The 57,208-nt window shown below is 59.2% G+C and carries 52 protein-coding genes and 2 tRNA genes (1 of these 54 cut by a window edge); 29 read left to right on the top strand and 25 right to left on the bottom strand.

All coding sequences use genetic code 11. From position 1 onward, the window contains the following. The 10 genes from ACIPLA_RS07070 to ACIPLA_RS07025 all read left to right on the top strand — a co-directional run. Window positions 1-952 carry the 3' portion of a polynucleotide adenylyltransferase PcnB gene (locus ACIPLA_RS07070; protein WP_401172644.1) on the top strand. Its footprint begins 449 nt before the window's first position, so the window shows 952 of its 1,401 coding nt (coding positions 450-1,401); the start codon falls outside the window, past its left edge; its stop codon occupies window positions 950-952. Between the two features lie 3 nt (window positions 953-955). Further along, on the top strand, window positions 956-1,441 hold the full coding sequence (gene folK, locus ACIPLA_RS07065) for a 2-amino-4-hydroxy-6-hydroxymethyldihydropteridine diphosphokinase (protein WP_218398772.1): 486 nt from the start codon (window positions 956-958) through the stop codon (window positions 1,439-1,441). Between the two features lie 385 nt (window positions 1,442-1,826). Further along, entirely contained in the window at window positions 1,827-2,627 is an 801-nt protein-coding gene (panB, locus tag ACIPLA_RS07060) for a 3-methyl-2-oxobutanoate hydroxymethyltransferase (protein WP_008068507.1), read from the top strand. After that, window positions 2,624-3,484 carry a pantoate--beta-alanine ligase gene (gene panC / locus ACIPLA_RS07055; protein ID WP_192345421.1) on the top strand — a complete coding sequence of 287 codons (861 nt, stop codon included), beginning with the start codon at window positions 2,624-2,626 and terminating at the stop codon, window positions 3,482-3,484. The genes panB and panC overlap by 4 nt, the downstream gene beginning before the upstream one ends. A 194-nt stretch (window positions 3,485-3,678) precedes the next feature. Beyond that, window positions 3,679-4,059, top strand: coding sequence for an aspartate 1-decarboxylase (panD, locus tag ACIPLA_RS07050; protein ID WP_123497181.1), 381 nt, complete (start codon window positions 3,679-3,681; stop codon window positions 4,057-4,059). 231 nt (window positions 4,060-4,290) lie between these two features. Beyond that, window positions 4,291-5,955: a glucose-6-phosphate isomerase gene (gene pgi / locus ACIPLA_RS07045; RefSeq protein WP_008015103.1), complete on the top strand. Its 1,665-nt coding sequence runs from the start codon at window positions 4,291-4,293 to the stop codon at window positions 5,953-5,955. Between the two features lie 187 nt (window positions 5,956-6,142). Then, entirely contained in the window at window positions 6,143-8,080 is a 1,938-nt protein-coding gene (gene acs, locus ACIPLA_RS07040) for an acetate--CoA ligase (protein WP_401172638.1), read from the top strand. A gap of 197 nt (window positions 8,081-8,277) precedes the next feature. Then, window positions 8,278-9,294, top strand: a complete 1,017-nt coding sequence (locus ACIPLA_RS07035) for a class I SAM-dependent rRNA methyltransferase (protein WP_008068494.1) — start codon at window positions 8,278-8,280, stop codon at window positions 9,292-9,294. 61 nt (window positions 9,295-9,355) lie between these two features. Continuing rightward, window positions 9,356-12,343: a DUF748 domain-containing protein gene (locus ACIPLA_RS07030; RefSeq protein WP_401172635.1), complete on the top strand. Its 2,988-nt coding sequence runs from the start codon at window positions 9,356-9,358 to the stop codon at window positions 12,341-12,343. Continuing rightward, the gene (locus ACIPLA_RS07025) at window positions 12,343-12,639 is read left to right on the top strand and encodes a DUF2845 domain-containing protein (RefSeq protein WP_218398911.1); all 297 of its coding nucleotides are present in this window, start codon (window positions 12,343-12,345) and stop codon (window positions 12,637-12,639) included. Before ACIPLA_RS07030 ends, ACIPLA_RS07025 begins: the two co-directional genes overlap by 1 nt. A 266-nt stretch (window positions 12,640-12,905) precedes the next feature. Here ACIPLA_RS07025 and ACIPLA_RS07020 read toward each other — a convergent pair whose 3' ends face one another. Both ACIPLA_RS07020 and ACIPLA_RS07015 read right to left on the bottom strand, forming a co-directional pair. Next, window positions 12,906-13,262 carry a BON domain-containing protein gene (locus ACIPLA_RS07020; protein WP_007901973.1) on the bottom strand — a complete coding sequence of 119 codons (357 nt, stop codon included), beginning with the start codon at window positions 13,260-13,262 and terminating at the stop codon, window positions 12,906-12,908. 316 nt (window positions 13,263-13,578) lie between these two features. Beyond that, window positions 13,579-13,989, bottom strand: a complete 411-nt coding sequence (locus ACIPLA_RS07015) for a pilin (RefSeq protein WP_401172631.1) — start codon at window positions 13,987-13,989, stop codon at window positions 13,579-13,581. A gap of 226 nt (window positions 13,990-14,215) precedes the next feature. Here ACIPLA_RS07015 and pilB point away from each other — a divergent pair, with 226 nt between their 5' ends. The 5 genes from pilB to yacG are packed head-to-tail and all read left to right on the top strand — an operon-like array spanning window position 14,216 to window position 18,827. After that, window positions 14,216-15,916, top strand: coding sequence for a type IV-A pilus assembly ATPase PilB (gene pilB / locus ACIPLA_RS07010; RefSeq protein ID WP_401172628.1), 1,701 nt, complete (start codon window positions 14,216-14,218; stop codon window positions 15,914-15,916). Between the two features lie 2 nt (window positions 15,917-15,918). Further along, a complete protein-coding gene (locus ACIPLA_RS07005) occupies window positions 15,919-17,136 on the top strand; it encodes a type II secretion system F family protein (protein WP_218398777.1) in 1,218 nt (405 codons plus the stop codon). A gap of 1 nt (window position 17,137) precedes the next feature. Then, window positions 17,138-18,010: an A24 family peptidase gene (locus tag ACIPLA_RS07000; RefSeq protein WP_218398778.1), complete on the top strand. Its 873-nt coding sequence runs from the start codon at window positions 17,138-17,140 to the stop codon at window positions 18,008-18,010. Next, complete coding sequence (gene coaE, locus ACIPLA_RS06995) at window positions 18,007-18,630, top strand: dephospho-CoA kinase (RefSeq protein ID WP_123497164.1); 624 nt, start codon at window positions 18,007-18,009, stop codon at window positions 18,628-18,630. The genes ACIPLA_RS07000 and coaE overlap by 4 nt, the downstream gene beginning before the upstream one ends. Further along, window positions 18,627-18,827 carry a DNA gyrase inhibitor YacG gene (gene yacG, locus ACIPLA_RS06990; protein WP_218398779.1) on the top strand — a complete coding sequence of 67 codons (201 nt, stop codon included), beginning with the start codon at window positions 18,627-18,629 and terminating at the stop codon, window positions 18,825-18,827. Before coaE ends, yacG begins: the two co-directional genes overlap by 4 nt. A 9-nt stretch (window positions 18,828-18,836) precedes the next feature. Here yacG and ACIPLA_RS06985 read toward each other — a convergent pair whose 3' ends face one another. Both ACIPLA_RS06985 and ACIPLA_RS06980 read right to left on the bottom strand, forming a co-directional pair. Continuing rightward, entirely contained in the window at window positions 18,837-19,052 is a 216-nt protein-coding gene (locus ACIPLA_RS06985; RefSeq protein WP_218398780.1) for a hypothetical protein, read from the bottom strand. Window positions 19,053-19,115: 63 nt separating this feature from the next. Beyond that, entirely contained in the window at window positions 19,116-19,805 is a 690-nt protein-coding gene (locus tag ACIPLA_RS06980) for an energy-coupling factor ABC transporter permease (protein ID WP_401172621.1), read from the bottom strand. Window positions 19,806-20,713: 908 nt separating this feature from the next. Here ACIPLA_RS06980 and ACIPLA_RS06975 point away from each other — a divergent pair. Beyond that, the gene (locus ACIPLA_RS06975; RefSeq protein ID WP_401172618.1) at window positions 20,714-20,956 is read left to right on the top strand and encodes a DUF2790 domain-containing protein; all 243 of its coding nucleotides are present in this window, start codon (window positions 20,714-20,716) and stop codon (window positions 20,954-20,956) included. Window positions 20,957-20,968: 12 nt separating this feature from the next. Here ACIPLA_RS06975 and ACIPLA_RS06970 read toward each other — a convergent pair whose 3' ends face one another. The 3 genes from ACIPLA_RS06970 to ACIPLA_RS06960 all read right to left on the bottom strand — a co-directional run bounded on the left by ACIPLA_RS06970 (window position 20,969) and on the right by ACIPLA_RS06960 (window position 25,026). Continuing rightward, on the bottom strand, window positions 20,969-22,237 hold the full coding sequence (locus ACIPLA_RS06970) for an OprD family porin (RefSeq protein WP_401172615.1): 1,269 nt from the start codon (window positions 22,235-22,237) through the stop codon (window positions 20,969-20,971). A gap of 112 nt (window positions 22,238-22,349) precedes the next feature. After that, entirely contained in the window at window positions 22,350-23,561 is a 1,212-nt protein-coding gene (locus ACIPLA_RS06965; RefSeq protein ID WP_401172612.1) for a benzoate/H(+) symporter BenE family transporter, read from the bottom strand. A gap of 121 nt (window positions 23,562-23,682) precedes the next feature. Beyond that, window positions 23,683-25,026, bottom strand: a complete 1,344-nt coding sequence (locus tag ACIPLA_RS06960; RefSeq protein ID WP_401172609.1) for an MFS transporter — start codon at window positions 25,024-25,026, stop codon at window positions 23,683-23,685. Window positions 25,027-25,354: 328 nt separating this feature from the next. Between ACIPLA_RS06960 and ppk2 the strand changes: the two genes are divergently transcribed. From ppk2 to ACIPLA_RS06925, 7 genes are all read left to right on the top strand, one after another. Further along, window positions 25,355-26,179, top strand: coding sequence for a polyphosphate kinase 2 (gene ppk2 / locus ACIPLA_RS06955; protein WP_401172606.1), 825 nt, complete (start codon window positions 25,355-25,357; stop codon window positions 26,177-26,179). A gap of 49 nt (window positions 26,180-26,228) precedes the next feature. Next, window positions 26,229-28,016: a SulP family inorganic anion transporter gene (locus ACIPLA_RS06950; protein ID WP_401172604.1), complete on the top strand. Its 1,788-nt coding sequence runs from the start codon at window positions 26,229-26,231 to the stop codon at window positions 28,014-28,016. An 82-nt stretch (window positions 28,017-28,098) separates the two neighbouring features. Next, window positions 28,099-29,220, top strand: a complete 1,122-nt coding sequence (locus tag ACIPLA_RS06945) for an AI-2E family transporter (protein ID WP_401172601.1) — start codon at window positions 28,099-28,101, stop codon at window positions 29,218-29,220. Between the two features lie 110 nt (window positions 29,221-29,330). Beyond that, complete coding sequence (locus ACIPLA_RS06940) at window positions 29,331-29,957, top strand: DUF1780 domain-containing protein (protein ID WP_008008717.1); 627 nt, start codon at window positions 29,331-29,333, stop codon at window positions 29,955-29,957. A gap of 153 nt (window positions 29,958-30,110) precedes the next feature. Beyond that, a complete protein-coding gene (locus tag ACIPLA_RS06935) occupies window positions 30,111-30,284 on the top strand; it encodes a DUF3094 domain-containing protein (protein WP_123497141.1) in 174 nt (57 codons plus the stop codon). Between the two features lie 60 nt (window positions 30,285-30,344). Then, window positions 30,345-31,643 carry an NAD(P)/FAD-dependent oxidoreductase gene (locus ACIPLA_RS06930; RefSeq protein WP_401172597.1) on the top strand — a complete coding sequence of 433 codons (1,299 nt, stop codon included), beginning with the start codon at window positions 30,345-30,347 and terminating at the stop codon, window positions 31,641-31,643. 341 nt (window positions 31,644-31,984) lie between these two features. Beyond that, window positions 31,985-32,386: an EF-hand domain-containing protein gene (locus tag ACIPLA_RS06925; RefSeq protein WP_218398792.1), complete on the top strand. Its 402-nt coding sequence runs from the start codon at window positions 31,985-31,987 to the stop codon at window positions 32,384-32,386. Window positions 32,387-32,492: 106 nt separating this feature from the next. Here the strand turns inward: ACIPLA_RS06925 and ACIPLA_RS06920 are convergent. The 5 genes from ACIPLA_RS06920 to rluD all read right to left on the bottom strand — a co-directional run bounded on the left by ACIPLA_RS06920 (window position 32,493) and on the right by rluD (window position 37,331). Then, window positions 32,493-32,569, bottom strand: a tRNA-Pro gene (locus ACIPLA_RS06920). A 9-nt stretch (window positions 32,570-32,578) separates the two neighbouring features. Continuing rightward, window positions 32,579-32,654: transfer RNA gene (locus tag ACIPLA_RS06915), tRNA-Asn, on the bottom strand. A 298-nt stretch (window positions 32,655-32,952) separates the two neighbouring features. Then, entirely contained in the window at window positions 32,953-35,517 is a 2,565-nt protein-coding gene (gene clpB / locus ACIPLA_RS06910; protein ID WP_192345402.1) for an ATP-dependent chaperone ClpB, read from the bottom strand. Window positions 35,518-35,646: 129 nt separating this feature from the next. Next, a complete protein-coding gene (pgeF, locus tag ACIPLA_RS06905; RefSeq protein ID WP_218398793.1) occupies window positions 35,647-36,372 on the bottom strand; it encodes a peptidoglycan editing factor PgeF in 726 nt (241 codons plus the stop codon). Continuing rightward, on the bottom strand, window positions 36,369-37,331 hold the full coding sequence (rluD, locus tag ACIPLA_RS06900; protein ID WP_007901932.1) for a 23S rRNA pseudouridine(1911/1915/1917) synthase RluD: 963 nt from the start codon (window positions 37,329-37,331) through the stop codon (window positions 36,369-36,371). Before rluD ends, pgeF begins: the two co-directional genes overlap by 4 nt. Window positions 37,332-37,482: 151 nt before the next feature. Here rluD and ACIPLA_RS06895 point away from each other — a divergent pair, with 151 nt between their 5' ends. The 4 genes from ACIPLA_RS06895 (at window position 37,483) to ACIPLA_RS06880 (ending at window position 41,797) form a co-directional block, all read left to right on the top strand. Then, window positions 37,483-38,505, top strand: a complete 1,023-nt coding sequence (locus tag ACIPLA_RS06895; protein ID WP_123497129.1) for an outer membrane protein assembly factor BamD — start codon at window positions 37,483-37,485, stop codon at window positions 38,503-38,505. A gap of 136 nt (window positions 38,506-38,641) precedes the next feature. Further along, window positions 38,642-38,875 carry a PP0621 family protein gene (locus ACIPLA_RS06890; RefSeq protein WP_007901926.1) on the top strand — a complete coding sequence of 78 codons (234 nt, stop codon included), beginning with the start codon at window positions 38,642-38,644 and terminating at the stop codon, window positions 38,873-38,875. Then, window positions 38,865-40,454, top strand: a complete 1,590-nt coding sequence (locus ACIPLA_RS06885; RefSeq protein WP_401172591.1) for a sensor histidine kinase — start codon at window positions 38,865-38,867, stop codon at window positions 40,452-40,454. Before ACIPLA_RS06890 ends, ACIPLA_RS06885 begins: the two co-directional genes overlap by 11 nt. Before the next feature lie 2 nt (window positions 40,455-40,456). Further along, window positions 40,457-41,797, top strand: coding sequence for a sigma-54 dependent transcriptional regulator (locus tag ACIPLA_RS06880; protein ID WP_192345398.1), 1,341 nt, complete (start codon window positions 40,457-40,459; stop codon window positions 41,795-41,797). A gap of 127 nt (window positions 41,798-41,924) precedes the next feature. Here ACIPLA_RS06880 and thiO read toward each other — a convergent pair whose 3' ends face one another. The 7 genes from thiO to ACIPLA_RS06845 are packed head-to-tail and all read right to left on the bottom strand — an operon-like array spanning window position 41,925 to window position 48,727. Beyond that, window positions 41,925-43,025 carry a glycine oxidase ThiO gene (gene thiO / locus ACIPLA_RS06875; RefSeq protein ID WP_401172587.1) on the bottom strand — a complete coding sequence of 367 codons (1,101 nt, stop codon included), beginning with the start codon at window positions 43,023-43,025 and terminating at the stop codon, window positions 41,925-41,927. Between the two features lie 56 nt (window positions 43,026-43,081). Continuing rightward, window positions 43,082-43,483, bottom strand: coding sequence for a type IV pilin protein (locus tag ACIPLA_RS06870; RefSeq protein WP_063342486.1), 402 nt, complete (start codon window positions 43,481-43,483; stop codon window positions 43,082-43,084). Window positions 43,484-43,497: 14 nt separating this feature from the next. Continuing rightward, window positions 43,498-46,620, bottom strand: coding sequence for a pilus assembly protein (locus ACIPLA_RS06865; RefSeq protein WP_401172584.1), 3,123 nt, complete (start codon window positions 46,618-46,620; stop codon window positions 43,498-43,500). Next, the gene (locus ACIPLA_RS06860) at window positions 46,607-47,086 is read right to left on the bottom strand and encodes a PilX N-terminal domain-containing pilus assembly protein (RefSeq protein ID WP_218398797.1); all 480 of its coding nucleotides are present in this window, start codon (window positions 47,084-47,086) and stop codon (window positions 46,607-46,609) included. The genes ACIPLA_RS06865 and ACIPLA_RS06860 overlap by 14 nt, the downstream gene beginning before the upstream one ends. A gap of 11 nt (window positions 47,087-47,097) precedes the next feature. Beyond that, complete coding sequence (locus ACIPLA_RS06855) at window positions 47,098-47,811, bottom strand: PilW family protein (RefSeq protein WP_401172580.1); 714 nt, start codon at window positions 47,809-47,811, stop codon at window positions 47,098-47,100. After that, a complete protein-coding gene (gene pilV / locus ACIPLA_RS06850) occupies window positions 47,808-48,257 on the bottom strand; it encodes a type IV pilus modification protein PilV (RefSeq protein WP_008068413.1) in 450 nt (149 codons plus the stop codon). Before pilV ends, ACIPLA_RS06855 begins: the two co-directional genes overlap by 4 nt. Then, on the bottom strand, window positions 48,254-48,727 hold the full coding sequence (locus ACIPLA_RS06845) for a GspH/FimT family pseudopilin (protein ID WP_218398799.1): 474 nt from the start codon (window positions 48,725-48,727) through the stop codon (window positions 48,254-48,256). The genes pilV and ACIPLA_RS06845 overlap by 4 nt, the downstream gene beginning before the upstream one ends. Window positions 48,728-48,858: 131 nt before the next feature. On the opposite strand from ACIPLA_RS06845, the gene ACIPLA_RS06840 reads away from it, so the two are divergent. Continuing rightward, the gene (locus ACIPLA_RS06840; protein WP_401172576.1) at window positions 48,859-49,407 is read left to right on the top strand and encodes a GspH/FimT family pseudopilin; all 549 of its coding nucleotides are present in this window, start codon (window positions 48,859-48,861) and stop codon (window positions 49,405-49,407) included. Here ACIPLA_RS06840 and ispH read toward each other — a convergent pair. The 6 genes from ispH to murJ form a co-directional block, all read right to left on the bottom strand. Continuing rightward, window positions 49,384-50,331 (bottom strand): 4-hydroxy-3-methylbut-2-enyl diphosphate reductase, encoded by a 948-nt coding sequence (gene ispH / locus ACIPLA_RS06835; protein WP_401172574.1) that lies wholly within the window; start codon window positions 50,329-50,331, stop codon window positions 49,384-49,386. The two genes, ACIPLA_RS06840 and ispH, sit on opposite strands and share 24 nt — an antisense overlap. 192 nt (window positions 50,332-50,523) lie before the next feature. Then, a complete protein-coding gene (fkpB, locus tag ACIPLA_RS06830; RefSeq protein ID WP_177318839.1) occupies window positions 50,524-50,961 on the bottom strand; it encodes an FKBP-type peptidyl-prolyl cis-trans isomerase in 438 nt (145 codons plus the stop codon). A gap of 7 nt (window positions 50,962-50,968) precedes the next feature. Next, window positions 50,969-51,481, bottom strand: coding sequence for a signal peptidase II (lspA, locus tag ACIPLA_RS06825; protein WP_007901890.1), 513 nt, complete (start codon window positions 51,479-51,481; stop codon window positions 50,969-50,971). Further along, window positions 51,474-54,305 carry an isoleucine--tRNA ligase gene (gene ileS / locus ACIPLA_RS06820; protein ID WP_401172570.1) on the bottom strand — a complete coding sequence of 944 codons (2,832 nt, stop codon included), beginning with the start codon at window positions 54,303-54,305 and terminating at the stop codon, window positions 51,474-51,476. Before ileS ends, lspA begins: the two co-directional genes overlap by 8 nt. Then, window positions 54,306-55,256, bottom strand: coding sequence for a bifunctional riboflavin kinase/FAD synthetase (gene ribF / locus ACIPLA_RS06815; RefSeq protein WP_218398802.1), 951 nt, complete (start codon window positions 55,254-55,256; stop codon window positions 54,306-54,308). Between the two features lie 129 nt (window positions 55,257-55,385). Next, window positions 55,386-56,924: a murein biosynthesis integral membrane protein MurJ gene (gene murJ / locus ACIPLA_RS06810; RefSeq protein WP_218398803.1), complete on the bottom strand. Its 1,539-nt coding sequence runs from the start codon at window positions 56,922-56,924 to the stop codon at window positions 55,386-55,388. Between the two features lie 11 nt (window positions 56,925-56,935). Between murJ and ACIPLA_RS06805 the strand changes: the two genes are divergently transcribed. Next, window positions 56,936-57,208 (top strand): hypothetical protein (locus ACIPLA_RS06805; protein WP_401172566.1); only part of this gene is annotated, 273 nt, incomplete at its 3' end.

Here is a 57,208-nt window from a genome sequence, read left to right as displayed (position 1 = left end):
GGAAGAAGACGCGCAACGCCGCGACTTCACCATCAACGCCTTGTATTACGATCCGGTTAGCGAGCGCATTCTCGACTACGCCAACGGCGTACACGACATCCGCAATCACCTGATCCGCCTGATCGGCGATCCGAAGCAACGCTACCAGGAAGACCCGGTGCGGATGCTGCGGGCCGTGCGTTTCGCCGCCAAGCTGAATTTCGGCATCGAAAAACACAGCGCCACGCCCATTCGCGAACTGGCGCCGTTGTTGCGTGAGATCCCGTCGGCTCGTCTGTTCGAAGAAGTGCTCAAGTTGTTCCTCTCCGGCTATGCCGCGGACACCTTCGAAATGCTGGTCGACCTGCAGTTGTTCGATCCGCTGTTCCCGGCGAGTGCGGCAGCGTTGGAGTACAGCCCGACCTACACCCACACGCTGATAAGTGAAGCGCTGATCAACACGGACCTGCGAATCAAGCAGAACAAACCGGTCACCCCGGCGTTCCTGTTTGCCGCCCTGCTCTGGCCTGCCCTGCCGGCCCGTGTGTTGCGCCTACAAGAACGCGGCATGCCGCCGATTCCGGCGATGCAGGAAGCCGCTCACGAATTGATCGCCGAGCAGTGCCAGCGCATCGCCATTCCGAAACGCTTCACCATGCCGATCCGCGAGATCTGGGACATGCAGGAGCGCTTGCCACGGCGTAGCGGCAAACGCGCCGACCTGTTACTGGACAATCCGCGGTTCCGTGCCGGTTACGACTTCCTGCTGCTGCGTGAAAGCGCCGGTGAGCAGACCGATGGCCTGGGCGAATGGTGGACCGACTATCAGGACGCCAACGACAGCGAACGCCGGGACATGATCCGCGACCTCAGCGGCAAGGACGACGGTACCGGTGCTCCGCGCAAACGTCGCCGTAGCGGCGGTGCCAAGCGCAAGCGCGCGGCCGGCGCACCGAGCGCTACAGGCGAGTAAGCCATGGAACGTATCTACATCGGCATGGGCAGCAATCTGGCTGACCCCGCCGAACAGTTGCGCAGCGCTGTCGCAGCGCTGGCGCAATTGCCGCAAACCGAACTGATCGGGGTTTCCGGGTTTTATCAAAGCGACTCGCTGCTGCCCGGCCAACCGCGTTACACCAACGCGGTCGCCGCGCTCGACAGCAGCCTCGCGCCGCTGGACCTGCTGGATGCGCTGCAAGCTATCGAGAACGGCCAAGGCCGTGAACGCCTTGAACGCTGGGGCCCACGCACGCTGGATCTGGACATCGTGCTGTTCGGCGATCGATGGATCGACGAACCTCGTCTCAAAGTTCCCCACTATCACCTGCAGGAACGGGCCTTTGTGCTCTATCCGCTGGCCGAGCTGGCACCGGCTGATCTGCGCCTGGCCGATGGCCGCACCCTCGCAGAATTACTCGCTGCCTGCCCGTTCGTCGGGTTGGAACGCCTCCCCCCTAATTGACAAAAATCCCCCTTGTGGGAGCGGGCTTGCTCGCGAAAGCGGTGTATCAGTTGGCATTTAGGTCGTCTGACACGCCGCATTCGCGAGCAAGCCCGCTCCCACATTGGTTTTTTGTCGGACAAACAATCTGCAAATCATCCCTGCCGACCTGCTGAATCGCATCAGTAACGCCGGTAACACCCCATGCGTAACAATGCGGTAACACACGCAATTGACTTCCCGGGTTCTCCTCACGACTATAGGCGTCCCGCTGCCGCCAACGCGGCGCCAAAGGGCGCAATCCAGGCCTTACAAGCACCACGAAAGAAGGTGCGCCTGTATAAATGACGAATCACGCGCGTTACTCGCAGTAGTTTCCATAGCGCCTGTAATGAGGATTTTTTTCATGCCAGCCATCACCCTGACCACGCTCCAGAGCCTCAAGCAGAAAGGTGAAAAGATCACCATGCTGACCTGCTATGACGCGACCTTCGCCCACGCCTGCAACGAGGCTGGAGTTGAAGTGCTGCTGGTGGGCGACTCACTCGGCATGGTTTTGCAGGGTCACGACAGTACCCTGCCGGTGACCACCGCCGAAATGGCCTACCACGTGGCAGCCGTCAAACGCGGCAACACTGATGCCCTGATCCTCGCCGACCTGCCCTTCATGGCCTACGCCACCCTCGAACAAACCATGACCAACAGCGCCCTGTTGATGCAGGCCGGTGCACACATGGTCAAGGTTGAAGGAGCATTGTGGCTCGCGGACTCGATCCGTCTGCTGGCCGAACGTGGCATCCCGGTGTGCGCACACATGGGGCTGACGCCGCAATCGGTCAACATCCTGGGTGGCTATAAAGTCCAGGGCCGCAACGAGAACCAGGCGCGGCAAATGCGTGCCGACGCGATTTCCCTGGAACAGGCGGGTGCGGCCATGCTGCTGCTCGAATGCGTGCCCAGCGAACTGGCCGAAGAAATCTCCCAGGCGGTGAAGATCCCGGTGATCGGCATCGGCGCCGGCAGTGGCACCGACGGCCAGGTGCTGGTCCTGCACGACATGCTGGGCTTGTCCATTACCGGCCGCGTGCCGAAATTCGTGAAGAATTTCATGACTGGCCAAACCAGCGTCCAGGCAGCCTTGAGCGCTTACGTCACTGAAGTCAAAGCGGCGACTTTCCCTGGCATCGAACACGGATTCTCTGCATGAACACCGTAAAAACCGTACGCGAACTGCGGGCCGCCGTGGCCCGCGCCCGTAGCGAAGGCAAACGTATCGGCTTCGTGCCGACCATGGGCAACCTGCACAGCGGGCATATCGCGCTCATTACCAAAGCCACCCAACGGGTGGATTTCGTGGTCGCGAGCATTTTCGTCAACCCGCTGCAGTTCGGCGCCGGCGAAGACCTCGACAAGTACCCGCGAACTCTGGCCGCCGATCAGGAGAAACTGCTTCAGGCCGGTTGCCATCTGCTGTTCGCACCCACCGTCGAAGAAATGTACCCCGATGGCATGGCCGGTCAGACCCGCGTCAGTGTTCCGCAACTGTCCGAAGGCCTGTGCGGCGCCAGCCGTCCGGGGCATTTCGAAGGGGTGGCGACCGTAGTCAGCAAGCTATTCAACATGGTCCAGCCGGACTTGGCGATCTTCGGCCAGAAAGACTTCCAGCAACTGGCGGTGATTCGCGCCCTGGTGCATGACTTGAACATGCCGATCCAGATTATCGGTGAGCCTACCGTACGTGCGGCCGACGGTCTGGCGCTGTCGTCGCGCAATGGTTTCCTCAACGAAGAACAGCGGGCCATCGCGCCGGTGGTCTATCGCACCCTGACCCATATTGCCGATGCAATTAAACAGGGCGAGCGCGATTACCCGACGTTGATCAACGAGCAGATCAAGCAACTCGAAGCCGCCGGTCTGCGAGTGGACTATCTGGAAATTCGTCATGCTCTGACCTTGCGTCCGGCGACGGCGGAAGATCGGGATCTGGTGATTCTGGTGGCGGCGTTCCTGGGCACGACGCGGTTGATCGACAACCTGCATTTGAACCTCGACGCGCCAGCCTGAGCACCGCAAAACCAATGTGGGAGCGGGCTTGCTCGCGAAGAGGCCATCACATTCAACATTATCGTTGACTGTCAGACCGCTTTCGCGAGCAAGCCCGCTCCCACATTAGATCTTCGTCATTCCAGACTGTATTGCTGCCTCCAAAGCCTTCGGGCAAACTGCCCGCCGTTCGATTCCGACCCGGGGAAACACTCATGCACGCCATCATGCTCAAGGCCAAGCTGCATCGCGCCGAAGTTACCCACGCTGTACTCGATTACGAAGGCTCTTGCGCCATCGACGGTGAATGGCTGGACCTGTCCGGCATCCGTGAGTACGAACAGATCCAGATCTACAACGTCGACAACGGCGAACGCTTTACCACCTACGCGATTCGTGGCGAAGAAGGTTCGCGCATGATTTCGGTCAACGGTGCCGCGGCGCACAAGGCCAAGGTCGGCGACCGCGTGATCATCTGCGCTTACGCCCACTACAACGAAGCCGAGCTGCTCAACTTCAAGCCGCGCATGCTCTACATGGCGCCGGGTAACGAGTTGAGCCACACCAGCAATGCCATTCCGGTTCAGGTCGCCTGATCGAGCCGACGCCCCTGTCAGCCTTCCGTTTGTCGGACCGCTCCCTGTTTAAATGTTAAAAAAGTACCGGGAGCAGGTCAGACAAAGTCAAGACAGATTGCAGCGCGAGGTTTACTGTATTCGCCCTGCGCCATGAAATCGTGTCGACGCAGTTGACCGGACGCCCACCCACAGCGCTCCGGGATTTTTAGTGTTCAAAAGGCCGTTCAAGTAAAAAGGAAAACCGCAGCGATGGCGTATTACCGCACTCCTCACGACGTTACCGCTCTGCCCGCCTGGCAAGCGCTGAATGACCACCGCCAAGCCATGCAAGATTTCAGCATGCGCGAAGCCTTTAATGCCGATCCGCAGCGCTTTACTCAATTCACCCTTAGCAGCTGCGGCCTGTTTCTCGACTACTCGAAAAACCTGATCAACGCCGAGACCCGCAATCTGCTGGTGGGCCTGGCCAACGAAGTCGACCTCAAAGGCGCGATCAAAGCGCTGTTCGATGGCGAAATCGTCAACTCTTCCGAAGGCCGCCCCGCCCTGCACACCGCACTGCGCCGCCCGGTGGGCGACAAGCTGTCGGTCAACGGCGTCAACGTGATGCCCGACGTGCATAAAGTGCTGAACCAGATCACCGACCTCGTGGGCCGCATCCACGATGGTTTGTGGCGCGGTTACACCGAGAAGCCGATCACTGACGTGGTGAATATCGGCATCGGTGGCTCGTTCCTCGGCCCTGAACTGGTGTCCGAAGCGCTGCTGTCCTACGCCCAGAAAGGCGTGCGCTGCCATTACCTGGCGAACATCGATGGCAGTGAATTCCACGAACTGACCATGAAGCTGCGCGCCGAGACCACGTTGTTCATCGTCTCGTCGAAATCCTTCAACACCCTCGAAACCCTGAAAAACGCCCAGGCCGCACGCGCCTGGTACCTGGCTCAGGGCGGTTCGGAAGCCGAGCTGTACCGTCACTTCATCGCCGTTTCCAGCAACAACGCGGCAGCGGTAGCGTTCGGTATTCGCGAAGAAAACATCTTCCCGATGTGGGATTGGGTTGGCGGGCGTTACTCGCTGTGGTCGGCTATCGGTTTGCCGATTGCATTGGCCATCGGCATGTCGAACTTCAAAGAGCTGCTGTCCGGTGCCTACACCATGGACCAGCATTTCCAGAGCGCGCCATTCGAACAGAACATGCCGGTATTGCTGGCGTTGCTCGGCGTCTGGTACGGCAACTTCTGGGGCGCGCAAAGCCACGCGATCCTGCCGTACGACCACTACCTGCGCAACATCACCAAACACTTGCAACAGCTGGATATGGAATCCAACGGCAAGAGCGTACGCCAGGACGGCACGCCAGTGTCCACCGATACCGGCCCGGTGATCTGGGGCGGCGTCGGCTGCAACGGTCAGCACGCTTATCACCAGTTGCTGCACCAGGGCACTCAACTGATTCCGGCCGACTTTATCGTGCCGATCGTCAGCTTCAATCCGGTGTCCGACCACCACCAGTGGCTGTACGCCAACTGCCTGTCGCAAAGCCAGGCGCTGATGCTGGGCAAGACCCTGGGCGAGGCCGAAGCCGAACTGCGCGACAAGGGCTTGAGCGAAGAGGAAGTACAAAAAGTCGCGCCGCACAAGGTGATCCCGGGCAACCGTCCGAGCAACACCCTGGTGGTCGAACGTATCAGCCCGCGTCGTCTCGGCGCACTGGTGGCGATGTACGAACACAAAGTCTTCGTGCAAAGCGTGGTCTGGGGCATCAACGCCTTCGACCAGTGGGGCGTGGAACTGGGCAAGGAGCTGGGCAAAGGCGTCTACAACCGCCTGGTCGGCAGCGAAGAAACCCCGGCCGACGATGCCTCCACCCAAGGCTTGATCAACTACTTCCGCGGTCGTCACCGCGGGTGATTTGACGCCAGTCCCGTAGGAGCGAAGCTTGCTCGCGAAGAACGATGACTCGGTGTATTTGATACACCGAGGCGCCTGCTTCGCGAGCAAGCTCTGCTCCTACAGGTTGGTGTTTGTTCTCAGTATTGAACCCTTTCCCCACTCGGCGCATCTTTATTACTTGTTGCAACAAGAATAAGGAACCGTCATGTTCGATATCAGCACGTTCCCCAAAGCCGATGCCGTCCGCCGGGCTGCACAGTTAAGTCAAGACGACTACCAACGCCTGTACCGCCAATCCATCGAGCACCCCAGCTCCTTCTGGGCCGAACAGGCCACACGCTTTCTCGACTGGAGCGCGCCGTGGCAAACCGTCCAGCGTTACGACCTGAAAACCGGTGAAGCGAGCTGGTTCGCGGGTGGACAGTTAAACGTCAGTTACAACTGCATCGACCGTCACCTGGAAAAACGCGGCGATCAAATCGCGATCATCTGGGAAGGCGATGATCCCGCCGAATCCGCGCAGATCACCTACAAAAAACTCCATCACAACGTCTGCCGACTGGCCAACGTGCTCAAAAGCCGTGGCGTGAAGAAAGGCGAGCGCGTGTGCATCTATATGCCGATGATCCCCGAAGCCGCCTACGCCATGCTCGCCTGCGCTCGAATCGGTGCGATTCATTCGGTGGTGTTCGGCGGCTTCTCTCCGGACTCGTTGCGTGACCGGATTCTCGACGCCGATTGCCGCACCGTGATCACTGCCGACGAAGGCGTGCGCGGCGGTAAATTCGTGCCGCTCAAACAGAACGTCGACACGGCGCTGCAAAGCTGCCCCGACGTGAACACCGTGATCGTGGTCGAACGCACCCAAGGCCAGGTTAACTGGGTCGAGGATCGGGACATCTGGTACCACCAGGCTTTGCGCGACGTCAGCGACGACTGCCCGCCAGAGCCGATGGACGCCGAAGACCCGCTGTTCATCCTCTATACCTCCGGCAGCACCGGCAAACCCAAAGGCGTAATGCACACCACTGGCGGCTACTTGCTGCAAGCCGCCATGACCTTCAAGTACGTGTTCGACTATCGCGACGGTGAAATCTTTTGGTGTACCGCCGATGTCGGCTGGGTCACCGGCCATAGCTACATCGTCTACGGGCCGCTGGCCAACGGAGCGACCACGCTGATCTTCGAAGGCGTGCCGAGCTACCCCAGCACCTCGCGCTTCTGGCAGGTGATCGACAAGCACCATGTGAACATCTTCTACACCGCCCCGACTGCCCTGCGTGCACTGATGCGTGAAGGTCCCGAGCCGTTGAAGGAAACGTCCCGCGAGAGCCTGCGATTGCTCGGCACCGTCGGCGAGCCGATCAATCCGGAAGCCTGGGAGTGGTATTTCAATACAGTCGGCGAGCAGCGCTGCCCGATTGTCGATACCTGGTGGCAGACCGAAACCGGCGGCATCATGCTCAGCCCGCTGGTCAGCACCCAACGGGTCAAACCCGGTTGCGCCACGCAACCGATGTTCGGCGTGCAACCGGTATTGCTCGACGAACACGGCAAGGAAATCAAAGGCGCCGGCAGCGGCATACTGGCCATCAAGTCCAGCTGGCCGGCGCAGATCCGCAGCGTCTACGGCGACCCGAAACGAATGGTCGAAACCTACTTCAAGCCCTACCCCGGCTACTACTTCACCGGCGATGGCGCACGTCGCGACGAAGACGGCGATTACTGGATCACCGGCCGCATCGACGACGTGATCAACGTCTCCGGGCATCGCATCGGCACGGCCGAAGTGGAAAGCGCGCTGGTGCTGCACGACAGCATCGCCGAGGCCGCCGTGGTCGGTTACCCCCACGACGTCAAAGGCCAGGGCATCTATGCCTTTGTCACGCCCATGAATGGCACCGAACCCAATGACGAATTGAAGAAACAATTACTGGCGCATGTCAGCAAGGAAATCGGCAGCTTCGCCAAACCGGACTTGATCCAGTGGGCCCCGGCCCTGCCGAAAACCCGCTCGGGCAAGATCATGCGGCGAATTCTGCGCAAGATCGCCTGCAACGAACTGGACAGCCTGGGTGACACCTCGACCCTCGCCGACCCGAGCGTGGTGCAAGGGCTGATCGATCAACGCCTGAACCAATGAGCCCATGTTGTGAATTGGCCATCACATCCCTGTAGGAGCGAGGCTTGCCCGCGAAAGCGGTGTGTCAGGCGACATTGATGTTGACTGTCCCGCCGTCTTCGCGGGCAAGCCTCGCTCCTACAGGTACAGGTACAGGTTCTTCATCGTCCAAGCTGTTAAACTCCCGCGCCCCAATTCCCTCCTGCAAGGCGCCCAGCATGTCTTCCTTGAATCAGGCGCTGCGCGCCGCCCTCGATCATCGTCAGGACCTGCTTGCCGAGCTGCATCAGCAAGGCACCGATTGCTATCGCCTGTTCCATGGCAGCCAGGAAGGCGCCGGCGGCCTGACCATCGACCGCTACGGTCCGCAACTGTTGGTGCAAAGTTTTCATCAGGCGCTGGAGCGTGACGCTCTGCTGCAGTTGCACGAGATCGTCAATCAGCAGTTGGGCCTCGACACCCTGCTGGTCTACAACGACCGTTCCCGTGGTAACTCGCGCATCGACCGCGAAGACACCGTCTACCGCGCCGACGAAGCCGCCCTGCAAGATTTGATCGGCCACGAATGGGGACTGAACTACCGGGTCCGCGGGCGCCACGCTGGCCAGGACCCGTTGCTGTTTCTCGATTTGCGCAACGCTCGCGGCTGGGTCAAGGCGCACAGCAAAAACAAAAGTGTGCTGAACCTGTTTGCCTACACCTGTGGCGTCGGCCTCAGCGCCGCGGCGGGTGGTGCGAGCGAGGTGTGTAACCTGGACTTTGCCGAAGGCAATCTGGCGGTCGGTCGTGAGAACGGCTTGCTCAACCCGCAATTGCCGACGATGGAATTCATCCAGTCAGATTACTTTCCCGCGATTCGTCAATTGGCCGGTCTGCCGATCAGCCAGCGTCGCGGCCAGAAACTGCCGAGCTATCAACGTCTGGACCCGCGTCAGTACGACTTGGTGCTGCTTGATCCTCCGGCCTGGGCCAAGAGTGCGTTCGGCACGGTCGACCTGTTGCGCGACTACCAAAGCCTGCTCAAACCGGCACTGCTGACCACCGCCGACGATGGCGTACTGATCTGCTGCAACAACCTGGCGAAGGTCAGCATGGACGATTGGCGCGAGCAGGTTTTGCGCTGCGCAGAGAAGGCCGGGCGCCCGGTGCGCGAGTGGACAGCGCTGACACCGGGCAGCGATTTCCCATCGATGGATCAGCAGCCGCCACTGAAAACGCTGATTCTGCAGCTCTGAAAATTCGCACCGATAATCAGATAAATCCTATAAAGCCTGGTTGCTTCGGAACCGCAAACGCATGCCATACTCCAAGGCACTCAGATTCCGACAGATGAAGCCGCACATGCCCAAAGGATTGATTCGCGCTATCGGCGCCTTGTTGACTGCCCTGGCTCTTTATAGCCTGCTGGGGTTTCTGATTTTGCCGGGCATCGCGTTGCGAATCGCCAACCAACAATTGGCCAACTACGCCACGACACCTGCGACGATTCAGCGGATCGAACTCAACCCCTTCAGCCTTGAAGTCACCCTTTGGGGCCTGGTCATCGGCGAGCCGGGCAAGGAACAGGTGGGCTTCGAACGTCTGTACGCCAACCTGCAGATCGACAGTCTTTGGACCAAGGCATTGCACCTGTCCGATATCGAACTGGACAAACCCAAGACTGAAATCCTTTTCGGCAAGGACGGCAAACTCAACCTGCTCGGCCTGTTCAAAATCCCCGCCAGCGAACCGACCCCGGTCGATCCGGACGCCAAACCATTCCCGCTGCGCGTGGAGCGGATCAAACTGGCCGGCGGCTCCTTGCATTTCGAGGATGCACGGCCCAGCGAACCCATCGAGTTCCTCTATGACAAACTCGATTTCGAACTGAAAAACCTCAGCACCCTGCCTGAAGACAGCGCCGACATGACGTTGGTCGCCGTCGGCCCGGCAGGTGGACAGATCGACTGGACCGGTAATTTCAGCCTGATCCCGATCGCCTCCGAAGGTAAGCTGAAAATCACCGACGGCAAGATGAAATCCTTCTGGCCCTATGTGCGTGATGCTGTGCCACTCGCACTCGAAGAGGGCGTGATCAGCCTCAGCACCGACTACAAACTCAACCTGGCCAAGGAAACCGAACTGCTGCTAAGTAACGTTGCAGTCAGTGTCGCGCCTTTCGCTATCAAGACGCCGGACGGTCGACCGCTGGCAAAGCTCGAGCGACTGGACATCAGCGAAACCACCGTAGACCTGGCCAAACAGCAAGTGGTGGTCGGCAAGATCCGCAGCAAAAAACTGGAAACCTGGGCCTCCCTCGAAGCCGACGGGCAACTCGACTGGCAAAAACTGTTCGCCAGTCAGCCATCCAAAGCGGCCAACAAAGCCAATGCCGAGCCAGCCAGCACGCCGGCAGCGGCCGATTCGCCGAAGCCTGAACCGACCGCGCCGAGCAAGCCTTGGCAGGTGCTGCTCAAAGACGTGCAGCTACGTGACTATCAGGTACATCTGGCCGACCGCAAGGCACAACCGGAGGTCGCGCTGGAGGTGGGTCCGCTGAACCTGGACCTGCAAAATTTCGACAGCCTCAATGGCTCACCTTTCAACCTCAAGCTCGACACCGGCGTGGGCAAGCAAGGCAAGATCACAGCGGACGGCGTGGTCAATCTGGCCCCGATCAGCGCCAAACTGAACGTGCAGACGAAGGACATCGACCTGCGCGTCGCCCAGTCCTACATCAACCCGTTCATTCGTCTCGAACTGCGCAGCGGCATGCTGGGCAGTGATCTGGCGGTCGACCTGAAAAGCACCGAACCGCTGGCGTTCAGCGTCACAGGCAAAGCCCAGGTCGATCAACTGCATACCCTCGACACTCTGAAAACCCGCGACTTCCTCAAGTGGCAACAGTTGGTGCTCGAAGGCCTGAATTATCAACATGGCGACAGCCTGTCGATCGACAAGGTCAACCTGTTCCAGCCTTATGCACGCTTCATGATCAACGATGATCGCACCACCAACGTCGATGACCTGTTGATCCCGCAACCGGCCGATTCCGGCGCCACTACCGCCGCAGCCAAGCCAGCAGCCGGAAAAGAAAAACCGCTGGGCATCCACATTGGCGGCATTGCCATCAATGACGGTTCGGCAAACTTCGCCGACTTCAGCCTGACCCCGAACTTCGCTACAGCCATTCAACAGCTCAACGGGAAGATTGGCACCATCGACAGCCGACAGGCAAAACCGGCCAGCGTCGACATCAAAGGCAAGGTCGACCGCTATGCACCGGTGACCATCAAGGGCTCGGTCAATCCGTTCGACCCGATGGCCAGCCTGGACATCGCCACCAGTTTCAAACGGGTGGAACTGACCACTTTGACGCCCTACTCCGGCAAGTTCGCCGGTTACCGTATCCGCAAGGGCCGGCTCAATCTCGACCTGCATTACAAGATCACCAACGGCCAGCTCCTGGCCGAAAACAAAGTGGTGGTCGAGCAGTTGCAACTGGGTGAAAAGGTCGACAGTCCAGATGCCGTGAGCCTGCCACTGAAGCTGGCGATAGCCTTGCTCAAGGATGTCGACGGCAAGATTTCCATCGAACTGCCGGTGAGCGGCGACCTGAACAACCCTCAGTTCAGTGTCATGCCTATTATCTGGCAGACCCTGCGCAACCTGATCGTGAAAGCGGCCGCAGCGCCATTCAAAATGATTGGCGGCCTGGTCAGCGGCGGTGGTTCGGAAGACTTGGGCAGCGTGGCGTTCGCACCGGGCTCAAGTGACCTGAGCAAAGATGCCGAAGCGGCGCTGGTCAAACTGTCCCAAGCGCTCAAGGAGCGTCCGGCCCTGCGCCTGGAAATCGAAGGCACCGCCGCCAAGAGCAGCGATGGCCCGCTGATTGCCGAGCAACGCCTGGAGCGGGAATACCAGTACAACTACTACAAAATGCTCCAGCGTCGCGGTGACAAAGTACCGGCCCAAGCCTCGTTGCTGGACGTACCGAACAACGAGAAAGGCCCGCTGCTTGAAGGGATCTACCGCACACGCCTCAAGACCCAGCCGCCCGCCGAATGGAAGGATCTGGGCAAGGAAGAACGCAGCAAAAAAATGCGGGAAGGCGTGATCGCGTTCTGGAGTTCCAGCGAGGTGCTGTTGCGTCAACTGGGGCAAGAACGGGCCAGCAGCATCAAGGATTATCTGGTGGACAAGGGGCAATTGGCCGATGACCGCGTGTACTTCATCGACGCCAGCCTCGGCGAGGCAGAAAGCGATGGCCGTGTTATCACGCCCATGCATCTGGATGCCGAATGATGGGCGCACATTGGCTTCTGAGCCTGGCTCTGTTGCTGGTTGCCGGCCAGGCAGCGGCGGCCGAGACCTTGCGTTGTGGCAGTCAATTGATCAGCGTCGGGGACAGGTCCAGCGAAGTGCTGCAAAAATGCGGAGAGCCCGTTGCCCGCGACTTGCTGGGCTACAAGCGCAGCGCCAATCGACGGGAAGAATTTCAAGTCGAGGAATGGACCTACGGGCCCAACAGCGGGATGTACCAGTACCTGCGCTTTGAAGGCAACCGGTTGGTTCGAATCACCAGCAAGCGTGGGAATTAAATCCACCACAAACCAATGTGGGAGCGGGCTTGCTCGCGAATGCGGTGTGTCAGTCGGCATCAATGTTGACTGGCACACCGCATTCGCGAGCAAGCCCGCTCCCACAGTTGTTTTGCGTAGCCCGCAATAGAACAGGCCCCGACACGAATGCCGGGGCCTGTAATGGCCACATCCTTGTGGCCTTCGCATGAACTCTCAAGTTGCGGCAGACGTATGACTCGGCCCGTCTACCGCTCCTTCTCCCGGTCCAGGCGAGAAGCCTTGTTTTACTCGGATTTCAGGCCGTCAGCGGACACCGCTTTGACGCCTTTGATTTTCTTGGCGATAGCCACGGCGGTTGTTTTCTGAGCGTCTGTCAGAACGGTCATCGAAGACAGGGAAACAACGCCTTTGTTGGTTTCGACTTTGATGTCGGTGCCTGGGATGCCTTTTTCGGTGACCAGGTCTGCTTTGACTTTGGTTGTGATCCAGGTATCGGAAACATCCTCTTTCGCTTCAGTGACTTCACCGGCGGCCAGCATCATGGGTGCCTGAGTCGCTTGGGTGGTCTGTGCAAATGCAGCGTTGGCCATGGTCAGGGTCAACGCGGTAGCAGTAGCGGCAGCGATAGCGAACTTCTTCATACGAGTAACTCCTGTATTTCTGGAAAGTCTGCTGCGTGTCTTGTCAGCAGGGTTACAGGAGATAGTGCGAACGCTGTGCCAACTGTCAGATAAAAAATAAATAGTTATAAATCAATAAGTTAGATAAAAAGACAATTTCCGAAATCATGCAAAATGCATGACTGATAAATTATCTACATGCAACTTGCGGGTTTTAACGCAGGCCTAAGGCCATGAATTGTCGGGGGTTTTCTTGATTATTGAATTGGCCCACAAATGACGAGTAAAAAAATGCCCCGCGTCGTGAAACGCGGGGCATTTGAAGGATGAAAATGGATCAGGCGCCAGTGCAGCCTTTAGGCGCATATTCCTGTTCAGCTGTGGTGGCGCATGTCCAGCCACCGGTGAGGGTGCGCGTAAGCGTGATGGTTTTGCTGAGCACCGGCCCCGGGGCATTGAGAATCGTGCAACCAATAGTACCTGCACCGTCAGAGGCGGTACCCGATGCCGTAATCGTGCAATTACCGGTGGTCGCCGTACCGCCAATCTTGGCCAGGGTGGGATCGGTGCCTTGATTGATGATGTCTTCGAAAGGCACTTTCAGTGCCGAGATTTCTGCAAGAGCAGCAGTTACCTTTGCCCGCGCCTGGTACTTCGAATACTGCGGCAACGCAAACGTCGCCAGAATCCCGATGATCGCCACCACGATCAGCAGCTCGATCAGAGTAAAACCTTTTTGATTTTTCATAGACAGGCTCCATGCATGAGTCGAAATCTCATGATCTGAACAAGGCACAGCACAGGTCATGCCAAGCCGTGCGCGTCCCTGTCTGCTGGGCGCGAGATCGCGGCAAAGACCTTTCCTACTCCAAGGATCCGCACTATCTGACACTTTTTGTCACCTCACCCCGACTGGTTTGGTTCCACTGCTTGACTAGGCTATAAGTCATTCACTGTCTGCGTCCGGTATCCCAATGAATGACATCGCCCTTAGCGGTCTGGCCAAGCAATTGGTACTGGCCGAGCTGATCACTGACCAAAGTGCGCAACAGGCGTATCAACAAGCCCAACGCAATCGAATTTCGCTGGTCAGCTATCTGGTGCAAAACAAACTGCTGAAAAGCTGGCAGGTCGCCGAGGTGGCCTCGGAGCATTTCGGCATGGCCCTGCTGGACCTCAACTGCCTGGACAAGGACACCCAACCCCGAGGGCTGGTCAGTGAGAAGCTGATCCGCCAGCACCACGCCCTGCCCCTCTGGCGGCGTGGTAACAAGCTGTTCGTGGGGATTTCCGATCCGACCAATCACCAGGCCATCAACGACATCCAGTTCAGCACCGGGCTGAGCACCGAAGCCATTCTGGTGGAAGAAGACAAGCTCAGCGACGCCATCGAAAAATTCTTCGACAACCATTCCACCGGCCTGGAAGACATGGCCGATGTCGACCTCGACGGGGTGGACATCGAGTCGGTCGATGAGCAGAAACAAGACGTCCTCGTGGGGCAAGACGCCGATGACGCGCCGGTGGTGCGCTTCGTCCACAAGATGCTGCTCGACGCGATCAAGAGCGGTTCTTCCGACCTGCATTTCGAGCCCTATGAAAAAATCTACCGCGTGCGCATGCGCACCGATGGCATGCTGCGGGAGGTCGCCAGGCCGCCGACACAACTGGCCAACCGCATTGCCTCGCGGCTGAAGGTCATGGCCAGTCTCGATATCTCCGAGCGGCGCAAACCTCAGGACGGGCGAATCAAGATGCGCCTGTCCAAAAGCAAGTCCATCGACTTCCGGGTCAACACACTGCCGACCTTGTGGGGCGAGAAAGTGGTAATCCGGATCCTCGACCCGTCCAGTGCCCAAATGGGCATCGATGCCCTCGGCTACGAGCCCGACCAGAAAGACCTGTACATGGCCGCGCTCAAGCAGCCACAGGGAATGATCCTGGTGACCGGCCCCACCGGTTCGGGCAAGACCGTGTCGCTCTATACCGGGCTGAACATCCTCAACACCGTCAACATCAATATTTCCACTGCCGAAGACCCGGTAGAAATCAACATCGAAGGCATCAACCAGGTCAACGTCAATCCCAGGCAGGGACTGGATTTCGCCCAGGCGCTGCGCTCGTTTCTGCGTCAGGACCCGGACGTGATCATGGTCGGCGAAATCCGCGACCTCGAAACCGCCGAAATCGCCATCAAGGCCGCCCAGACCGGGCACATGGTGCTTTCCACCCTGCACACCAACAGCGCCGCGCAAACCCTGACCCGCTTGCACAACATGGGGATTCAGGGGTTCAACATTGCTACCTCGGTCAGCCTGATCATCGCCCAGCGCCTGGCGCGCAAACTGTGCAGTCATTGCAAAAAGCCCATCGAGATTCCCCGCGAGGCGTTGCTCAAAGAAGGCTTTCCCGAGGAACGCATCGGCTCATTCACGATCTATGAACCGGTCGGTTGCGATCAGTGCAACAACGGTTACAAAGGGCGAGTAGGGATTTATGAAGTGGTAAAGAACACCCCAGAACTGCAACGGCTGATCATGGCCGAAGGCAATTCACTGGAAATCGACATCCAGATGCGTAAGGACGGCTTCAACGACCTGCGTACTTCGGGCCTGCTCAAGGCCATGCAAGGCATCACCAGCCTTGAAGAAATCAATCGGGTCACCAAGGACTGAACATGGCGGTCAAAGCAGCGAAAATCAGCGTATATGCCTGGGAAGGCACAGACAAAAAAGGCACAAAAATGACCGGCGAATTGACCGGCCAGAATCCCGCGCTGATCAAGGCCCAGTTACGCAAGCAAGGGATCAACCCGGGCAAGGTGCGGAAAAAAACCGCGTCCATTTTCAGTGCCGGCAAACGCATCAAGGCCCTGGACATTGCCCTGTTTACCCGACAGATGGCGACCATGATGAAAGCCGGCGTACCGCTGCTGCAATCGTTCGACATTATCGGCGAGGGCTTCGATAACCCGAGCATGCGCAAACTGGTGGAGGAGGTAAAACAGGAAGTCGCGGCCGGTAACAGCTTCGCCGCGGCCTTGCGCAAAAAGCCCCAGTATTTCGATGAGCTGTACTGCAATCTGGTGGATGCCGGCGAGCAGGCCGGTGCTCTGGATACCCTGCTGGAACGGGTGGCAACCTACAAGGAAAAGAGCGAAAGCCTCAAGGCCAAAATCAAGAAAGCCATGACCTACCCGCTGGCGGTGGTGTTCGTCGCTATCATTGTGACCGGGATTCTGCTGGTCAAGGTTGTGCCGCAGTTCGAGTCGGTGTTCTCGGGGTTCGGCGCCGAACTGCCAGCGTTCACCGTGATGGTCATCGGCTTGTCGGAGTTCCTGCAGGCCTGGTGGTGGATGGTGCTCGGCCTGTTGGGTGCGCTGGTTTTCGGCGTCCGCCATGCCTTTAAAAAGTCCCCGGGCTTTCGGGACCGAATGGACACCTGGCTGCTGAAACTGCCGTTGGTTGGCGCGCTCATGTACAAGTCCGCCGTGGCCCGTTACGCCCGCACCTTGTCGACGACGTTCGCCGCCGGCGTCCCACTGGTCGAAGCCCTGGATTCAGTGGCAGGCGCAACCGGCAACATCGTGTTCAAGCGAGCGGTATTACGCATCAGGCAGGATGTTTCCACCGGCATGCAGCTGAATTTTGCGATGCGCACCTCCGGTATATTTCCGAACATGGCGATCCAGATGACGGCCATTGGCGAAGAGTCTGGCGCACTGGATGACATGCTCGACAAGGTCGCGAGCTTCTATGAGGACGAGGTGGATAACATGGTCGATAACCTGACCAGTCTGATGGAGCCTTTCATCATGGTGGTGCTGGGGGTTATCGTCGGCGGCCTGGTGGTTGCGATGTACCTGCCCATCTTCCAACTTGGCTCAGCGATCTGATATGTCCTTGAACGAATTTCTGAGTCACAACTCGCTGGCCTTCGTGATCACCGCATGGGTGATCGGTTTGCTGATCGGCAGTTTTCTCAACGTGGTGGTCTGGCGCCTGCCGAAAATGCTTGAGCGTGAATGGCGCTTGCAAGCCCATGACGTCCTGGATTTGCCACCCGAAGCCCCCGGCCCGGCTTACAACCTGATACTGCCTCACTCCGAGTGCCCCGACTGTGGCCATCGGATTCGAGCGTGGGAAAACATTCCCGTGCTCAGTTATCTGTTTTTACGCGGGCGATGCTCGAACTGCGCGACGCCGATCAGTAAACGTTACCCGCTGACCGAACTGGCTTGCGGCGTGCTGTCAGCGTTCGTCGCCTGGCATTTCGGTTTCGGCTGGCAGGCCTGCATGGTACTGGTCCTGAGCTGGGGCCTGTTGGCGATGAGCCTGATCGACGCCGAACACCAGCTGTTGCCGGATGTGCTGGTGCTGCCGTTGATATGGCTGGGATTGATCGTCAACAGTTTCGGGCTCTTCGTGTCACTGCATGACGCGCTCTGGGGCGCGGTGGCCGGCTATATGGCGCTTTGGACGGTGTTCTGGCTGTTCAAGCTGATCACCGGCAAGGACGGCATCGGCTACGGTGACTTCAAGCTATTGGCGATGCTCGGCGCCTGGGGCGGCTGGCAGATCCTGCCGCTGACCATCCTGCTGTCATCGCTACTGGGCGCCGTCTTCGGGGTGATTTTGCTGCGCCTGCGGGATGCGAAAACCTCGACTCCGCTGCCCTTTGGCCCCTATCTGGCCATTGCCGGCTGGATTGCCTTGCTCTGGGGTGGTCAAATAACCGGCTTCTATTGGCAGTTTGTCGGTTTGAAATGAATACCCCTGTGGAAAAACCCTGGATTCTCGGCCTGACCGGCGGCATCGGCAGCGGCAAAAGCGCGGCCGCCCAGCACTTCATCGATCTGGGCGTGCACGTGGTGGACGCCGATCATGCGGCTCGCTGGGTGGTAGAACCCGGTCGCCCGGCACTGGCGAAGATCGCCGAGCACTTTGGCCCCGGCGTGCTGCAAGCCGACGGCCAACTGGATCGTGCGGCGCTACGCAAGCTGATCTTCGAAGTGCCGGATGAACGCCGCTGGCTCGAAGCGCTGTTGCATCCGCTGATCGCCGAAGAAATCACTCACCATCTGGCCAAGGCACAATCGCCTTATGCGATTCTGGTTTCGCCGCTGCTGATCGAGTCCGGGCAGTACGCCATGACCCAACGGGTCCTGGTGATCGATGCCCCGGAACAGTTACAGATCGAACGCACCCTGCAGCGTGACCAGACCAGCGAACAGCAGGTCCAGGCGATCCTCAAGGCTCAGTCCAGCCGACAGGACCGCGTGAGCCATGCCGACGATGTGGTGGTCAACGACCGCGACCTCGCCTGGCTGCACAGCGAGGTCGAACGCCTGCATCATTTTTACCTTACTTTGCGTGGAGGCCAGTCATGAGCCAAACCCCAACCGTCGATTGCCCAACCTGTGGCGCCCCTGTCGAATGGAGCCCCGAAAGCAAGTTCCGGCCATTCTGTTCGGACCGTTGCAAACTGATCGACCTGGGCGCCTGGGCGTCGGAAGAACACAAGATCCCGGTGAGCCCGGATGCCGAAGACGAAATGTTCAGCGAAGACTTCGACCCGCGCCACTGATCCCGCCCCTCAGGGCCGCATAAAGCCATAGTCCTGGCCCTCGTCGAGGTTCTCGGCGAGAAACCGCAACTCATCGGCCAGGTCTTCTATATTGCGTACCGTCTTGCTCTGCTGCACCACCGCACTGAGCAAGGCACGCAGGCTCAATCCCGGATCGAAGCCCACCTCTTGCGCCACATCCAGACTCTGACGCAACTCCTGCCGGGCCCACTCATACACACTCATGCCATTGCTCCTGAAGGTTTTCCAGAGCATGGATTCGGCAACGCTTTTTGGATTTGATGTGGATCAAGATTTGGGATCGTCGTCTTTCCAGGGCGCCGAAAGGTAGCGGGTGCGATTGAACGTCTCCAGCCATTCGGGGCAGAACACCACCAATGCGCTGACCACCATGCCGTTGATAAACGCTTCCGGGAAAATCAGTAGCCACAGGTAGCCGACAAAATCTGTCAGCCAGTACGGCATGGCGAAACGTTCGTCGTACCACAGCAGCGTGAGCGCCAGGATCAGGCACAACAGGGCCGACAACGCAGCGGCAAAAAAACCCGAACAGAAAATGTACACAAAGGGATTACGCGGCTGCGCGCGCTCCACCAGGATGGCGCAGCACTCGGTGACCAGCACCGGCAGCAGAATCAGCAGCGCGCCATTGACCCCCATGGCCGCCATGTCCTGCCGTCCGAGTAGCACCAATCCCGTTTGCGCGACCAATCCGCCGACAATCGCCAACGGCCAATCCAGCAGTAACGTCACCGCCGTCATGCCGATGAAGTGATAGGACACGCCGGTGTCGAAGTCCCGTCGCACCAGCCAGAGCATGAACAGCGCGAACACCGTGCCGAACAACAGATGCTGGCGGCGGTTGTCGCTGAACAGTTCGACCCAGGGGGCTCGCGCAATGGCCCAGATCAGCACCGGTGCATAGATCAGCCACCCCACCGTCAGGGTTTCGGATGACAGTAACTCGGCACCGATCATGGCTGGGCACACTCCCTTGTCTTGCCAAAAGAGAACAGGCGATCAGTCTACACCGCCCTTTACTCCCTTCGACTTCGGGCTGGTATACACATTTGTACCGGCCCCGGGGGCGCTCCACGATTGGGTACATATCCATTTCTGCGGTAACGGCCACCTAGGGTTCCGCCCTTACGGCGGGTCACTTTCGAAAAGCGCGAAAGTAACCAAAGCGCTTTTGCCCCGCCATTCGGTGCCTCGCTTAGGCTCGGCATGCCCTCACTCCGGCATTGCTCCGGGGGCCCGCCGCCATCGGCCCTCCATGGCCGGGGGCGGCTACCGCGGCATCCATGCCGCGGTGCCCCCTGCGCAATGCCTGCGTTCGGCCTCTGGGAAAGGGGCAACAGATCAAGATCAAAAGCCAAAGCCAAAGCAACGGCAAGATCAACTGCTTCGCGAGCAAGCCCGCTCCCACAATGGATCTGCGTACCACTGCGCTTTTCACCACTCAACAGGCCGAGCGTTAGCTCGCCTGCAGCTTTTGATCTTGACGCACCGCCCCCTCGAGAGGCCGAGCGGAGGTTCTGCGCAGTGGGCAACCCGGCATGGATGCCGGGTTAGCCGCCCCCGGCCATGGATGGCCGATGGCGGCGGGCCCACGGAGCAGGACCGGAGCAAGGGCATGCCGAGCCTGGGCGAGGCACCGAACGAAAGGGGCAAGAGCCCTTTGGTTACTTTGGGGCTTTTCCAAAGTGACTCGCTGTAAGAGCGAAACCGCCAGCCGCCGCTACCGCAGAAACGGATATGTACCCGATCAAAAAGAACCAGCGACTGTTACGTTTTCTGTAAGGCTGAATCAGGCCGAGGCCCCTTTATCGGTCGCGGGCAAAGCCTAGAATTGAGCCATCGGAATCAACACGGAGTACGGAAAAATGAAAACCTTGATCAGCCTATTTCTGACCCTCGCCGCCACCTCGGCCCTGGCCGCCGGCAACGAGCCAGCCGCCACCTCGTACAACCCGGCGCAGCCGCTGGACATCGCCAAGGTGGTTTCAGTGACGAACACCGCAACTGCCTGCGGGGTTGTGCCTGCGACCATGGAATATGTCGATCATCAGGGCCAGACCCATCGCGTGACGTACGAAGTCATGGGCGACTGCACCACAGATCTTTGATCGCGGGCTTGCTCATAACAGCTTCCACGTGTAGCTGAGGATCAGGCGGTTTTCGTCGATATCGCTGCGGTAGTTGGAACGCGCCATCACATTGCGAACACGGATGCCGAGGCCTTTGAGGCTGCCACTCTGCAGCACATAGCCGATATCCAGATCGCGCTCGCGGTCCTTGCCTTCAAAGCCCTTTCCGGTGTCGACGTTATTGCCGGTGATGTAACGCACGGTGCTGGTCAGGCCGGGCATGCCGAGGGCCGCGAAGTCGTAGTCGTAACGCGCTTGCCAGGAGCGCTCATCGGTGTAGGCGAACTCGTAGGTCGGCACCTCGTTGCCCAGCGGTGAGATGTTGGCAAAGACTCGCGGGAAGGCGCTGTCGCCGAACATGCCCTGATAGCCGACATAAAACGTGTGGCCGCCGCGCTTGGCCGACAGCAACGAGAAGAACGCCTGGTTGTCGATATTGCCCAGCAACTTTTTGCCGTCTTCGCGCGAATCGTAGTAGCCGAGGTTGGCGCCCAGGATCCAGTCTCCCAACGGCTCGCTGTGCTTGAAGCCGAGAAAGCGCTGGTTGTAGATATCTTCCAATTGCCCGAACCAGGCACTCAGCGAACTGCGCTTGTCATTGAAGGCGTAGTCGGCGCCAGCAAAGTTGAAACCATCGCTGCTGACCTGACGCTGCGGAACATGACCGAGCATGGCTTGCATCTTTTCGTCGCCGGCCTCGTTGCGCAGGCTGGTTGAATTCAAGTGGCCGCCTTGCAAGGTCAGGCCATCGATTTCATTGGAGCTGATGCTTGCGCCCTGATAGCTGGGCGGCAGCAGCCGGATATCGCTGAAGGCCAGCACCGGCACGTTGGGTTGCAACTCCCCCACTTTCAGCTCGGTCTTGGAGTAACGCATCTTCAGCGCACCTTCCAGACGGCTGTAATCATCTGCCGCGCGACCATCATCGTGCACCGGCAGCAAACCGGTATTGACCCGGTCCGGGCTGCTGTCGAGTTTGAGGCCGAGCAGGCCGATGACATCCACACCAAAACTGACCGGGCCCTGGGTATAACCGGATTTGACGTTGAGGATGAAGCCTTGCGCCCACTCTTCGGCCTTCGACTGTTGATTGGCCCCGACGATGTCGGAAAAGTCCCGACTGAAGTAGTAGTTACGCGCCTGCAAGGTGGCCGTGGTGTCTTCGATGAAGCCGCCCTCGGCGGCCATCACGCCACTGGAAAAACCCGAGACGACCGCCAGGGACAACACTGAACCGGTTGCTGGAAAAATCTGTTTCATCGCTGTTCTCTTATTGTTATTGATCGACAGGTTGAAGTGCTCCACCCGTGGCGGATTCGCCGCGAGGGATGGTGAAAACGGATAAGGGATCGGGTTTCGATTAACTACTCGATCAGCGCGCCACCTCCTGCGCAGGGGCCGCTTGAATCGCCGGCGCGGGACGCCGGGCACTCAACAGCACGTGCGTGACCATGCCGAAAATCAGCCCCCAAAAAGCGGCGGACAAACCAAACAGCGACATGCCCGAGGCGGTGGTGAGAAAGGTCACCAACGCGGCTTCGCGATCAATCGGCACGGCCATTGCGCCGGCCAACGCCCCGGCTATCGCGGCGAACAGCGCCAGCCCGGCCAGGGCTGCGATCAGTTCCTTGGGGAACGCCGAAAACAACGAAACCAGCGTGGCACCGAAGATCCCCAGCACCAGGTAACACAGCCCGCCCACGACCCCGGCCACATAGCGTTTGCGCGGATCTTCATGGGCCTCGCGACCGGTACAAATGGCGGCGGTAATCGCCGCCAGATTCAACCCGTGACAACCGAACGGTGCCAACAGCGCAGTGCCCAACGCGCTGCTGGCGATGATCGGGCCGGCCGGCGTTGGGTAGCCGCTGGCACGCAGCACCGCCATGCCGGGAACAAACTGGCCGGTCAGCGCCACCATCACCAGCGGCAAGGCGACATTCAGCATTGCACTCAAGCTGAACGCGGGGGTGATCCACACCGGCGTGGCCAAACCGATCACCAGCGCTTCGCGGTGCAAATCACCGGCAAGAAACGCCATCGAACAGCCCACCAGCAGCACCATCAACACCGCATAGCGCGGCATCACCCGCTTGCAGATCAGGTACGTGGCAAACATCGCCAGCACCAGCAATGGCTTGCCTTGCAACGAGACGAACAACCCCGTGCCGAAGCTGAACAGAATCCCCGCCAGCATCGCCGCCGCAATCGCCGCGGGCAGTTTGCCGATGATCCGGTCAAACGCCCCCGACACGCCGACCAGGAAAATGATCAGGCTGCTGACCAGGTAAGCGCCCACCGCCTCCGGCATGGAGATTCCCGGCAACAGTGCCACCAGCAACGCAGAGCCCGGTGCCGACCACGCGATGATCACCGGGACGCGGTAACGCAGGCTCAAACCGATACCGAGCACGGCGCTGCCGATGGAAATCGCCCAGACCCAGGACGACAACACTTCCCGCGAGAGGTGTGCGGTCTCGGCGGCCTGAAAGATGATCACCAAGGGGCCTGCGTAGGAAATCACCGTGGCGATAAATCCAGCGACGGCAGCAGACAGGGAAAAGTCCTGAAATAACGCTTTCATGAAACCTCGCCGCAAGACTCGTCAGGCGATCCGTGGCACAGGCCCGGCCGCTCTTGTTCGGAAAAAAGTATGGGTGACCAGGCCGGCGACACGGCATGACGCCGTGCCGCCACTGCCGGGTTCAGGCGCTGGTCGGCGCCAGCGTCTGGGTGGCGCCTTTGGCGCTGCGCTGACTGCTGATGGCGAACACGGTCATGGCGAGAGCGGCCACCGCACCCGGCAAGGCAAACGCCATGAAGTTCAGTTGCAGTGGCAGGCTGATCCCCAGCAAGGCACCGCCCAGCAGTGGGCCGACGATCGCGCCGTTGCGGCCGATGCCCGACGCCCAGCCCAAACCGGTGGAGCGAATGGTCATGGAGTAGAACTGCGCGGCGCAGGCGTACAGCAGAATCTGCGAGCCGATGGTGGTGGCGCCGGCAAGGGCGATCAGCAGGTACAACACCGGCATCGGACTGTTGAAGCCCAGCAAGGTGATCGATACCGCAGCCACGACGAAGAACACCGCCAACACGCGCGGCAGGTTGAGCTTATCGCCCAGCATTCCGCCGCCGACCGCGCCGAAAATGGCGCCGAAGTTGAGCACCAGCAGAAACGACAGACTCGAGCCCAGGCTGTAACCGGCGTTGGCCATCAGTTTCGGTAGCCAGGAACTCAAGGCGTAGACCATCAGCAAGCAGCAGAAAAATGCCAGCCACAGCATCAGCGTGCGCAACGCACGCCCCTCACGGAACAGTTGCAACACCGGGGTGCCAGTGCCCTTCACTTCGCTCATGTGCAACTGATCGCTGGCGAGTGCAACGTAAGCCGGGTCAATCCGTTCCAGGATGTTGCGCGCCTCTTGATTGCGCCCCTGACGCAGCATGAAACCCACCGATTCAGGCAGGAAGTACATGATCAACGGCAACAACAGCAACGGCAGCACCGCCACGTAAAACACCGACTGCCAGCTGAAACTGGGGATCAGCACGATGCCGAGCCCCGCCGAGAGCATGCCGCCCACCGAGTAACCACTGAACATGATCGCCACCAGCGTGCTGCGGATTTTCTTCGGCGCGTACTCGTTCATCAGCGCCACGACATTGGGCATCACCCCGCCAATGCCCAACCCGGCAACGAACCGGCAGAGGCCAAACTCGGTGGGGTTACGGGCAAATCCATTGAGCACGGTAAAACCGCTGAAGAGCATCACGCACAGGGTGATGGCTTTCTTGCGGCCAATCTTGTCCGACAGCGGGCCGAAAAACAGCGCGCCGAACATCATCCCGAACAGTGCATAACTTCCCAGCGCGCCAGCTTGCAGGGGACTGAGCCCCCACTCTTTCATCAGCATCGGCAACACCACGCCGTAGATCACCAAATCGTATCCGTCGAAGATGATGATCAGGGCGCACCAGAACAGCACCATCCAGTGAAAGCGGTTGAATCGAGCGTTGTCGATCACCTCATGTACGTTGATCTTGCGCATGGCATCTATCTCTTGTTGTTGTTTTTTTAAGAGTCGGTAACGCGGCTAACGTCCGTACAGCCGAGGGTAGAGACGCCGGGCACGGGGCAATAGCCGCTTTGCGCAGATCGCTATCCGTTTTGTGCAAGGCCCTGTAGCAACCCTGTAGAGGGTTGATTCATGGACTAGACTCACGCGGTTGGTGATGAAGTTGAACGTCAAGAGCAGAGGGCCGTCCACGACTGACGCCAGGTTTGCTCGAAGCAATGCGCGATCTGCAAGCTGATAGCTGCACCTGCAGGGGTCTATCTATCGGCAGTCAGCGACTGGCATAGGTGAGGCTTGGGTCATGGCAAAGGACAAGAAGAAAACCGCTGTTAAAAGCAACTCCGCTGAACCCTTGAAACTGAAGAACAAAGACTATCTTGAGCAGTTACGCCGACTGCATGTCGAAATGGTCAAGTTGCAGGAATGGGTGAAAGAAAAGGGCATCAAGATCTGTATCGTCTTCGAGGGGCGTGACGGTGCCGGCAAGGGTGGGACAATCAAGGCGCTCACTGAGAGGGTGAGCCCGCGTGTCTTTCGGGTGGTGGCGCTACCGGCCCCGACCGATCGCGAGAAGAGCCAGATGTATATACAGCGCTACCTGGCGCACATGCCTGCGGCTGGCGAAGTGGTGATCTTCGATCGTAGTTGGTACAACCGCGCAGGGGTCGAGCGTGTGATGGGATTTTGTACCGATAAGCAGGTGACCCGCTTCCTGGCCCTGGCCCCCCTGATGGAACGCATGATGGTCGACTCGGGCGTCATGCTGTTCAAGTATTGGCTGGAAGTCAGCGAAGAGGAGCAGACCCGTCGGCTCGAGGCGCGGATCAAGGATGGCCGCAAAATCTGGAAACTGACGCCCATGGATCTCAAGTCATACAGCCGCTGGTATGACTACTCGCGCGCACGTGACGACATGTTCAAGGCGACCGACACCGATCATGCTCCGTGGCTTGTGGCCAACTCGAACGACAAGAAGCGGGCCCGCCTCAACATCATCTCTGATTTGCTCAGCCGTATTCCGTACAAGAATGTACCGCGCGAGAAGGTGATTTTGCCAAAACGGCAGAAATCAGGCGGCTATCGTGAACCGGATTATCCGTTGCGGCGAATTCCGGAAAAGTTCTGACCGGCACGTTCAAGCGGATCTGCGCTGTACACCAAAGGGCCACAGTCCTATGAGCCATTCGGATGCTTCGCCTCCCGTCCCGGAACCCGGCCGCATTGCCCATCGCAACACCGGCGGCGACACCGGTTGGAGTCGCTGGCTGCCCGGACTACGCACGCTGCGCGGTTACAAAATAACCTGGTTGCGGCACGACCTCGTGGCCGGACTGGTGCTGACCACGATGTTGGTGCCTGTCGGTATCGCCTACGCGGTGGCATCGGGCGTACCCGGCATCTATGGCCTTTACGCGACCATCGTTCCTCTGCTCGCTTATGCGCTGTTCGGACCCAGCCGGATTCTGGTGCTGGGGCCGGATTCCTCGCTGGCTGCCGTCATTCTCGCCGTCGTGCTGCCACTGTCCGGCGGTGATCCGCATCGTGCCATCGCCCTTGCGAGCATGATGGCGATCGTATCGGGGGTGGTGTGCATCCTGGCCGGCATAGCGCGCTTGGGCTTTGTCACGGAGCTGCTTTCCAAACCGATCCGCTACGGGTACATGAACGGGATCGCGCTGACGGTATTGATCAGCCAACTGCCCAAGTTTTTCGGTTTTTCGATTGAATCCGACGGCCCGCTGAGAAACCTGTGGGCGATCGCTACGGCGGTAATGGAGGGGAAAACCAACTGGACCGCCTTCATGGTCGGCGCAGCCACCTTGGCCGTGATTCTGCTGCTCAAGGGCAACAAACGCGTGCCGGGCATTCTGATCGCCGTGGCGGGAGCGACCGTCGCCGTGGCTGTGCTGGACCTTGCCGCGCGCACTGGAATATCGGTCCTCGGCTCGCTTCCACAAGGCTTGCCTGCGTTCGCCATCCCCTGGATCACCCGCGACGACATCGTCCCCGTCCTGATCGGTGGTTGCGCCGTTGCCCTGGTTTCGTTCGCCGATACCAGCGTGCTCTCGCGTGTCTATGCGGCGCGGACCCGCACCTATGTGGACCCGAACCAGGAAATGGTGGGCCTCGGTGTCGCCAACCTGGCCGCCGGATTTTTTCAGGGTTTTGCGATCAGCAGCAGTTCGTCACGTACGCCCGTGGCCGAGGCCGCAGGCGCCAAAACCCAGTTGACCGGAGTCATCGGCGCGCTTGCTGTTGCCTTACTGCTGGTGATGGCACCGGACCTGTTGAAGGATTTGCCTACCAGCGCACTGGCTGCGGTGGTGATCGCCTCCGCCATCGGCCTGATTGAGGTCACCGACCTGCGACGCATTTATCGAATTCAGCGTTGGGAGTTCTGGCTGTCAATCGTCTGCACCATCGGCGTGGCCGTGCTGGGTGCGATCGAGGGGATCGGCCTGGCCATCGTAATCGCCGTCATCGAATTTCTGTGGGATGGCTGGCGTCCTTACTCTGCCGTCCTGGGACGCGCGGACGGCGTGAAGGGTTATCACGACATCAAGCGCTATCCCGACGCGCGCCTTGTACCCGGCCTGGTCCTGTTTCGCTGGGATGCGCCGTTGTTTTTCGCCAACGCCGAATTGTTCCATGACCGAGTGCTGGACGCCGTGGCCGCATCGCCTACGCCAGTGCGCTGGCTGGTTGTTGCGGCGGAACCCGTCACCAGCGTGGACGTGACCTCCGCCGACATGTTGGCGGAACTGGACGAAACGTTACACGCGGCGGGTATCAAGTTGTGCGTGGCCGAGATGAAGGACCCGGTCAAGGACAAGCTGAAGCGATTCGGGCTTTTTGCGCGGCTTGGCGAAACAGCGTTCTTTCCAACAATAGGCTCTGCAGTCGACAGCTATCTCGCGATACATCCGGTGGATTGGATGGCTCGGGAGGACAAGAGTCGCTGAGCGGCATGTTCACCGGCTCACTTGCGACCGGGGCTGGACTTACCAAATGCAGGCCCTTGCCACTCTCTACAGGAGGTAATCCATGGTTCCCATACCCCTTCTCGAAAAGGTTTTTTCCCGAGACCTGCTCGACGTACTGATTCGTGCCGGAGTGATTGCCGTTCTGGTGATGTTCTGCTTTCAGATATTCAGCCCGTTCCTCGACCTGATGCTATGGTCGGTGATCCTGGCAATCACCCTCTACCCCTTGCAGATCAGATTCAAAGGCAAGCTGGGAAACAAGGACGGGATCACCGCGACGCTGATCATATTCATCGTCATCAGTATTCTTATGGTGCCTATTTATTTATTGGGAGCCTCGCTTGCGGATTCCGTGGAAAAGGTCATGACCATGGTCAAAACCGACAGTTTCCATATTCCGCCACCGTCCGATACGGTAGCCAGCTGGCCACTCGTGGGAGAACCTCTTTATAACTTGTGGGCGCAAGCCACCACTGACCTGCCCGATCTGGCACACAAGTTCATGCCGCAAATCAAAGGTGTCAGCCTCTCCCTGCTGAGCAAGCTTGCGGGTGTCAGCATGGGGCTCCTTTTATTCATCGTCGCCCTGCTTATTGCCGGTATTTTTTTAGCGTATGGAGAAAGCGGCCACCGTAGTGCGGTACGAATCGTTACGCGCTTCAGCGGTCCAATCAACGGGCCGAAAATCGCCGATCTGTGCACCGCGACCATCCGGGCAGTAGCGTTGGGGGTGGTCGGCATCGCGTTCATCCAGATGCTGTTGGTGGGCATCGGTTTTGTGTTCATGGGCGTCCCCGGCGCCGGCCTTCTCGCCTTGGCGGTGCTGCTTCTTGGCATCATGCAATTACCGGCAACCCTGATTACCCTTCCGGTCATCGTCTTTGTTTTCATGAGCGAAGGTGCCAGTACGGCGACCATTGTGTTTGCCATTTATGTCTTCATCGCGGGATTGGTCGATAACGTCCTCAAACCGCTGCTGCTGGGTCGTGGCGTCGATGTACCGATGCCCGTGGTGCTGATCGGCGCCTTGGGCGGCATGGTCACGAGCGGAATCCTCGGCCTGTTTATCGGCCCTGTGATACTCGCGGTCGGCTATCAGCTGTTCTGGGAATGGGTGGATCAAGCGCAAGAACCCGGGCCAGATAATCAAGGACCTGATACGGCGGCAGAAGATATTCGCTGATAAACACCCATAGGCATGCCAGAAAAAACGGCTGAAGAAATCCCGACAGACTTTTTTCTTTTGCGACAGACTTATTATTCAGATCACATTTGAACGCTAAGCTTGGGCCTATGGATGATTCAGATTATTTACGCCTGCTGACCATTGCGGCCGAGCAAGCCAACACGTTCCTCTCCAATGCCCGCAAATGGGAGCGTGAGCGTTGGGTTTGCCAGCGCCTGCTGCAAGGCCTGAACATTCCCTATCGCGCCGACGAGTTTGCCCCCGCCGGGGAGCCACCGGACGTGCTGTTCCGCGACGCGAACTTCGAAGTATTCTTCGTGCTCGACGAGGGTCGGCGCCTCAACGACGAATGGCGCGACGAGCTGCAACGTCGACGCAGCGCGTTTTCCCTGAGCCAGCTAGTGCGCCGCGAGGCCAAGCCCCGGCGCATCCCGGCCAATGAATTTCTGCTGAGACTGGCGCCGACCTTGCGCAAAAAAGCCCACAACTACAAAGAGCGCGGCATGGACCTGGGGGAGCTGGACATCATCGCCTTCGCCAGCCTCAAGCGCGAAGTGCTGGACCTCAACAGCCACTTTCCGCCGCCCACCGAATACCTGCGTCAGGGCTGGCGCTCGTTGTCGCTGGTCGGCCCGACCTTCGCCCGAGTGTTGTTCGCCCACCCGGAAGCTCCGGATTTCCTGCGCAGCAACCTGGGGCGCAGCATCGTTTTCGACGTCGGGATCAGCCTGTGAGTCCGTTGCAGTAGTTGGTCGCCGAGTGTTACAAAGTGGAATCATTCGCCATTCCCGCCAGCAACTATGCTCCGTTCCACACCGGATAGGTCGCAACATCGCTGCGCGCTGTAGCGTCTACACATTCAGCAACGTCTACCTGACGAGGCCTTTATGACCAGCCGCCTGAACCCCGACGACCAGAAACATGTCGAAGAGTACCTGAACCTGTCCCAGCACCAAGTCGAGCGCCGGCCTTTCCGGCCGTGGATGCTCCTGGTGGTGGTGTTGGCAGTGACCATGGGTTTAGGCCTGTTGAGCCGACTTATCAGTTACCTGACGCTATGAGCTGCATCGCGCTCGCTCGGTTGACTGCACCGATTTCTTTTAGCCTTGCGAGATATCCCCATGACTCATCGTATTGTCATCGTTGGCGGCGGCGCCGGCGGTCTGGAGTTGGCTACCCGTCTGGGTAAGACTCTGGGCAAGCGCGGCACGGCCAGTGTGATGCTGGTCGACGCGAACCTGACCCACATCTGGAAACCGTTGTTGCACGAAGTGGCGGCAGGTTCCCTGAACTCTTCCGAAGACGAACTCAACTATGTTGCCCAGGCAAAATGGAACCACTTCGAGTTCCAGCTGGGGCGCATGAGCGGGCTCGACCGCGCACAGAAGAGAATCCAGCTGGCCGCCACCTATGACGAGGCAGGCCTGGAACTGGTGCCGGCGCGCGAAGTGCCTTACGACTCGCTGGTGATTGCCGTCGGCAGCACCACCAACGACTTCGGGACTCAAGGCGCGGCGCAGCACTGTCTGTTCCTTGATACCCGCAAACAGGCCGAGCGCTTCCATCAGCAATTGCTCAATCATTACCTGCGCGCCCACGCCGGGCAGACCGATAAGGTCGAGCAGATTAGCGTAGCGATCGTCGGCGCCGGTGCCACCGGGGTCGAACTGGCAGCGGAACTGCACAACGCCGCCCATGAACTCGCGGCCTACGGCCTGGACCGGATCAAACCGGAAAACATGCACATCACCCTGATCGAAGCCGGGCCACGGGTGTTGCCAGCCCTGCCGGAGCGAATCGGCGGGCCGGTGCATAAAACCCTGGAGAAACTCGGGGTCAACGTGATGACCAACGCCGCTGTCAGCGAAGTGACGGCAGACAGCCTGATTACCGCCGATGGCCAAGTGATCAACGCCAGCCTCAAAGTCTGGGCCGCCGGGATTCGTGCACCGGGCTTCCTCAAGGACATCGATGGCCTGGAAACCAACCGCATCAATCAGCTGCAAGTATTGCCGACCCTGCAAACCACTCGTGACGAGAACATCTTCGCCTTCGGTGACTGCGCGGCCTGCCCACAACCAGGCACCGACCGCAATGTGCCGCCGCGCGCCCAGGCTGCGCACCAGCAAGCTTCATTGCTGGCCAAATCGCTGAAACTGCGGATCGAAGGCAAAGCCCTGCCGGAGTACAAGTACACCGACTATGGTTCGCTGATTTCGCTGTCGCGTTTTTCGGCTGTGGGTAACTTGATGGGCAACCTGACCGGCAGCGTCATGCTCGAGGGCTGGCTGGCGCGGATGTTTTACGTGTCGCTGTATCGCATGCACCAGATGGCGCTATATGGCGCGTTCCGCACGGCGATGTTGATGCTCGGTAGCAAGATTGGGCGCGGGACTGAGCCTCGTCTGAAGCTGCATTAAGATTTTCGGCGTTACTTAGGGCCTCTTCGCGGGCAAGCCTCGCTCCTACAGTGGATCTGTGTCGTACACAAAATGTGCAACCAATAACGATCTTGCAGGAGCGAGGCTTGCCCGCGAAGCAGGCGCCTCGGTCCAACTTCCAGGCACTTGTGTTTCTCACTGTATCTCCCCCACTAATTCCATCCCTTCGCTTACAAAGCCCCCCTCGCGCGACACAGTAGCGATACACCACGCCCGCTAAATGGCCACACCCGAGCAAGGCACTGCCTGCTTCGGTCATCGCCGCACTCACGTGGCGTCCTTTATCGAGCGGTTGTATTGTGCAACCCAGGAGATTTGTAATGTCCCGTACCACTACTCTCAGCAAAAACACCGTTGGCCTGCTCGGCGCTGTCCTGGCCGGAGGCATGATGTTGTCCGGCTCCGTATTCGCTTCGCAGCCGCTGACTCAGGGCTACCTGCTGGCCTCGGCGGAACAGGTCGTGAAGACGCCGGAAGGTAAATGTGGCGAAGGCAAGTGCGGCGATGCTTCAATGGCCCGGACCGATACCGATGATGATGGCCAGGTATCCCGCGCGGAATTTTTGAAAGTGGCGCCCAAGGCCGATTTCGACAAGATCGACACCAACCATGATGGTCAAATCTCGGAACAAGAGGCTTTTGATAACGTGAAAGCCAACTACGAAGCCAATGGTAAAAAGATGCCAAAGGGCTTGTTCGAGCACCTGAAAGACAATAGTTAAGCCTCTGAAGGCCCAAGCCCTGCCTCTGCGTCGAGAAGCAGGGCTTTTTTGCATTTACAGCAGGCAAAAAAAATCCCCGTATCTTTCGATACGAGGATTTTTAATATGGTCGGGGTAAGGGGATTCGAACTCCTGACATCCTGCTCCCAAAGCAGGCGCGCTACCGGACTGCGCTATACCCCGGTTTGAAATTGGCTCCGTGACCAGGACTCGAACCTGGGACCCAATGATTAACAGTCATTTGCTCTACCGACTGAGCTATCACGGAACTACATATTTCAATTTACAACTGTGAAGCTTGCTTCACCTCTTCGACCCGTTCGCATCGCTGCGTTCGTGTGTCTGAGGCGCGCTATTCTACAATCTTAAGCACCTCTGTCAACCCCCTAAATTGCTTTCAAGTTAATGATTTGCAACTTATTTCAGATTCCTGCTTGGGGAGCAGAAACCCTTCAGGGCGACTTACTGCGGGGCGCACTTTACAAGCCTTTTCCTTTGAGTTCAACAGCCTGGCGAAAAAAAGGCCTCGCAATGCGAGGCCTCTTTCAATTTGCTGCCGACGGGAATCAGACGAAAACGATTTCGTCGTTTTCCACGGTGCCCTTGGCTGTCTCGCCAGGCATGTATCGACCCGACAGAATCAGCTGTGCCAACGGGTTCTCGATCCAGCGCTGGATCGCCCGTTTGAGCGGCCGTGCGCCATAGACCGGGTCGTAACCAACGGCAATCAGCTTATCCATCGCTTCCGGGCTCAGCTCAAGCTTCAGCTCGCGCTCGGTCAGGCGGCTACGCAGGCGACCCAACTGGATCTCGGTAATGCCGGCGATCTGATCCCGAGCCAGCGGCTCGAAAATCACCACTTCGTCGACCCGGTTGATGAACTCCGGCCGGAAGTGCGTGGAAATCGCATCCATCACCGCCGCGCGCTGCGCTTCGCGATCCCCCACCAGCTCCTGGATCTGCACCGAGCCGAGGTTGGAGGTCATGACGATCACGGTGTTTTTGAAATCCACCGTGCGGCCATGGCTGTCGGTCAAACGGCCATCTTCGAGCACTTGCAGCAAAATGTTGAACACGTCCGGGTGGGCCTTCTCGACCTCGTCCAGGAGGATCACCGAATAAGGCTTGCGACGCACTGCCTCGGTCAGGTAACCGCCCTCCTCATAGCCCACGTAGCCCGGTGGCGCACCGATCAGTCGAGCCACGGAATGTTTCTCCATGAACTCGGACATATCGATCCGCACCATTGCCTCTTCGGTATCGAACAGGAACTCCGCCAGCGCCTTGCACAGCTCGGTTTTACCGACACCGGTCGGGCCGAGAAACATGAACGAACCGCTCGGGCGATTCGGGTCGGACAACCCGGCGCGGGAACGCCGCACCGCGTTGGAGACAGCGATCACCGCTTCGTCCTGACCGATCACACGTTGGTGCAACAGGCTTTCCATCTTCATCAGTTTTTCGCGCTCGCCCTCGAGCATTTTCGCCACGGGGATGCCGGTCCACTTCGACACGACTTCAGCGATCTCTTCTTCAGTCACCTTGCTGCGCAGCAACTGGTTTTCACTTTTGCCGTGCTGGTCGACCATTTGCAGGCTGCGCTCCAGGTCCGGGATCACCCCGTATTGCAGCTCGGCCATGCGGTTCAAGTCGCCCTTACGGCGCGCAGCCTCCAGTTCCTGACGAGACTGTTCGATTTTCTGCTGGATCTGCGCCGAACCTTGCACTTCGGCTTTTTCCGAGTTCCAGATTTCTTCGAGGTCCGAGTATTCGCGCTCGTGACGGGCGATTTCTTCCTGCAGTTTTTCCAGACGTTTCTTCGCCGCGTCGTCGCTTTCTTTCTTCAGCGCCTGGGATTCCACCTTCAGCTGAATCAGGCGACGCTCCAGGCGGTCCAGCACTTCCGGCTTGGAGTCGATCTCCATACGGATGCGGCTGGCGGCTTCGTCGATCAGATCGATGGCTTTGTCCGGCAGCTGGCGGTCGGTGATGTAGCGATGACTGAGCTTGGCCGCGGCGATGATCGCACCATCGGTGATCGCCACCTTGTGGTGAACCTCGTAACGCTCTTTCAGGCCGCGCAGGATGGCGATGGTGTCTTCTTCGCTCGGCTCATCCACCAGGACTTTCTGGAAGCGTCGCTCGAGAGCCGCGTCCTTTTCTATATATTGGCGGTATTCGTTGAGCGTGGTCGCACCGACGCAGTGCAGCTCACCACGAGCCAGTGCCGGCTTGAGCATGTTGCCGGCGTCCATCGAGCCTTCGCCCTTGCCGGCGCCGACCATGGTGTGCAGTTCGTCGATGAACAGAATGATCTGCCCTTCCTGCTTCGACAGTTCATTGAGCAGGGATTTGAGGCGTTCTTCGAACTCGCCGCGGTATTTGGCACCGGCAATCAGAGCCCCCATGTCCAGAGACAACAGACGCTTGCCTCTCAGGCCATCCGGCACTTCGCCATTGATGATGCGCTGGGCCAGGCCTTCGGCGATGGCGGTTTTACCCACGCCAGGCTCACCGATCAGCACCGGGTTGTTCTTGGTGCGGCGTTGCAGGACCTGAATGGTGCGGCGAATTTCGTCGTCACGGCCGATCACTGGATCGAGCTTGCCTTCTTCGGCGCGCTTGGTCAGGTCGATGGTGTATTTGTCGAGCGCCTGGCGTGACTCTTCGTGATTGGCGTCATTGACTGCCTCACCGCCGCGCAGGTTATTGATCGCATTTTCCAGGGCTTTTTTGCTCACGCCTTGGCCCAGCAACAATTTGCCGAGTTTGCTGTTCTCGTCCATGGCGGCGAGCAGCACCAGTTCACTGGAGATGAACTGATCACCCTTCTGCTGGGCCAGGCGATCAGCCTGGTTGAGCAGGCGCGCCAGATCCTGCGACATGTTCACGTCGCCGGTCGGATTCTGGATTTTTGGCAGCTGATCGAGAGCTTTGGTCAGCTCCTTACGCAAGCTGTTGACGTCGAACCCCACCTGCATCAGCAGGGGTTTGATCGAACCACCCTGCTGTTCAAGCATGGCCTGCATCAAGTGCGCCGGCTCAATGGCGGGATGATCGAGGCCGACGGCCAGGGATTGGGCGTCGGACAAGGCTAACTGCAACTTGCTGGTTAAACGGTCTATACGCATGGGTCACCTTCCTTTTGAGCAGGCCGGACCTATAAACATCCTGAATGAAGAAACCTGCCAGATACCGCTATAGATGCGGTCGATTCTGGGAGATTCAAGCGTCGTGATGTTGATGTAGATCAGAGAAGTCTAGCGTTCAAGCCAGACCAAGGAGGCAAACCGGCCGGTGCGTGGACTACGGCGGTAAGAAAAGAAACGAGGATCGGTCACGGTGCAAAAACCACCACCATAAACAGCGGTAACGCCGCGAGCGGCCAGGCGCAAACGCGCCAGCTCATAGATGTCGGCCATGAACTTGCCGGCGTTCTGGCTCGGTACAAAGGCTTTGGCGGCTTCAGGCAATTGCTCGACGAAGGTTTCGCGCACTTCCGGGCCGACTTCAAAGGCTTGTGGGCCAATGGCCGGGCCAAGCCAGACCAGCACGTCTTCAGGCGGTACGGCCAGACTGTCGAGGGTCGCCTCCAGCACACCCGCCGCCAACCCGCGCCAACCGGCATGGGCGGCAGCGACGCGGGTGCCGGCGCGGTCGCAGAACAGCGCTGGCAGGCAATCAGCGGTCATCGCCGCGCAGGCGATACCGGGTGTTGCCGTCCAGCTGGCGTCAGCTGTGGCTACCAGGCTTGGATCCGCTTGAGCCACGACAATGCCGTGAACCTGCTTTAACCAGGCCGGTTGAATAGAGAAATGATCGGTGAGGCGACGGCGATTCTCGGCAACAGCTTCGGGGCTGTCGTCGACGTGATCGCCGAGGTTGAGGCTGTCGAACGGCGCCAGACTGACGCCGCCCGCACGGGTGGTAACGCAGGCTTTCACCCCGGCAGGCGCAGGCCAGTCGGGAATCAGCCAGTCATTCATCCGATGAACGCCTCACGGTCTTGCTTGAGCAGCGACAGCAACCAGACGAAATCGTCCGGCAGCGGCGATTCCCAGCTCATGCGTTTACCGGTGGTCGGATGATCCAGCTCCAGGAAACGCGCATGCAGTGCCTGACGCGGGAAATTTTTCAGGGATTCGACCATGGTCACACTGGCAGCCGGCGGAATACGGAAGCGACCGCCGTAGGCAGGGTCTCCGACCAACGGGTAGTTGATGTGCGCCATGTGTACGCGAATCTGGTGCGTACGGCCGGTTTCCAGCTTCACCCGCACGTGCGTGTGGGAGCGGAAACGCTCGAGCACGCGGTAATGGCTGACGGCTTGCTTGCCACCTTCCATCACGGCCATGCGCTGGCGTTGCTGGCCATGACGACCGATCGGCGCGTTGATCTTGCCGCCGGCTGTCACCACACCGATCACGATGCACTCATAGATCCGGCTTACGCTGCGGCTCTGCAATTGCGTGACCAGCTGTGTCTGCGCCTGAATGGTCTTGGCCACCACCATCAGACCGGTGGTGTCCTTGTCCAGGCGATGCACGATACCGGCGCGGGGCACATTGATAATGTCCGGCACGTGGTGCAGCAAGGCGTTGAGCAAGGTGCCGTCGGCGTGGCCGGCAGCCGGATGCACCACCAGGCCCGCTGGTTTGTTGATCACCAGGATGTCGTCGTCTTCATAGACGATGTCCAGCTCGATGTCTTGAGCGATCCATTCGCCCTGAGCTTCCTGCTCGGCAGTCAGTTCAAGAATGGCGCCACCGTGAACGATGTCTCGCGGGCGGATAACCGCCCCATCCACAGTCAGGCGGCCGTCTTTGATCCAGGCGGAAAGGCGCGAGCGCGAGTGCTCAGCGAATAATTGTGCGGCGACTTGATCGAGGCGTTGGCCGCCCAATTCGGACGGCACCTCTGCGCGAAGTTCAATTTTATCGGACATGCTCAGACTAGGCGTCGGCACAGCCTTTGGTTTCGGCTGCGCGCTTGTGGTTAAATACGGCGTCTTTTGCCCCGAGGCTTTTCAACGGGGCGCTCATCATAACAGGACGGCCCCGCCCAAGACAGCGGCCGTCATAGGGACGCAAGCCGCCATGCAAGTGAAACACCTGCTGCTGATCGCCATCCTCGCATTGACCGCTGCTTGCTCATCGAAGGAAGTCGTAGACGAAAACCTGAGCGAAGTCGAGCTGTACCAGCAGGCTCAGCACGATCTGGACAACAATAGCTACACCGCCGCCACAGCCAAGCTGAAGGCGCTGGAGTCGCGTTATCCGTTCGGTCGCTACGCCGATCAGGCTCAACTCGAGCTCATCTACGCCAACTACAAGAACACCGAGCCCGAGGCTGCGAAATCCGCCGCCGAGCGTTTCATTCGCCTGCACCCGCAGCACCCGAATGTCGATTACGCCTACTACCTCAAGGGTTTGACTTCTTTCGACCAGGACGTCGGCCTGCTGGCGCGCTTCCTGCCGCTGGACATGACCAAGCGTGACCCGGGCGCCGCTCGCGACTCCTACAACGAGTTCGCCCAGCTGACCAGCCGCTTCCCGAACAGCCGCTACTCACCGGACGCCAAGCAGCGCATGATCTACCTGCGCAACCTGCTGGCTTCCTACGAGATTCACGTGGCCGACTATTACCTGACCCGTCAGGCCTATGTCGCCGCCGCGAACCGTGGTCGTTACGTGGTGGAAAACTTCCAGGAAACCCCTTCGGTCGGTGACGGCCTGGCAGTGATGACTGAAGCCTACCAGCGTCTGCACCTGGACGAACTGGCCGCGACCACGCTCGAAACCCTGAAGCTCAACTACCCGAACCACCCAAGCCTGGTGGACGGTCAGTTCGTGCCATCGAAAGACGAAGCCGACAACCGTTCATGGCTGAGCAAGGCCACTCTGGGCCTGATCGAATCCCGTCCGCCGCTGCCGCCAGGTGAAACCCGCGCCAACCAGGACGTGCAGAGACAGTTCCAGGACGCCAAGGACTCGATTCCGAACGAGCTCAAGCCTAAAGATGAGAACGGCGATGTGATCGAAGAAGAGCAGCACGAGTCTGAAGCCAACAACGCCGACCGCTCGTGGTTCAGCTACATGACCTTCGGCGTGTTCGACTGACGCTGAGTGTTGTGCCGAGAAGGCGCCTTTCGAGGCGCCTTTTTTATTACCGGATTTCAGGGGTGAGCGTATTGCGCTGTGCGACCGACCCGTCCTTGGCTAAACTGCCAATTCACTACTCAAAAAGCAGCTCACCATGCTTCGTTTATTATTCTGGATCGCACTGATTGCCGCTGCGGTATGGCTCTGGCGCAAGTTCAAGGCCCCGGTTTCGGGCGCCAACACGCCGCGAGAGCAAGATGCTCCACCCATGGTGCGTTGCGCTCATTGCGGCGTACATCTGCCCCGCGACCGCGCGCTGAGCCTTCAACAACAGTGGTATTGCAGCCAGGCTCACCTTGAGCAAGGCCCGGGTTCCAGTGATCGCTGAGACGTCCAGTCCCGGCAACAAACAGGCCCAGCGACTGCTGCGCCTCTATCACCTCTACCGTTTAAGCATCGGCATCACCTTGGTGCTGTTGATTTCCAGCAACATGGACAGCCAGTTGCTGACGTTTGCCAATGACGACCTGCTGCGCAACGGCAGCTGGTTGTACCTGGTGCTGAATATCCTGCTGGTGGTCTTTCTGGAGAACACCCGTCGCCCGGCGCAGTTGTTCGGCCTGGCGCTGGTCGATGTCCTGCTGCTATGCGGCCTGTTCTATGCCGCTGGCGGCATGCCCAGCGCCATCGGCAACCTGTTGATCGTGTCGGTGGTCATCAGCAATACCCTGCTGCGCGGGCGCATCGGTCTGCTGATTGCGGCTGTTGGCGCCCTCGGCATCGTGGGTTTGAGCTTTCTTCTGAGCTTCAGCCACCCCACCAGTCCCAATGATTACCTGCAAATCGGCACGCTCGGTGCTTTGTGCTTTGTCGCGGCATTGCTGGTGCAAGGCTTGATCCGAAGAGTTGAAGTCAGCGAAACCCTGGCCGAGCAGCGGGCCAGTGAAGTGCTCGGCCTCGAAGCCCTCAACGCACTGATCCTGCAACGTATGCGCACGGGCATTCTGGTGCTCGACGACCAACGGCGTGTGCAACTGGCCAATCACAGCGCCTTGACCTTGCTGGGGCAGGAAAAACTCGATGGCCAACTGATCGACGACCATTCGACGCCGTTGGTCGAGCGACTCCAACTGTGGTTCAACAATCCGACTTTGCGCCCGCAAAGCCTGAAAATCGCCAGCAATGGCCTGGAGCTGCAACCGAGCTTCATTGCCCTGGACCAAAGCCCGCACCACCAGACGCTGGTTTTTCTCGAAGACCTGGCCCAAATCGCCCAGCAGGCCCAGCAACTTAAACTCGCCGCCCTCGGCCGCCTGACTGCCGGTATTGCCCATGAAATCCGCAATCCACTAGGCGCCATTAGTCATGCCGCGCAGTTACTGCAGGAATCCGAGGAACTGAACGGCGCGGATCGGCGTCTGACGCAGATTATTCAAGACCACTCTCAGCGAATGAATCGGGTAATCGAAAACGTCCTGCAACTGTCCCGTCGCCAGCAAACCGTGCCGCAACGGCTGGATTTGCGGCTATGGCTGGAGCACTTCGTGGCCGAAACCCGCGAGGGTGCGACCGAGCGTCAGCTAGTTCACCTGCGAATCGATTCGGGGGACTTCACAACCCTGATGGATCCGAATCAGCTGACCCAGATTCTCGACAATCTGTTGCGCAACGCCTGGCGCCATAGTGCCCTGAACCATGATCAGGCACAGGTCTGGCTCGAGTTGTTTATTGACCCGGACAGCCAGTTGCCGATCCTTGAAGTCCTGGACAATGGCCCCGGCGTGGCGCCGGACCAGCGCTCGCATTTGTTCGAACCGTTCTTCACCACCAGCAGCCAGGGCACTGGCCTGGGGCTTTATCTGTCCCGTGAGCTGTGCGAAAGCAATCAAGCCCGCCTAGACTTCAAACCACGCCAAGGCGGCGGCTGCTTTCGCATCACCTTTGCTCACGGACGGAAACAAAGTTGAACATGAGCCCACGGCAAAAAATCCTGATCGTCGACGATGAGCCGGATATCCGCGAACTCCTGGAAATAACCCTGGGACGGATGAAACTCGACACCTTTAGTGCCCGCAACCTCGCAGAAGCGCAAGCACTGCTGGCACGGGAGACATTCGACCTGTGCCTGACCGACATGCGCCTGCCCGACGGCACCGGTCTGGCACTGGTGCAGCACATCCAGCAGCGCTATGCGCAAGTGCCAGTGGCGATGATTACCGCCTACGGCAGCCTGGAAACGGCAATCAACGCCCTCAAGGCTGGCGCGTTCGACTTTCTGACCAAACCGGTCGACCTCACCCGCCTGCGCGAACTGGTCACCAGCGCCTTGAGTCTGCCGGCACCAGGCGGTGCCAGCAGCGTCATCGACCGTCGCCTACTGGGCGACTCCCTGCCAATGCGCAGTCTGCGCAAACAAATCGACAAACTGGCCCGCAGCCAGGCCCCGGTGTACATCAGCGGCGAGTCCGGCAGCGGCAAGGAGCTGGTCGCCCGACTGATCCACGATCAAGGCCCACGCGCCACCCGCCCATTCGTGCCGGTGAACTGCGGGGCTATCCCGTCGGAATTGATGGAAAGCGAATTTTTCGGCCATCGCAAAGGCAGTTTCAGTGGTGCCATCGAAGACAAACCCGGGCTATTCCAGGCCGCCCATGGCGGTACTTTGTTCCTCGATGAAGTGGCAGACCTGCCACTGGCGATGCAGGTCAAACTTTTGCGGGCCATTCAAGAGAAAGCCGTGCGCAGCATCGGTGGACAACAGGAAACCGTGGTGGATGTGCGCATTCTCTGCGCCACCCACAAAGACCTCGATACCGAAGTCGCCGCCGAACGCTTTCGCCAGGACTTGTACTACCGCCTTAATGTGATCGAATTGCGGGTGCCGCCCTTGCGCGAACGTCGCGACGACATTGAGCTTCTGGCCAACAATATGCTCAAGCGACTGGCAACTGGCACTGGCCAACCCGCGGCAAAACTCCACCCGCAAGCCCTCGACGCACTGAAAAGCTATCGTTTTCCAGGAAACGTGCGGGAATTGGAGAACATGCTTGAGCGGGCCCACACCTTGTGCGAGAACAAACAAATCGAAGCCAGCGACCTGCGGCTGGCCGAAGGCAACTGCAACCCGGACGGCGACGTGCCGGACCTGACGCAGATCGACAATCTGGAAGCCTATCTGGAAAACGTCGAACGCAAACTCATCCTCCAGGCCCTGGAAGAAACCCGCTGGAACCGCACGGCGGCGGCTCAGCGGTTGAATCTATCGTTTCGCTCGATGCGTTACAGGCTCAAGAAATTGGGGCTGGATTGAGGGCCTCTTCGCGGGCAAGCCTCGCTCCTACAGATTGATGTCGTTCACAAACTTATTGATCGACTCAAACCTGTAGGAGCGAGGCTTGCCCGCGAAGGCGATCTGACCGACAACAAAAATCATGCGGTCAAATACGCCCGGCCGGTGCATACGGCGCAGGATCGATAATCGGTGCCCGCCCCAGCATCACATCCGCAAACAACTGACACGACGCTGGCGCCAGCACCAACCCGTTTCGGTAGTGCCCGCAGTTGAGCCAGAGCCCGTCAAACCCCGGCACCCGGCCAATATAGGGAATCCCTTCCGGCGACCCCGGCCGCAACCCAGCCCAATGCCCCACCACCTCGGCATCCGCCAGCGCCGGAATCAACTCCACCGCCGAAGCCTTCAGGCTTTCCAGCGCGGTATCGGTCGGCGTTTTATCGAAGCCTTCATGCTCCAGTGTACTGCCGATCAGAATGTGCCCGTCACGCCGAGGAATGGCATAACGACCCTTGGCCAGAACCATGCTTGGAAGGAAGTCCGCCGCGCACTTGTAGAGAATCATCTGGCCTTTGACCGGCTCGACCGGCAGCTCCAGGCCCAGGCTTTTCAGCAAGTCACCGCTCCAGGCCCCTGCGGTCAAAACCACCTGATCACCCTCAATGGCCCCCATCGAAGTCTGTACCCCGACCACCGCAGCGCCCTCACGGATAAACCCGCTGACCTCGCACTGCTCATGAATCGTCACGTTCGGCAGCGCCAGCAAGGCGGCCTTGAGGGATTTCACCAACCGTGGATTGCGCACATTGGCCACATCGGCCATGTAGATCGCTCGTGAAAAACCAGCGCCCAATACCGGCACCGCATCGTGTGCCGCAGAGATATCCACAGCCCGCAGCGGGCGGTTTTCCCGTTTGGCCCAGGCGAGCGCTTCGGCTTCGTCATCCAGGTCCAGCCAGTACAACCCGGTGGTGTGCACTTCAGGATCGACACCCGTGCCGGCGAACAGACGTTTCGCCAGTTGTGGATAAAAATCCTGGGACCAATGAGCCAGCGCAGTGACCGCCGGGCTGTAGCGCCACGGATAGAGTGGCGAAACAATCCCGCCACCGGCCCAGGACGACTCCTGACCGACATTCGAGCGGTCCAGCAATACGACGCTCTGTACTTCGGACGCGAGATTGAACGCCGTCAGCAGGCCAATCACGCCGCCGCCGACAATCACCACTTGCTGTTGCCTGCTCATGTTCTGATCCAACCGTTCAATAGACAGAAGGCGCAAAGGGCGCCTGAAAAGTAAACTCAGCGACCCCAGCAATCCTTGGTGGTCAGGCCGGACGTTGCATTGACCATGCCCCGAACGCCAGTATTGGTCAGCGTGAAATTACCGCACTTGTCGCTCGCCATGCTCGAACCGGCCTTGCGTGTTGCCGTCAGCAGGAAGGTTTGATCGGTCAGGGTCGGGGTGATGGTATAGAAATCATTGCCCGCGCTCAGACCGGTGGCATTGGTATAGACATTATTCTTCGAATAGAAGCGCTCCAGGATCTGTGCCTGCTCGGAAAGCAGACCAGCCACTTCAGTACGACGGCCCTTTTTTACATACTCGGTGAGGCTCGGATAGCCAATGGTGATGACGATCCCGATGATCGCAATCACGATCATGATTTCGATCAGGGTAAAACCTCGATTGGATCTGCGCATGCCTCAACTCTCACTTACTGTATTTGTCGCCACATGATGCGACGGCCGCTGCCGCCACCGGATTTTTCCACCAGAGTGGTCACGCCACCGCCGGAGTCGTTCACAATCTTGCGGGATGCGTCATTGACGACCGCATTCAGGGTCGGGATCCCACCGGTGAAGACCACCCCGCTGGAAATCGTGTCAGTGCTGTCGACCACCCCGTCAGCATTGGTGTCGAGCACCGCATAGTTGAGCATCTTACCGCTGAACGCATCGAGTTCGACCAGTTTGCCGGAGCCGAAGCCGGCACAGGGGTCAACGGTATCCATACTGGCCGTGGTAAAAACGATTCGCCCTGCCACGAGACTGGCCTGATTGATCACCCGCTCCCCGGTCAGTACGTTGTTGTAGACCAGCGGCAAGTACCAGCCTTTCTTTGCCGGGTAGGTCACCTCATTCTGGCTGGTGGTGATGAATTGCCCGCTGCTGCCAGAGAACACGCCGGTCACCGCCTGCGCCTGCAAGCTGGAAGTGGTGATTTGCCCCGCGCCACCCTCCGCATCCCATACCGCGTAGAACGCCTGTAAATCCTTGTTGGTCTTGTCGGCGCTCTCATTGAGTTTGCCGGTGCCGAAAAACACTTGCTTGCCGCCCGATGCATGATCGGCGAGCAGCGGTTGTACCGTGATCGGCTGAGTCGCGCCGCCCGCCGTGGTGAACAACGGCTTGCCGGAAAACGCCACACCCCAGGTGTCGGTGGTGGCGCCACTCAAATCGAACTTCCACAACCGCCCTTTCAGGTCACCACCATAGGCAGCCTGCACCACATTCTGCGAGTTGACCCTGAGCTTCACCGACGACAGACCGTTAGTGGTTTCTGTGCTGTCGACCACGATTTTCTTGATCAGCGAGCCGTTGCGGATATCCACCACATAAAGTGCTGCCACCCCGGAGTTGCTGCCATAACCGTTGGAGATAAACGCGGCCCAGCGACCATCGGCCAAGCGTGCCACTTCGGGGCGCGCATAGGCATAACCCAGATCATTGAAAACGTTCGCCGTACTGGCCGTGGTCGGCGCACTGATTTCCCACAACGCGTTAGTCACATTACCGGCCGAGGCGTCGAACAGCTGCAGCGCATAGAAGGTTTTGCCGCCCGCCCCTGTTCCACCAATCGCCAGGGTTTTCCAGGCGCTGTCGAGTTGGGCATCGAACACGCCGACCTGACCGTCGACCAGATATTTGTGGCTCACACCATTGATGTAAGTGGGGTCAGAGATATAGCGCAATGATGGCAGCACACTGGAGGGCATATAGCCGTAGCGTCTGACACCATTGGTCGAGTTGATGACGTTTACAAAACCGTCGTTGGCGTTCACCACCAGGTTGGCATTCATGTTGGCGGCTTTAGTGGCGAGGTAGGTGCTGTAGGTAGTATCCCCTACCAGATCGGACGCGGTTTTGTCCGTGGGCGCGGCCAACACGAGAGGCGAATTGATGATATCGCCGAGCAATACACTGCGCGCTCTCAACCCGGTTTTGTTGGTGCCCTTGCTCCACTCCACCAAATCGCTGCCTGTAATACCGACGGGCAGGCTCTGGTTGAGGGAAGTCTGTTGGACCGTAGAGAAATTGTTATAGGCCAGGGTAACGACGGCGTTGGTCAGGGTATTCCAGGACTGGTAGGTCGGCGCGGTCGCGCCGGGCACGATGGTGGTGTCGGTCGTCCACAGCACCGCGGCCGTGTTCACCGCGCCCGCCGAGGTGAAGCCAAAAGACTTGATGGTGCCGCGCCAGTCCTTGGGGTCGTAGGTGGTCTGGTAGTAGGCTGAGTTGCTGGTCAGGGTCGTGCCGCTGGTCACGCCGCTACCACCTGATCCGGCCTTGGAGGTGATGTCGCTCAAAGCCGAAGAAAGTGCACTGTTCAGTCCCGTGCCATCAGTCGCCTGGTAGTATCGTCCCTGTCCGTAGGTCGCAGCGTCCGCCAACATCTGGTTTGTCGCGGTGAAACCCACGGTGTAGGTATTCATGTTCTGCTGACGAAAATCCAGGGCATCCCAGCTTTTGCCTGTGGCATCGGTTCCCGTGGAGCGCATGTCGATGTCGAAGGCGAACTTGGCGATGTCATCCAGGAACAGGGTATCGCCCTCATTGTCGCCGAAGCGGTTGGCGCCATCGTTACTGCTGATACCGTCCCAGTTCGGTAACTTGCTGGTACCCAGCGGATCGTCAGTCGGAAAGGTATGGTCGAAGGTCGGCAAACCACTAGTGATTACCACGCCGTAATTTCTCTGGCAGCGATACTGAATCGGACTGGTGTAGGTGGTAGGCGTCGAGTTGTTGTATGGCGCCATGCCACGGAAATAGCGGGTGATCTCGTAATAGGCTTCAGCCAGCGGCGTATCCGCCTGTGCGCTCAACTCGTCGATTCCGGCGATCAGATCGTTGTAGTTGGCATCGGCCTGAGCCTGGGTCACGGTGCCGCTGACAGCCGACAAATCACTGACCGAACGAACGATATAACCGCCGTCATTCTTATGGTTGCCGACCGCCAGGTTGAACGTCGACAGACCGATGCGCAGCGAGCGGTTGCTGGTCACTAACGTCTTGGAGACGTTGCGCGCTACATTCATCCGGTAGTCATTGGGAATCGAGCCATCGGTAAAATCCCGGTCGGAGTTGTTGGCAAGGCTAATCAGATACGACAAGTATTTCGCCGAATAGAGAGTGTTTTCGCTCCCCACCGGATCGGGAAGCTTGAGGCAAAGCGAATCCAGACCGAGAAGGCTGTTTTTATAAAAGCCGTACCATCCCTCCTTCAAACATGTTCCATGATTCAAACTCGACAGGGCAATATTGTTATCGGTCATGTCAAGCTCGCGGCCTTTCAAGCACGAACCATTCGAAAGGCAAATAGCCACTGGGGTGCGTGCGATTGTCGGGTCGAAACCTGGCGCCCAGATAATGCTGTTCATGCTTCTCGAATCATCAAGTAACAGCATCACATTGGGCGCCACGGCAGCGGCGTTCAGGAGCGGCGAATCCGAGGGCGTGAAGGCGTAAGTCGGCGCTGCCAGATAAAGGCTCGACGCCGCGCCGCAGAACAACTGCAACAACCAGCGGCACCAGCCTGTGCGGGTCTCAGTACTTCGCATAGATACTCTCCACCACACTGCGCGAATTGCCCGCGATGCCCACAGCGGTCACCCGGTACAGCGTTGCCGACGTGTTGCTCGGTACGTTCACGGCCGTCAGAGTGGTGCCGATGTTCTGCACCCCGTAAAAGCCGCTGCCAGAGGCGATCCAGGTCACCCCCGAGGTGGAGTTGAACCCGGCGGCGGTAATGACCGATGCTTCGGCCGGTGGCGCGCATTGGCTGGTACCGCTGCAAACCGGCAATGAATAGGTGTTGAGTTGCACCGCGCTTTCGCCGACGCGCAATGCCGCTTCTGCGCCCTGGAACGACTGGTTGCGCAGGATCACGCTGCTGGCCATTTTTTCCTGCAACGTGGCGCTCTGCATTGATGAAAGCCCGATCAACGTCAGCACCAGGAGAAACACCAGGCTGACCAGCAGCGCCATGCCGCGCTGGGCGTGAGGGGTCATGGGAGCAATACTCATCGGCTCTCCCCTCATGGCAACCGGTTGCGCAAGGCGGCAACCACGTTGAAGGTTTGATCGCGTACCCGACTGTTCGGGTCGGTCAGCGTCAGCGTCAGTCGCACACTGCGGATTCGTGCCGGATCGGATGGGTTGCTGCTGTAGCTGGAGGCGGCCGTATCCGTGGCGGAGCTCGCGAGGCCGAAGCTCACCTTGAAGGCACTGACATTGTTCACCAGCACCTGCTGGGTCGGCGTGTCGACACCAGAGCCCATCAGCAATTGGTTATTGCTGAAGCTGTAAATCAACCGCCGGATCGGAAACGCCAATTGCCCGGATGTGGTCGTTCGTAGGCCGGAGTAGGCCGTTGCAGTGTTACGACAGTCCGAAACCACCGTCCAGGTCGGCGTCCCGCCACTGCCGCCGACATCGGCAGTGACAAGCGTTAATTTGAGGTTGGCATTGTCCCAACTGATCGGCGTGATCTGACTGGCATTGAAACTCCCTGCCGAAGTGGCATCGATAATCGTCCCCAGGCAACCGAACATGCCGACCATGCGGATTTCCTGAATCATCTTGCTCAGGACAAACCGTGCATCTTCCTGCATGCCGGCGGCAGTGTTCTGGCTGACATAGGTATTTTTAGCGGCGATGAAGATCTGCGCCACGCCAAGAACCACGACCAGACTCAACGCCAGGGCGATCAGTAACTCGATCAGGCCGAAACCTTTGCTGGCTCTAATCATGGTGTCGTCGCCGGATCAACGGTGGCGCGACTGGTGAGGACGAAACTGCGGCGCGAGTCGGCGGTATTGGCGGCCCGTGAGTCATCCCAGGTAATGGTGATGGTGTATACCCGTTGGTTTCGGGTAATGCTGCCGGTCGCCGTGGCGCCGCCGAAATTGACGATGTTGCTGGTGAAATCGTAAAGATCCTGATCCCGGGCCACGCTCAGGTTGCCCGAGGTCGGTGGCGTGACGGTGTAATCGGCGCCGGAGTTGGCGCGAATGCGGTCCATCATGTCGTAGGCGATAAAACTCGCCTGGCTGGTCATCCGCGAGCTGTCGGTGTACTTCAGCGCATTGAGCTGAATCGCCGCCGCGCCCAATAACCCTACGGCCAGAACCAACAACGCGACCAGTACCTCAATCAGCGTCATGCCCTCCTGTGCGCGCTTGCTCCAACCCCTCATCCGCAACTTCCACCCAATAGAATTCGTCCGTTCAAACACACATTCAGCGTCCTGCTCTGTGTCCCCAGTACATAACTGATCACGACGGCCGTGGACGGCGCCGACAAACCACCCAGATTGTTGAAATCAATAGCGGTCACTCCTGAGGTTAGCGTCAGAGTGGCGCCACTGCTCATCGCTGGAACAACCCGCAATACATTGGCCGGATTACCGGTACCGTCATAAACGGTCAGCTCGCCGGTCCAGACACTGCCGCCGGCTGTCGGGCGAACCCGGGTGGTAATGCCCCGGTCGATCGCCTCAAGCCGGGCGAAATTAAGCGCGCGTTGCAGATCGCCGATCTCGGTGTCGGCCTTGGTGCTTTGCACCGAGCGGGTAAACGCCGGAACAGCCAGGCTGATCAGGATCAGAAACACGGCGAGCGTGATCAGCAGCTCGATCAGCGTGAAACCTTTTGTACGATGATCCATCGGTGCCCTCCGTTGCCGTCGGCTATACCTGCTTCTACACGCTAGAACATTCGACCGGCAGATGTACGGTTGTTTTGCCATTACTCGCGCAGGGATCGCGCGGGCCGCAGCACTCCAGGGAGGGAGATAACATGTATCAGCAAGGTTTCAGCCTGATCGAACTGCTCATGGGACTGACAATTGTCGGGATTGTTCTGCAACTGGTCAGCCCGGCGTTTGCCGCACTGACAGAATCGAACCATCGAGAACAGGCGGCGCAGTCGATTATCAGTGGTATGCGTAATGCCAGAACCGCGGCTATCACACACAATCAGAGTGTGGTGATACACGGAATCAACGGCGACTGGGGCCAGGGTTGGCGGATCATTCTGGATGTCAGCGGTAAAGGCCCGGAGGACAGCAGCAATCCGCTGCTGGTCGAGCAACAGAGCGACGCTCGAGTGCCCATTGTCGGTAATCGGCCGGTGAAGAATTTCGTACAGTTCAGCAGCCTGGGCGAACCGCAGTTGCCCAGCGGGGCCTTTCAAGCGGGGACGGTACATATTTGCGCCAGCCGCAAACCGGTCAGCCTGCACCAGGTGGTGCTGTCCCGGACCGGACGCGTCAGCCTGCGCAGCGATAAGACTGAACAGGCGCTGTGCGCGGGAGGAGAAGATTCAGAGCAGGGAGCGGACGCGTAGCTCTTTAGGCATCGAGAACGTGATGTTTTCTTCACGCCCGGCCAACTCATCGGCCCCGGTGGCACCCCAAGCCTGCAACTGCTGGATCACGCCACGCACCAATACTTCCGGAGCGGAGGCACCAGCGGTGATGCCAATACGCTCGACACCGTCGAACCAGCTCTTTTGCAGGTCTTCGGCGCCATCGATCAGATAGGCCGGGGTGGCCATGCGTTCAGCCAGTTCACGCAGGCGATTGGAGTTGGAGCTGTTCGGGCTGCCGACCACCAGCACCACGTCGCATTCGTCTGCCAGTTGCTTGACGGCGTCCTGACGGTTTTGCGTGGCGTAGCAGATATCGTCCTTGCGCGGGCCGCCGATGGCCGGGAACCGAGTACGCAGGGCGTCGATCACACGACTGGTATCGTCCATGGACAGGGTGGTCTGGGTGACGAAGGCCAGTTTTTCAGGGTTGTTTACCTGCAGCTCGGCGACATCTTTTTCGTCCTCGACCAGATAGATCGCGCCACCATTGCTGCCATCGTACTGGCCCATGGTGCCTTCGACTTCCGGGTGACCGGCGTGGCCGATGAGGACGCATTCACGGCCGTCGCGGCTGTAACGCGCGACTTCGATGTGTACCTTGGTCACCAGCGGGCAGGTAGCGTCGAACACCTTCAGGCCACGGCCTGCGGCTTCGGTACGCACGGCCTGGGAAACGCCATGGGCGCTGAAGATCACGATCACGTCATCCGGCACCTGATCCAGCTCTTCAACGAAGATCGCCCCACGGGCGCGCAGGTCTTCGACGACGAATTTGTTGTGGACCACTTCGTGGCGCACGTAGATCGGCGGCCCGAAGACTTCCAGGGCGCGGTTGACGATTTCGATCGCCCGGTCCACACCGGCGCAGAAGCCACGGGGGTTGGCGAGTTTGATTTGCATGCTGTGCCTCGTGTCTTGCGCGCAAGAAATAGTAATGCCACCTGTCATTCGAACACCGGGCTCGAAAACAGTGAAAATCTTAATGTGGGAGCGGGCTTGCTTGCGAAAGCGGTGTGTCAGTCGACATTGATGTTACATGTGATGACGCTTTCGCGAGCAAGCCCGCTCCCACATTGGACCGAGTTCAGTCAGTTACAGCGCTTTGACGTTGATGATCTCGACGTCAAAGGTCAAGGTTTTACCGGCCAGCGGGTGGTTGAAGTCGATGGTCACTTGCGCGTCATCGAACTCTTTCACCACGCCCGGCAATTCAGTATTGGCCGCATCGTTGAAGATCACCAGCAAGCCAGGCGACAGCTCCATATCCTTGAACTGCGAGCGCGGGATGATCTGTACGTTTTGCGGGTTCGGCTGACCAAAGGCGTTTTCCGGCTCGATGGTCAGGGTGCGTTTGTCGCCGGCCTTGAAACCGAACAGCGCGGCTTCGAAACCTGGCAACAGGCTGCCGTCGCCAACCTTGAAGGTCGCCGGGGCTTTGTCGAAGGTACTGTCGACGGTGTCGCCGTTCTCCAGACGCAATGCAAAATGCAAGGTGACTTCCGTGTTCTGGCCAATGCGTTGCTCAGCCAATACCTGTTCAGTCATGAACGGTTTCTCCGGTCTTTTTACTTTTGAACATATCCAGTGCAAGCATCACGGCACCGACAGAAATTGCGCTGTCAGCAAAGTTGAACGCCGGGAAATACCAGCGGTTCTGCCAATGCACCAGAATGAAATCGATCACATGGCCCAAGGCAATGCGGTCATATAAATTGCCCAGCGCGCCACCCAGAACCAGCGCCAGCGCAACCGCCAGCCAGGTTTCGTTGCGCCCCAGGCGCTTGAGCCAGACCACCAGCACCGCACTGACCACCACCGCGATCAGGGCGAACAGCCAGCGCTGCCAACCCGAGCTGTCAGCCAGGAAACTGAACGCCGCGCCAGTGTTGTAGGCCAGGGTCCAGCTGAAGTAATCGGGGATCACCACGATTTGCTGGTACATGCTCAGCGAGCCTTCGAAGTAGAACTTGCTGGCCTGGTCGATGACCAGGACCAGCAAACTCAACCAGAGCCAGCTCAGCCGTCCGAAACGGCCAACGGCATTAGGCATAGTGACGAACCTCGCCCGCGCCGCTGATGTTGTCGACACAACGACCGCAGATTTCCGGATGCTCCGGGTTCACGCCGACGTCTTCACGGCAGTGCCAGCAACGGGCGCACTTGGCATGGCTCGATTTGACCACTTTGAGCTTCAGGCCGCCGACTTCGGTGACCACCGCGTCTGCCGGAGCCTGCACGAACGGTGCAACGGTGGCGGTCGAGGTGATCAGTACGAAGCGCAGTTCGTTGCTCAGCTTGGCCAGATCGGCGCTCAGCGCGTCTTCGGCGAACAGCGTCACTTCGGCTTGCAGGTTGCCACCGACGGCCTTCGCCGCGCGCTGGATTTCCATTTCCTTGTTGACCGCCACCTTCACCGCCATGATCCGCTCCCAGTAGGCGCGGTCCAGCTCGAAACCTTCCGGCAATTCGGTCAGGCCTTCGTACCAGGTGTTGAGCATCACAGACTCGTTACGCTCGCCCGGCAGGTACTGCCACAGCTCGTCAGCGGTGAACGCCAGGATCGGCGCGATCCAGCGCACCAGCGCTTCGCTGATGTGGTACAGCGCGGTTTGCGCCGAACGACGGGCCTTGCTGTTGGCGCCAGTGGTGTACTGACGGTCCTTGATGATGTCGAGGTAGAAACCGCCCAGCTCCTGCACGCAGAAGTTGTGGATCTTGGAGTAGACGTTCCAGAAGCGGTATTCACCGTAGTGCTCTTGCAGCTCGCGTTGCAGCAGCAGGGTGCGATCCACGGCCCAACGGTCCAGCGCCAGCATTTCTTCGGCCGGCAGGATGTCGGTGGCCGGGTTGAAACCGGTCAGGTTGGAAAGCAGGAAGCGCGCGGTGTTACGGATGCGCCGATAGGCGTCCGCACTGCGTTGCAGGATCTGCTCGGAAACCGCCATTTCACCCGAATAGTCGGTAGAAGCGACCCACAGACGCATGATGTCGGCGCCCAGGGTGTCGTTGACCTTCTGCGGCGCGATCACGTTGCCCAAAGACTTGGACATTTTGCGGCCGGACTCGTCGACGGTGAAACCGTGGGTCAGCAGCTCGCGGTACGGCGCGTGGTCATCGATGGCGCAACCGGTCAGCAACGACGAGTGGAACCAGCCGCGGTGTTGGTCCGAACCTTCCAGGTACAGGTCGGCGCGTGGACCGGTCTCGTGGCCCATTGAGTGCGAGCCGCGCAGGACGTGCCAGTGCGTGGTGCCCGAGTCGAACCAGACGTCCAGGGTGTCGCTGATCTTGTCGTACAGCGGAGCTTCTTCACCGAGCAACTCGGCGGCGTCCATCTTGAACCAGGCTTCGATGCCTTCGACTTCGACGCGCTGGGCGACAATTTCCATCAGTTCGACAGTGCGTGGGTGCAGCTCGCCGCTTTCCTTGTTCAGGAAGAACGGGATCGGCACGCCCCAGTTGCGCTGACGGGAGATGCACCAGTCAGGACGGTTGGCGATCATCGAGTGCAGGCGCGCCTGGCCCCAGGCCGGAACGAATTTTGTCTCTTCGATGGCTTTGATCGCCCGCTTGCGCAGGGTTTCGCCGGTTGCAGGCTCTTTGTCCATGCCGATGAACCACTGCGCGGTGGCGCGGTAGATCAGCGGGGTCTTGTGACGCCAGCAGTGCATGTAGCTGTGTTCGATGGTGGTGGTATGCAGCAACGCGCCGACTTCGGTCAGTTTGTCGACGATGGCCGGGTTGGCCTTCCAGATGAACTGGCCGCCGAAGAACTCCAGCGATGTCGCATACACGCCGTTGCTTTGCACCGGATTGAGGATGTCGTCGTTGACCATGCCATAGGCTTTGCAGGTCACGAAGTCGTCTACGCCATAGGCTGGCGAGGAGTGAACCACACCGGTACCCGCGCCCAGTTCGACGTATTCGGCCAGGTAAACCGGCGACAGACGATCGTAGAACGGGTGACGGAAGTTGATCAGTTCCAGTGCTTTACCGGTGGTGGTCGCAATGACCGGACCTTCCAGGCTGTAGCGGGCCAGGCACGACTCGACCAGCTCTTCAGCCAGCACCAGCAGTTTGTCGCCGACGTCGACCAGTGCGTAGTTGAATTCCGGGTGAACGTTCAACGCCTGGTTAGCCGGGATGGTCCACGGGGTGGTGGTCCAGATCACGATCGAGGCGGGTTTGCCCAACGACGGCAGACCGAACGCGGCAGCCAGTTTGGCTTCGTCGGCGATCGGGAAGGCCACGTCGATGGTTGCGGATTTTTTGTTCTCGTACTCGACTTCCGCTTCAGCCAGGGCCGAACCGCAGTCAAAGCACCAGTTCACAGGCTTCAGGCCCTTGAACACGAAGCCACCCTTGACGATTTCCGCCAGGGCGCGGATTTCACCGGCCTCGTTTTTGAAGTCCATGGTCTTGTACGGGTTGGCGAAGTCGCCCAACACGCCCAGACGGATGAATTCGGACTTCTGGCCTTCGATCTGCTCGGTGGCGTAGGCACGGCACAGTTCGCGAGTCTTGTCCGCGCCCAGGTTCTTGCCGTGGGTCACTTCGACTTTGTGTTCGATCGGCAGACCGTGGCAGTCCCAGCCCGGCACATAAGGCGCGTCGAAACCCGACAGGGTTTTCGAGCGGATGATCATGTCCTTGAGAATCTTGTTCAGCGCATGACCGATATGAATCGTGCCGTTGGCGTACGGAGGACCGTCGTGAAGTACGAACTTCGGACGATCCTTGCCAATCTCGCGCAACTTACCGTACAGGCCAATGCTGTCCCAGCGCTGCAGAATCTGCGGTTCGCGCTGAGGCAGGCCGGCCTTCATTGGGAAGGCGGTGTCCGGAAGGTTTAGCGTGGCTTTATAGTCGGTCATTTAAGGCTCTTCATTAGCGATTGGCGCTAGGTGCGACAGGGCACGGGCGGCGGCGACATCCGCATTGATCGCCGTCTTAAGCGCCTCCAGAGAGGCGAAACGCTGCTCTTCACGCAGCTTGTGGTGGAAAACCACCGTCAAACGCCGGTCATACAGATCGCCGGCAAAATCTAAAAGGTGTACTTCGAGGTGGGCTTTGCCATCCCCTTCGACCGTTGGCCGCACGCCGATGTTGGCGACGCCCGGCCAGGTCTTGCCGTCGATGTCGACGCTGACCAGGTAAACCCCGCTCAACGGCACACGACGACGCTTGAGCTGCACGTTGGCCGTGGGCGTACCCAATTGGCGCGCCAGCTTCTGGCCATGCAGGACCCGCCCGGCAATCCGGTACGGACGACCGAGCAGCCGCTCGGCCAAGGCAAAATCGGCAGCGGCCAGGGCGTTACGCACCTGAGTGCTGCTGACACGAATGCCGTCCAGCACAACGGTCTGCGCCGCTTCGACGGTAAACCCCTGAAGGACGCCAGCCTGTTGCAGGAAATCGAAATCCCCTAGCCGGTCGCAGCCGAAACGGAAATCGTCGCCGACTTCCAGATGCTGCACGCCGAGGCCGTCCACCAGAATAGTATCGACGAATTCGCTGGCGCTGAGTTTGCTCAGGCGCTGATTGAACGCCAGGCACAGCACCCGGTCGACGCCCTCTTCGGCCAGCAGTTGCAGTTTGTCCCGCAAGCGGGCCAGACGCGCCGGGGCGGTGTCCGGGGCGAAGAATTCTCGCGGCTGCGGCTCAAAAATCACCACGCAGCTGGGCACGCCCAACTCGAGCGCACGCTCACGCAGCCGGGCCAGGATAGCCTGGTGACCACGGTGAACACCGTCAAAGTTGCCAATAGTGGCGACACAGCCCCGATGCTGGGGGCGCAGGTTGTGGAGGCCTCGAACCAGCTGCATAACGCGCTTCTTGCTCATAAAGTGGTCGATTATAACCACACCCGGCGGCCGACGACAGGCAACACCGTAACCCAAAGTGATCGAGCCGACAAAACCGTCGGCCCGCCCGTGTTTATCGAGACAAAAGCCTCAGCTCAGCGCTTTGCGATTGAAGTCGCGCAAACGGAAGCCCATCAACAGCAACATGCCGAAATAGACCACCACGCCGGCGATCACCAATGCGCCCAGTCGCAGCAAACGCTCCAGCATATGCCCTTCCGCCCAAGCCGGCATGAAGTGCATTGCGCCCAGCAATACCGCGGACATCACCGCCACCGCCACCAGCAGTTTGAGACCGAACTTCGCCCAGCCCGGTTGCGGCTGATACATCTGCTGCTTGCGCAGCTGATAGAACAACAGCCCGGCATTGATGCAGGCGCCCGCGCTGATGGCCAGGGCCAGACCGGCATGAGCCAGCGGACCGATCAGCACCAGGTTGAACAGCTGAGTGACGACCAGGGTGAAAATCGCGATTTTTACCGGAGTGCGGATGTTTTGTTGCGCATAAAAGCCTGGCGCCAGCACTTTGATCACGATAATCCCCAGCAAGCCGACGGAATAGGCAATCAACGCGCGCTGGGTCATGACCGCATCGAATGCGCTGAATTGGCCGTACTGGAACAACGAAACCGTAAGCGGCTCAGCCAGAATCCCCAGCGCCAGGGCGCACGGCAATACCAGCATGAAGCACAGGCGCAGCCCCCAATCGAGGATCCGCGAGTATTCGTGGCGATCCTGGCTGGCATAGGTCCTGGCCAGCGTTGGCAGCAGAATCGTGCCCAGTGCCACACCCAGCACACCGGATGGCAATTCCATCAGGCGATCGGCGTAATACATCCAGGAAACGGAACCGGCCACCAGAAACGAAGCAAATATGGTGTTGATGATCAGCGAAATCTGACTCACCGAAACGCCGATGATCGCTGGCAGCATCTGCTTCATGACCCGCCAGACACCGCTATCGCGCAGACTCAGGCGCGGCAGCACCAACATGCCGATCTTCTTCAGGTGCGGCAGTTGAAACAGCAATTGAGCCAGACCACCTACCAGAACGGCCCAGCCCAGTGCCATGACTGGCGGATCGAAATACGGCGTCAGGAACACCGCAAAGATGATCATGCTGACATTGAGCAGGGTCGGCACGAAGGCTGGCACCGAGAAGCGGTTCCAGGTATTGAGGATCGCGCCGGCCAATGAAGACAGGGAGATCAGTAATATATAAGGAAAAGTGACCCGCAGCAGATCGGTGGTCAGGTCGAATTTTTCCGGGGTCGTGACGAAACCCGGTGCCGTGGCCCAGATGACCCAGGGCGCAGCGAGCATGCCCAGCGCGGTGACCAGCGCCAGCACCAGCGTCAGCAGGCCCGAGACGTAGGCAATGAAGGTTCGCGTCGCCTCCTCGCCCTTCTGGCTTTTATATTCGGCGAGAATCGGCACGAAAGCCTGGGAAAATGCTCCCTCGGCGAAGATCCGCCGCAGCAGATTGGGCAGTTTGAAGGCGATAAAGAAGGCGTCGGTCGCCATTCCCGCACCAAATGCGCGAGCGATGAGGGTGTCGCGAACGAACCCCAACACCCGGGAAACCATCGTGATAGAGCTGACAGCGGCCAACGATTTGAGCAGATTCATTGAAAGAGTTTATGCCTGTCGATAAACAGCAGGCGAACAACGCGCCCACTTATGCGATACTCCGCGCCGCAACAGCACAGAGCCAAAGCTCGCGAGTTTACAGGTCGCACGCCGGAAAGAAATATCCCGGCGCTCTATACCTGCCACTTAGCGGATCGTCTCAACCGCCCTTGACAAGACATCAACTCATCGGCATGATTCGCGGCCTATTTTGTTTGCTATTTCCTAAAAAGTCTTTCGAGGAGCTCGACGGTGGCCAACACACCTTCCGCCAAAAAACGTGC

Source organism: Pseudomonas sp. NPDC086112 (genome assembly GCF_044746425.1).
Classification (GTDB): domain Bacteria; phylum Pseudomonadota; class Gammaproteobacteria; order Pseudomonadales; family Pseudomonadaceae; genus Aquipseudomonas.
Note: the sequence above shows the minus strand (reverse complement) of the source record. Positions and strands in the feature narration are given on the sequence as shown.

Bases quoted from the DNA above. Each gene is read 5' to 3' on its own strand.
- ACIPLA_RS07025 (WP_218398911.1), top strand. From the start codon at position 12,343: ATGGGCGCACATTGGCTTCTGAGCCTGGCTCTGTTGCTGGTTGCCGGC.
- ACIPLA_RS06960 (WP_401172609.1), bottom strand. From the start codon at position 25,026: ATGCGCAAGATCAACGTACATGAGGTGATCGACAACGCTCGATTCAAC.
- clpB (WP_192345402.1), bottom strand. From the start codon at position 35,517: ATGCGTATAGACCGTTTAACCAGCAAGTTGCAGTTAGCCTTGTCCGAC.
- ACIPLA_RS06950 (WP_401172604.1), top strand. From the start codon at position 26,229: ATGAGCCATTCGGATGCTTCGCCTCCCGTCCCGGAACCCGGCCGCATT.
- ispH (WP_401172574.1), bottom strand. From the start codon at position 50,331: ATGCAAATCAAACTCGCCAACCCCCGTGGCTTCTGCGCCGGTGTGGAC.
- ACIPLA_RS06855 (WP_401172580.1), bottom strand. From the start codon at position 47,811: ATGATTAGAGCCAGCAAAGGTTTCGGCCTGATCGAGTTACTGATCGCC.
- ACIPLA_RS06965 (WP_401172612.1), bottom strand. From the start codon at position 23,561: ATGAAAGCGTTATTTCAGGACTTTTCCCTGTCTGCTGCCGTCGCTGGA.
- ACIPLA_RS06890 (WP_007901926.1), top strand. From the start codon at position 38,642: ATGCTTCGTTTATTATTCTGGATCGCACTGATTGCCGCTGCGGTATGG.
- ACIPLA_RS06860 (WP_218398797.1), bottom strand. From the start codon at position 47,086: ATGAGTATTGCTCCCATGACCCCTCACGCCCAGCGCGGCATGGCGCTG.
- acs (WP_401172638.1), top strand. From the start codon at position 6,143: ATGTTCGATATCAGCACGTTCCCCAAAGCCGATGCCGTCCGCCGGGCT.
- coaE (WP_123497164.1), top strand. From the start codon at position 18,007: ATGAATACCCCTGTGGAAAAACCCTGGATTCTCGGCCTGACCGGCGGC.
- pilV (WP_008068413.1), bottom strand. From the start codon at position 48,257: ATGAGGGGTTGGAGCAAGCGCGCACAGGAGGGCATGACGCTGATTGAG.
- ACIPLA_RS06880 (WP_192345398.1), top strand. From the start codon at position 40,457: ATGAGCCCACGGCAAAAAATCCTGATCGTCGACGATGAGCCGGATATC.
- pilB (WP_401172628.1), top strand. From the start codon at position 14,216: ATGAATGACATCGCCCTTAGCGGTCTGGCCAAGCAATTGGTACTGGCC.
- murJ (WP_218398803.1), bottom strand. From the start codon at position 56,924: ATGAATCTGCTCAAATCGTTGGCCGCTGTCAGCTCTATCACGATGGTT.
- pgi (WP_008015103.1), top strand. From the start codon at position 4,291: ATGGCGTATTACCGCACTCCTCACGACGTTACCGCTCTGCCCGCCTGG.
- ACIPLA_RS07015 (WP_401172631.1), bottom strand. From the start codon at position 13,989: ATGAAAAATCAAAAAGGTTTTACTCTGATCGAGCTGCTGATCGTGGTG.
- ACIPLA_RS06985 (WP_218398780.1), bottom strand. From the start codon at position 19,052: ATGAGTGTGTATGAGTGGGCCCGGCAGGAGTTGCGTCAGAGTCTGGAT.
- ACIPLA_RS06870 (WP_063342486.1), bottom strand. From the start codon at position 43,483: ATGCGCAGATCCAATCGAGGTTTTACCCTGATCGAAATCATGATCGTG.
- folK (WP_218398772.1), top strand. From the start codon at position 956: ATGGAACGTATCTACATCGGCATGGGCAGCAATCTGGCTGACCCCGCC.
- yacG (WP_218398779.1), top strand. From the start codon at position 18,627: ATGAGCCAAACCCCAACCGTCGATTGCCCAACCTGTGGCGCCCCTGTC.
- ACIPLA_RS06840 (WP_401172576.1), top strand. From the start codon at position 48,859: ATGTATCAGCAAGGTTTCAGCCTGATCGAACTGCTCATGGGACTGACA.
- ACIPLA_RS06930 (WP_401172597.1), top strand. From the start codon at position 30,345: ATGACTCATCGTATTGTCATCGTTGGCGGCGGCGCCGGCGGTCTGGAG.
- ACIPLA_RS07035 (WP_008068494.1), top strand. From the start codon at position 8,278: ATGTCTTCCTTGAATCAGGCGCTGCGCGCCGCCCTCGATCATCGTCAG.
- ACIPLA_RS06895 (WP_123497129.1), top strand. From the start codon at position 37,483: ATGCAAGTGAAACACCTGCTGCTGATCGCCATCCTCGCATTGACCGCT.
- ACIPLA_RS06945 (WP_401172601.1), top strand. From the start codon at position 28,099: ATGGTTCCCATACCCCTTCTCGAAAAGGTTTTTTCCCGAGACCTGCTC.
- ACIPLA_RS06865 (WP_401172584.1), bottom strand. From the start codon at position 46,620: ATGCGAAGTACTGAGACCCGCACAGGCTGGTGCCGCTGGTTGTTGCAG.
- ACIPLA_RS07030 (WP_401172635.1), top strand. From the start codon at position 9,356: ATGCCATACTCCAAGGCACTCAGATTCCGACAGATGAAGCCGCACATG.
- ACIPLA_RS06925 (WP_218398792.1), top strand. From the start codon at position 31,985: ATGTCCCGTACCACTACTCTCAGCAAAAACACCGTTGGCCTGCTCGGC.
- rluD (WP_007901932.1), bottom strand. From the start codon at position 37,331: ATGTCCGATAAAATTGAACTTCGCGCAGAGGTGCCGTCCGAATTGGGC.
- pgeF (WP_218398793.1), bottom strand. From the start codon at position 36,372: ATGAATGACTGGCTGATTCCCGACTGGCCTGCGCCTGCCGGGGTGAAA.
- ACIPLA_RS07020 (WP_007901973.1), bottom strand. From the start codon at position 13,262: ATGAAGAAGTTCGCTATCGCTGCCGCTACTGCTACCGCGTTGACCCTG.
- ileS (WP_401172570.1), bottom strand. From the start codon at position 54,305: ATGACCGACTATAAAGCCACGCTAAACCTTCCGGACACCGCCTTCCCA.
- ppk2 (WP_401172606.1), top strand. From the start codon at position 25,355: ATGGCAAAGGACAAGAAGAAAACCGCTGTTAAAAGCAACTCCGCTGAA.
- lspA (WP_007901890.1), bottom strand. From the start codon at position 51,481: ATGCCTAATGCCGTTGGCCGTTTCGGACGGCTGAGCTGGCTCTGGTTG.
- panB (WP_008068507.1), top strand. From the start codon at position 1,827: ATGCCAGCCATCACCCTGACCACGCTCCAGAGCCTCAAGCAGAAAGGT.
- ACIPLA_RS06935 (WP_123497141.1), top strand. From the start codon at position 30,111: ATGACCAGCCGCCTGAACCCCGACGACCAGAAACATGTCGAAGAGTAC.
- panD (WP_123497181.1), top strand. From the start codon at position 3,679: ATGCACGCCATCATGCTCAAGGCCAAGCTGCATCGCGCCGAAGTTACC.
- ACIPLA_RS06980 (WP_401172621.1), bottom strand. From the start codon at position 19,805: ATGATCGGTGCCGAGTTACTGTCATCCGAAACCCTGACGGTGGGGTGG.
- thiO (WP_401172587.1), bottom strand. From the start codon at position 43,025: ATGAGCAGGCAACAGCAAGTGGTGATTGTCGGCGGCGGCGTGATTGGC.
- ACIPLA_RS07000 (WP_218398778.1), top strand. From the start codon at position 17,138: ATGTCCTTGAACGAATTTCTGAGTCACAACTCGCTGGCCTTCGTGATC.
- ACIPLA_RS06940 (WP_008008717.1), top strand. From the start codon at position 29,331: ATGGATGATTCAGATTATTTACGCCTGCTGACCATTGCGGCCGAGCAA.
- ribF (WP_218398802.1), bottom strand. From the start codon at position 55,256: ATGCAGCTGGTTCGAGGCCTCCACAACCTGCGCCCCCAGCATCGGGGC.
- ACIPLA_RS06845 (WP_218398799.1), bottom strand. From the start codon at position 48,727: ATGGATCATCGTACAAAAGGTTTCACGCTGATCGAGCTGCTGATCACG.
- panC (WP_192345421.1), top strand. From the start codon at position 2,624: ATGAACACCGTAAAAACCGTACGCGAACTGCGGGCCGCCGTGGCCCGC.
- ACIPLA_RS07005 (WP_218398777.1), top strand. From the start codon at position 15,919: ATGGCGGTCAAAGCAGCGAAAATCAGCGTATATGCCTGGGAAGGCACA.
- ACIPLA_RS06970 (WP_401172615.1), bottom strand. From the start codon at position 22,237: ATGAAACAGATTTTTCCAGCAACCGGTTCAGTGTTGTCCCTGGCGGTC.
- ACIPLA_RS06975 (WP_401172618.1), top strand. From the start codon at position 20,714: ATGAAAACCTTGATCAGCCTATTTCTGACCCTCGCCGCCACCTCGGCC.